A 57,671-nucleotide genomic window follows, 5' to 3' on the forward strand; every position below is an offset into this window, starting at 1 on the left:
TGCATTTACTTCATCAACAGTAACTTCTTTGTCAAGAACTGTTACTAATTCAGTTAATGAACCTGTAGCTACAGGAACACGTTGAGCAGCTCCGTCTAATTTACCGTTCAATTCAGGGATTACTAGGCCGATAGCTTTAGCAGCACCTGTTGAGTTAGGAACGATGTTAGCAGCAGCAGCGCGTGCACGACGGAAGTCTCCTTTAGGGTGTGGTCCGTCTAGAGTCATTTGGTCACCTGTGTAAGCGTGGATAGTTGTCATTAATCCTTCAACAACACCAAATTTGTCGTTCAATGTTTTAGCCATAGGAGCTAAACAGTTAGTAGTACATGAAGCACCTGAGATAACTGTTTCTTTACCAGTTAATGTTTCATGGTTTGTGTTGTAAACGATTGTTGGTACATCGTTTCCACCAGGAGCAGAGATAACAACACGTTTAGCACCAGCTTTTAAGTGTAATTCTGCTTTTTCTTTTGAAGTAAAGAATCCTGTACATTCTAGAACGATATCTACGCCTAGTTCGCCCCATGGTAATTCTTCTGGGTTGCGGTTAGCTAATACTTTTACTTCTTTTCCGTTTACGTTGAATGAACCTTCATGAACTTCAACAGTACCGTTGAAACGTCCTTGAGTTGTATCATATTTCAACAAGTGTGCTAACATTTTAGCATCTGTCAAGTCGTTGATTGCAACTACTTCGATTCCTTCTACGTCTTGGATACGACGGAATGCTAGACGTCCAATACGTCCAAAACCATTAATACCTACTTTAACTGTCATTTAAGATTTCCTCCTTATGAAAATCAAAAAAATATTTATTTTAAAGGGTTACCCCTTTTAAAATCTCGTTTGCAGCAGCTTCATCTGTGATGAGCCACGTTTGTTTTGGTGCGTTCTTCATATATGCGCGTATCGCTTTGGCTTTTGATTTTCCGCCAGCGATCGCAATGATGATCGGCACCTGTGTCAAGTCTTTCAGTTCAATGCCGATGCGCGGTACTTTGTACACGACTTCGCCATTCTCATTGAAAAAATATCCAAATGATTCTGCAACAGCATTTGCTTGCTTCAGCATGATCAATTCATTCTCAGACATTTTTCGTCGAGCTGCCATATGCAATGCACGACCAATACTATGAATAACACAATTTGCCTGACTAATCAAGTTTAAAACCTCTTGGATCGACGGTTCACTCAATAATGAGTTATATGTCGCCAAACTTAATTGTTCCGGGACATATAATGCCCGGTGATCTCCGTTTGCTTTTGCAGCCATTTTTGCACTTACAGAATTTGCCTGCACTGTTACTGCTTCACCGATACCGCCTCTTGCAGGTACGAACAAGTTATGCCGTTTATTTGTTTCCAAATTCGTCAACTGTTCTGCTGCGGCAGCCATTGTCGTTCCTCCCATGACAGCAATAATATTATTGCCTTCTGGAAGAAGCAGATCCAATGTCTCATCTAAAGCATCACCAAATGCTTCGGCAACTTTGGATTGGTCTTCGCTGTTTCCTGATGTTACGATACAGCGTTGATTCCCAAAATAGTCAGCCAGTTTTTTTTCTGTCTGATGCATACCTAGAAGCTGGTCCATGAAGTTTTCCAGATTTTGGTAAACTTCCTCGCCTTTTTTCGTCAGCGACATACCGCTCTTGGATGCGTTGATCAGTTGTAGATTCTTCAAAAGATCTGTTTCTGTTCGTAAGACTCGTTCTGTCATCCCCATACTTTCTGCTAAACTTCTTCGACCGATGGGCTGCATCCAATAAATATTTCTCAAAATCTTGAAACGCTCTTGCAGAACGTCGATAATATCTGGTGCCACAGCTTCAATCATTTTCATCTCATCCAGCATAGCGATCTCCTTGGTTGGACATTCAACGTCCAATGTAGACTTAAAACGACCCATATACGTTAAAAAAATAGTCAGTCTTTTGATTTCCTTGCTATTACAAAAGAAAAATCTCAACCTCACGACTGTTAGTCTACCAGTTTATTTGACATTTTTCAACCATTACGGCTGGAAAAATAAAAATACTTTTCCAGCCGCAATTGTCGATTAATTATCATATCGCTTTCTTTTCGATGAACTAGGGATTCCTAGAGCGTCCCGATATTTTGCTACAGTTCTTCTGGAAATGGCAATTGCTTCTTCTTTTAAGAGTTCCGCAAGTTTTTGATCCGATAACGGCTTCGCTTTGTTTTCCTGATCGACTAATTCTTGCAGCTTTTTCTTAGCCATATCTGCAGAAAGATCTTCTTCTGATTGTTCTTGGTTCCCTGCGTTCCCAGATAAACGTGTAGTAAAAAATTTCTTGAACTCGAACACGCCGAATGTCGTCTCCATATACTTTCCTTGGACTGCACGGCTGACTGTTGACTCATGGACATCAAGCTGATCTGCTACTTCTTTCAATGTCAGCGGTTTGATTGGTCTGCTGGGATTCAAGAAAAATTCTTTTTGACGTGACACGATGGCTTGGGCGACTCTTAGGATCGTATCACCTCTTTGTGCCAACGTTTTTTTCAGCCAATCGAATTCTTGTTTTCGTTCATTCAGATATTTTTCTGTTTCTTCATCTGCTTTTTTCTGCATTTGTTGAAAATAGGTTGTTTGAAATTGCACAGCAGGCTGTCCTTTTCGGTTCGAAACAACTTGGACTTCTTCTTCGTGAATCAGGACACGAACATCAGGTACGATATAGAGTTCATTGCTGTTATCAAAGACACGGCCTGGACTTGGACTTAATGTTTGGAGATAATCAAATATCTGCTGGATTTCTGTCAAATCGGTGTTGAATCGTTTGGCGATGTCTTTCCATTTACGTTCAGCAAGCTGATCGAAGCACTCTTCTAAGACTATGTACGCTAATGCAGGAGCTGAATCGTCTCTTTCCGTTTGGAGCATCAAACATTCTTGCAGATTTCTAGCCCCGACGCCTGCAGGTTCCAATTGCTGCAGCAGAGTCAACGCATCAAGCATTTGGATATAGGATGCGCCGATTTCGACCATAGCTTTTTCAAGATCGATCGTCAATAATCCATTGATATCGATATATTCAACCAGATATAAGACGATTTTTCTCAAAAAAGTATCCCGATAATTGAGATGGATTTGTTCGATCAGATATTCAAATAATGAAAGATTCGTATCAGGTATCTGATTTAGATAACTTGTTTCTTCACCTGTGTAACTCGTTTTTTTATAATCTGGCTGCCAATCAGGTTCGATTACTTCTACTAGAGGATTTTCCAACGCTTGGTTTTCAATAAAAGCAAGGAGCTCTTCGCTGTTATATTGCAAAACTTGGATCGATTGTTGTAATTGCTGGGTCATGGCTAGTTTTTGTGTTTGTTGTTGTTTTTGTGCGAAATTCTGTTGAAATTTCATTTTTTCCACTTATCCCCTTGTTTTTTTTTGATTGTTTCGATACAATTACCTTTGTATTTGCGTCCTTAGTGTAGTGGATATCACGTAAGATTCCGGTTCTTGAGACGGGGGTTCGATTCCCTCAGGACGCGTTTAGTGCTATTTTAGCACATTTGTCTAGTCTTTGCTTTGGTATTTTGAGAGTTTTTACTTGTATAGAATAGGAAAAGCTGCCGTGCTCTTTTTAAGGGTGCGGCAGTTTTTTCTATAATTATATTAATAGAAAAAGGCAGAATACATTGCCGTCCAAATATAAAAAATAAAGAAGCAAAGGAACTCCCTTGCTTCTTGCAGTATAGTGTTGACTTAAACTTTCTTATTTGAAAGAATCCGTACGTCAACGCATCTTGATCAAAGTAGAGAATGGCTTAAAGCTTACTCTTCTTCGTCAGGATACTCTTCGCTGTCGTATTCTTCGTCATCTTCATCATCATCGTCGTCTTCAATGATGCTTAGATCTTCTTCGATGTTTCCAGGCAGGTCTTCTTCATCGTCGTTGTCATCGTCTGCGCCGATTTCTTGCAAGTCAGAATTGTAAGCTGCGATTTCTTCATCATCATCGTCATCAAACAGATCTTCATCGTCTTCTTCATCTGCTAAATCACTATCTTCTGGATCATCATCGTTATAGTCGATCGCGTCTTCATCATCATTGATAAAGGCATTGACTTTTTTACGTTTACGTCGGCGTGGTGTATCTTCGTCTTCTTCGTCCATTCCGTGGTTCACTTCTTCATCGATTGAATCAATGGCATACCATGAACGTAAGCCCCAGCGATTATCGCCTAAAGAAATAAAACTGCCATCAATATTCAAGTCAGTATAAAATTGTGCCAATGCGTCACGGATTTCACTATCTGTTTTACCTAGGTATGTTTGGATTTGATTGACTAAATCAGAAAAATCCATGACATCCCCATGTTGTTCTAAGATCGCATGTGCAACTTCGATCATAGATAATTCACTTTTGTTTGCACCTTCAAAAACACTAATTTCCAATCAGGACACGTCCTTTCACAGTCTATCCTTTATCATACAAAATCAGCGCTTAAAAATCAATTCTTTCTTTGAATTTTAAGCAGTAAAATCTAAATCCAAATGATACTCGCCGACTTTTTCATTCGACATGAACAAATCATAATCAATAATGACTCTTCCAGAAGTTGGCCGATCTTTTAAGCTGACATGCAGTTTTTTCGCAAATGTTTCCATTTGGATCATGCCATAAGGAGTGTTGTAAGTCGTTTCCAAGCGCTCTTGATAGCCAAACTTCAACCGCATGCGGACTTCTCCTGCTCGCATCAATTGGATATGACCGTCAGGAATGATCTTGATCGTAACAGGGGCTTCCTGACCATCTTCTTGTACTTCCTGGTAACGTATGTATAACGTATCGCCGATTTGCACCATTTGTCCCTTTAAATCAAAGTAGAAGTCTTGTGTCCCCTCCTTTTGTTTGACTGTCGTGCTGAGTTTTATTGAAATCGGTGTACCTGTTGTTAAGTCCATTGTTCATTCTCCTTTACATCTCATAGGTTCATTGTTCCCAGTTTCCTATCTTTTGTCAACCAACTCGTTTGATTTTTTCTAGATAAAAATCAGCTTTGTTCTTCAAAATCCTTTATCTAAAGTATCTTTTGCCCAAAATTACTGCTATTTAGAGTATAATCAGAACTGAACTGAGGAATTTGAAACGAAAAAAGGAGTTATTTTTATGTACTCTTCTATTATATTAGATCAAGAACTATATGAAAAAGAATATTTCTCGCCTTTTGCTCTGACAGATTTGCTTTCAGAAGCAGCCGGGAAAAAACAGCAAACGTTTTTGCATTTTTGGCAATGCAAAAAAACAGTCATCTTAGGCATGAAAGACACCCGTGCCGCTTTTTTTCAAGACGGCGTCCAAATGATCCGTCAAGCGGGTTATCATCCTGTTGTCCGAAATTCAGGCGGACTAGGGATCGTTTCTGATGAAGGAATCTTGAATATCTCATTGATTTTCCCGCAAAACAAAGACAAAAAAATCACGATCGACGAAGGGTATGAAAAAATGACTGCTTTAACGCGTGCTGCTTTCCCTGAGACCCAAGCTATCGAAGCATTCGAGATTCCTGATTCTTATTGTCCAGGAACATTCGATCTAAGTATTCGGGGAAAAAAATTCGCAGGGATCGCACAGCGAAGAGTCAAAGAAGGCATTGCCGTTATGATTTATTTAAGCGTAAACGGTAATCAAACATTGCGGGGAAATTTAATGAAAGACTTTTATCGCTCCGCGCTAAAAGAACGATTTGGTACAGACGGCTATCCACCTGTCGCACCAGAAAAAATGGCTGATTTAGACGAACTGCTTGGCTTTTCGCTTTCCGTTGAAGAAGTCAAAAACCGGTTTATCCAAAGTTTCACTACACTTTACGGAGAAAGCACTGCCCTTTCTTCCAATGAATGGCGTCATGAAAATGTTGATCCAGCTATTTGGCAGCAAACGATCGAACGTATGAAAGAGCGAAATAGTCTTTTAGAGGAGGAATAATGATGACTTTGCCTTATAAATACCAAACATTGCCGATCGAAAAGGTTTTTCGCGATCCAATCCACAACTATATCCATGTCCAGCATCAAGTGATCTTGGATTTGATCAATTCAAAAGAAGTCCAACGTTTGCGAAGAATCAAACAATTAGGAACCTCTTCTTTTACCTTTCACGGAGCGGAACACAGCCGTTTTGCCCATTCCTTGGGTGTATACGAGATTTCTAGAAAAATCTGTGATATTTTTTCGCGGAATTATTCTCAAGACAAGGTCGGCGCTGGCGGTTGGGATGACAGCGAGCGTTTAGTGACGCTTTGTGCTGCTTTGCTCCATGATGTCGGACATGGTCCTTATTCTCATACGTTTGAGCATATTTTCCATACGAATCATGAAGAAATCACTGTAGAGATTATTACTTCACCAGAAACAGAAGTCTATCAAATCTTGAATCGTGTAGAAGAAGGTTTTCCTGAAAAAGTGGCCAGTGTTATCCAAAAAACATACCCCAATCCGCAAGTCGTCCAAATGATTTCCAGCCAGATTGATGCGGATCGCATGGATTATCTGTTGAGAGATGCGTACTTTACAGGCACAGAATATGGTACATTTGATCTGACACGTATTTTGCGTGTGATTCGCCCTTATGAAGGCGGCATTGCTTTCTCTATGAATGGCATGCATGCGGTGGAAGATTATATCGTCAGCCGCTACCAAATGTATGTCCAAGTTTATTTCCATCCTGTTTCCCGCGGCATGGAAGTTATTTTGGAACACTTACTTCATCGTGCCCGTGAACTATTTCGCGAAGACAGTCAGACATTTGAACTTCATTCTCAATTATTGCTGCCGTTTTTGAATGAATCTTTTACTTTAGGCGAATACTTGAAACTGGACGATGGTGTATTAGGTACTTACTTTACGCAATGGACAGAAGATTCTGATCCGATTTTAAGTGATCTTGCTAAACGTTTCTTGAATCGTAAACCATTGAAGTCGGCTACTTTTGATGAAACGATTCCTAAAGAACTTATCTCTGAATTAAGTGGTCTTGTCGAAAAAGTTGGCTATAATCCAGTCTATTATACAGCAATCAATTCAAGTTATGACTTGCCCTATGACTTTTATCAGCCAGAACAAGGACGTCATCGGACACAAATCGAGATTTTGAGAAATGATGGAACTTTGGTAGAATTATCCCAAGTCAGTCAGCTAGTAGCTGCACTTGCTGGTCAAGAACAAAGAGATGCTCGCTTCTTTTTCCCGAAAGAAATGGTTGACCCATCTCTGCGTGACCATTATGATTTATTTGATGAGATCTATCAAGATTTTGCCCGCCATATAAAAAATGGTGCGCTGATTGAAAATGATTAGAGCCTATTTGAAGGTGCAGTTTCTGCTGTATTTTTCAGATATGACCGAAATTTTAGGAGGATATGAATGGCTATCAAATTAGTTGCTATCGATATCGATGGTACATTGCTGAACAAGAAAAGAGAATTGACACCAGAAGTAAAAGAAGCAATCGCTGCTGCAGTTGCAAAAGATGTAGCAATCGTCTTGTGTACAGGACGTCCGCTTCCTGGGGTATCTGAACAATTGAAAGAATTGGATCTTTACCAAGACAATGATTATGTCATCACATATAACGGTGCTTTGGTCCAACAAACAAAATCTGGAAAAATCATTGCGCGTCATGGTTTGACACATGAAGACTTTCTAGAGATCGAAATGATGGCTCGCAAAGTCGGCAGTCATCTACATTCGATCAATGATCACTCGATTTACACAGCAAACCGCGACATCAGCGAATATACAGTACGCGAATCAAGTTTGGTGAACATGCCGCTGAAATTCCGTACCCCTGAAGAAATGACACCAGATATGGATATCGTCAAAATGATGATGATCGATAAACCAGAAGTACTTGCTGCTGCAATCGCTCGTATCCCTCAATCTTTCCGAGATAAATTCACAACTGTCAAAAGTGAAGAATTCTATTTTGAGATTTTGAACAAAAAAGCAAGCAAAGGCGCTGCAGTTGAAAACTTAGCGCAATACCTGGGCATCGACCAAGACGAAATCATGGCAATCGGCGATAACGAAAATGATCTGTCTATGATCGAATATGCAGGACTTGGCGTGGCAATGGGCAATGCTGTCCCAATCGTCAAAGAAACGGCTGACGTTGTAACAGCTTCAAATGAAGAACACGGTGTCGCTGAAGCAATCAAAAAATACGTATTGTAGAAAGTATCCTTTGATTAAAAAAACGCTTGAAAACAACAATGTTTTCAAGCGTTTTTTATTATCGTTCTCCAACGATTATTTTTCGCGGATCACTTCGATTTTATAGCCGTCTGGATCGACAACGAAATAGTAAGAAGGCGCTGTGCCAGGCAGACCTTTCAAATCAGTTACATTCAATCCGTCATTTTTATGCTGTTCATGCAATTGTTCCAAGTCAGCAGCCGCAATCGCGATATGTCCATAACCATTTCCTAAATCATAACCTTCATGATCGTAGTTGTATGTCAATTCCAACTCATAATCATCTCCTGGTAATGTCAAATAGACAAGTGTGAATTTATTTTCAGGAAAATCTCTGCGGCGGCTTTCTTCAAAACCAAATGCTTTTTGATAAAATTCTAGAGATGCCTCCAAATCTTTTACTCGGACGCAAGTGTGTGCCATTTTCATTCGTAAAAACCCCTTTCTTTTTATTTATCATAACAAAAAAACAGACCCGCTTTCACGGTTTGTGCCTATAAATTAAAAATTCCTCATTGAATGAGAGAACAAAATTTTTATAGTCGGAACAGACATTAACCAATCATCACGCTTTCTTCCGGATATTTGTATTTTGCTTCTTGCTGTCTCGCTTTCGTCATCAATGAAAAAGCAACAGTCAAGATTCCTACTCTTCCGATATACATGACTATGATAATCAAAAGTTTGCCAAATTCTGTCAGTTCCGGCGTCAATCCCATCGTCAAACCAACCGTACCAAACGCTGAAAAAACCTCAAAAGCGATATATTCGATGCCATGTCCGTCTGGGATCGTTTCCGTCACGGATAAAATCATGATTACCGCTATACATAAAGTCAGTGTCAAAAAGAATAACGTAAATGCACGAAAAACGGCTGCTGGTCGAATCGTACGTCCAAAAACTTCTGCTTTCGATCTTCCTTTGAAAATCGAACGAATCTGGATCATCAGCACAGCAAAAGTCGTTGTTTTCAAACCACCCGCCGTAGATCCTGACGTCCCGCCAATATACATCAAAATCATCGTGACGATCAAACCCGCGTGGCTCATCTGCATGTAATCGATCGAAAAATAACCCGCTGTACGAGCGGTAACGCTCATAAAAAAGGTATTCGCTAAACGTGCAAACCCAGAATCACTGTTTACCAATGAAACACCATTCTGTTCGGTCAAAAGGAACAAAAGAAAACCGCCCGCCAGCAAAATCCCTGTCACCGTGAGAGCAAGCTTGGAATGCAAAGTCAATTTTCGCAAGCGGCGATAACTCAAGATATCCCGCCACACAATAAAACCCAGACCGCCAGCAATAATCAACACAGAAACCACCATCAATAAATAAACATTGTTCTGATACCCGACTAAACTATCTCCCAGCAAATCAAAACCAGCATTACAAAAACTGGAAATCGCATGGAAAAGACTATACCAGAGCCCTTTTACCCAGCCAAGTTCCGGGACAAATACAAAAGCCAATGCCACAGCCCCGATAAATTGGACCACGAAAGCAAACTTTAAAATATAGAGCATCAACTTCATCACGCCAGACATCTCTTCCAAATTCAATGTTTCCCTCAAAACGATTCGGGTACTCAAATTGACTTTTTTCCGCAGCAATGCGAAAAACATGATCGGCAGCATCATAAAACCTAAGCCGCCGATCTCAATCATCAGCATGATAATGAATTGACCTAATTCATTCCAATGTTCCACCGTAGAAACAGTCGTCAATCCTGTCACACAAATCGCTGACGTTGCTGTAAATAACGCATCGATAAACGGTGTCGGTTCATTCGTTCTGCTGAAAATCGGCAGAGTCAGCAAACTTCCGCCTAATAAAATAAGTACAAAGAAGCCCAGCGCCAATAATTGGACTGGCGAAAGCGGCCGGTTGTTTTGTTTTCTCTCTTTATATCGTTTATACATGTCTTTTGCCTCTTTGAAAAAAGACACCGCTATTTGGCGGTGCCCATATTTTTGACTTTGATCAAACGAGTGACTTCTGCTCGTTCATTTTCTTCAAGTTTCATTTGGATATAATAAATCGTTTCTTCTAGTTGGGGAATCGTCATATACTCCAACGCGTTGACGCGACGCCGTGTCTTTTCGATCTCGCTCGCCATCAGCTGACATGTTTTTTCGATTTCTGTCAGCTCCAGTAATTTAGGGAGCACTTGTGTAAATTGGTCGATGGATTGATCCAATTCCGCATTAGAATTAAGGTAGCCATACTCTAATGGTGCATCGCCTAATGTTTCATCATATTGAAAATTCATCAGCGGTACTTTGACGCTCATGATGTTTTTTTCAACAATCGATAATTCGACATTTTCTGCCGGCAAGACAAATAATTCTTCGATAAACGATTCATTGATTGCGGCATCTGCCAAAACAAAGTCCGCCATCGCAGATTGCAATGCAGCTTCCACTTCTTGTCTAAGCTGGTTGTTTTTCCGGATCAGCAGAATGAACTGACGCATCAGCTCATCTTGCTTGTCTTTCAAAAGTTTATGTCCTCTGGTTGCCGTAGTCAGCTGTTTTTTCAAACGCGTCAATTCCATACGCGTAGGATTGACATTCAATCGTGCCATCAGAATCACTTCCTTTCCGGCAAATACTTATCGATCATTTCATCCTTGATTCGTTTCATTTCTGTTCTTGGCAGCATTGCCAATAATTCCCAGCCCAAATCTAATGTTTCTGTGATCGACCGATTGGTGTAAAACCCTTGATTTACATATTCTTTTTCAAAACGATCTGCAAATTTCGCATAGATTTTGTCGACATCAGACAGAGCTGATTCACCTAAAACAACGGCTAATTCTTTTGCTTGCTTCCCTTGAGCATAGGCAGCAAACAGCTGATTCATGGTTGCTGCGTGATCCTCACGGGTTTTTCCTGGTCCAGTCCCCTTGTCTTTCAAACGTGAAAGCGAAGGCAGTACATCGATTGGCGGCTGGATACCGCTCTTATCCAAATCTCGGGATAAAATGATTTGTCCTTCCGTGATATAGCCTGTCAAATCAGGAATCGGATGTGTTTTGTCATCTTCGGGCATCGTCAAAATCGGAATCTGCGTTACCGAACCTTTTGACCCGCGAATTCGGCCAGCACGTTCAAATAACGTCGCCAAATTGGTATAAAGATACCCTGGATACCCTCTTCTTCCTGGCACTTCTCGTCTAGCAGCAGAAATTTCCCGCAGTGCTTCAGCATAGTTCGTCATGTCTGTCATAATCACCAATACATGCATTCCTTTTTCATAGGCCAGATATTCAGCCGCAGTCAAAGCCATTCTTGGTGTAGCAATCCGCTCGATTGCTGGGTCATTCGCCAAATTCATGAACATAACAGAACGATCGATGGCCCCTGTTTGACGGAAATCTTCCATGAAAAATTCTGCCTCTTCAAAGGTGATCCCGATTGCTGCAAAAACAACGGCGAAATCATCAGAACTATTCAAAACAGAAGCCTGACGCGCAATTTGCGCAGCTAGTTCTTTATGAGGAAGTCCTGATCCAGAAAATACTGGCAGTTTTTGACCTCGTACTAATGTATTCAAATGATCGATTGCCGAAATACCTGTTTGGATAAATTCATCTGGATAATCTCTGGCAACAGGATTCAAAGCTTCCCCATTGATATCCAGCATTTTTTCCGGCAAAAGTTCAGGTCCATTGTCTTTTGGACGTCCCAGTCCGTCAAAAACACGCCCAATCATATCTTCTGAAACGCCTAATTCCAGCGGATGACCTAAAAAGCGCACAGCTGAGTCTCGAAGATTGATTCCGCTTGTTCCTTCGAAGATTTGGACCATTGCTTTGTCTTCATGGACTTCCAGCACTTGTCCGCGGCGAATCTCGCCATTTTGCATGCGAACTTCGATCAATTCTTCATATTTTACACCGGATACTTTTCCGACAGCCATCAGCGGGCCTACGACTTCACCGATTGTCCGATATTCTTTAATCATTCGTCATGCCCCCTTCTGAAATGATTATTTGGATCGTTTGTTTGATTTCTGCTAAAATATCGTCCAGTTTGCTTAACTCTGCTTCTGACACATATTTGCTTCGTGCTATACGATCCCGCAGTTCTACTGTTCCATTCATGATCTCACTCAAATAAGCACCTAATTCCAATGCTCGTCTGCCTTCTTCGTTAAAGGTCAAAATCAGCTGCAGCATTTTGAATTGTTTTTGACGGGAAGTAAAGGTGTCTACATCATCAAAAGCATTCTGCTGCAGATAATCTTCTCGGATCGATTTTGCTACTTCTAATGTCAAACGATCATTATCCGAAAGAGAGTCGATCCCCACCAGACGAACGATTTCGTTTAATTGAGACTCTTCCTGCAAGATCCGCATTCCTTCTGTGACCATTGATGACCAGTCTTCTTGTAAAATCTGATCCATGTATCGTCCAATCTCAGAAGAATACAACGAATAACTTTGAAGCCAGTTGATCGAAGGAAAATGACGCATTTGCGCTAAACTAGAATCCAATCCCCAAAACACTTTTACCACTCGCAAAGTATTTTGTGTAACGGGTTCTGAAATATCCCCGCCAGAAGGAGAAACGGCACTAATGGCTGTAATGCTGCCTTCACGGTTATCAGAGCCCAACGCAACCACTCTTCCAGAACGTTCATAATATTCTGCCAAACGAGAACCAAGATATGCTGGATAGCCTTCATCCCCTGGCATTTCTTCCAAACGGCCGCTCATTTCCCGCAATGCTTCTGCCCAACGTGAAGTAGAATCCGCCATGATTGCTACGTCATAGCCCATGTCTCTAAAATACTCAGCAATCGTGATCCCGGTATAAATAGAAGCTTCACGAGCCGCAACAGGCATGTTGGACGTATTTGCAATCAATACTGTCCGTTCCATCAGTGATTCACCAGTATTCGGATCAATCAATTCTGGAAATTCATTCAAAACATCAGTCATTTCATTTCCGCGTTCTCCGCAACCTACATAAACAACTAGATCCACGTCCGCCCATTTAGCAATTTGATGCTGGACCACTGTTTTCCCGGCACCAAATGGACCAGGAACTGCTGCCGCACCGCCTTTTGCTACTGGGAAAAATGTATCAATGACACGTTGACCCGTGATCATTGGTGCATTCGGGTTCATTTTTTCTTTGATTGGGCGTCCACGTCGAACCGGCCATTTTTGAAGCATCGTCAATTCTTTGTCGCCTTCTGTTGTTTCGATCACACAAATCACTTCATCGATTGTAAACGAACCTGAATCGATTTTTTTGACTGTTCCTTCCACACCGAACGGAACCATGATTTTATGCTGGATTACTTTTGTTTCATCCACTGTTCCAAGAATATCACCTGCAGATACTTTCATCCCGACTGCTGCTTTAGGTTCAAACACCCATTTTTTTTCGTGGTCAAGAGCAGGAAGCTGTACGCCTCTTCCCAGAAAATTACTTTGCGTGATTTCCATAAAGGTATCAAGAGGACGTTGGATACCGTCAAACATTTGTGAAAGAATACCCGGGCCTAATTCCACAGATAAAGCTTCCCCTGTTGAACGAACGGGTTCCCCCGGTCCAATACCTGAAGTTTCTTCGTAAACTTGGATCGATGCTACATCTCCGCGCATCTCAATGATTTCTCCAATAACTCCGATGTCCCCTACAAGGCACATATCTTGGATACTGGCGTCTGACATGTTTTCTGCCATGATCAAAGGACCGGAGACTTTTATGATTTTTCCAATTTGCAACGTTTTTATCTCCTTTGTGTTATAAGATATTTTGTCCAACTGCTTTTTCGACATTTTTTTGGATTTCTTCTGCCCCTATCCCCAATGTTCCTGTATGGTTTGGGATCAAGACGATTGCTGGCATCATTTTTTCTTTATAGCGTTCGATTGTTTCAGGACTTAGAGAAGCACAGTGTTCTGTGATATAAATAACACCGTAATTTTTTTGTGCCATTTCTTCAATTCCTTTACGAACTTCTCGATCAGATACAGCATATCGCACATCGAATCCGAATAATTTGAAAGGCAAGACAGAATCTTTGTCACCGATGACCCCGATTTTATGCGCCATAGACTTGTCTCATCCTTTCTCTGATTTTTTCTTCTCCAAATGAACTTCTTTTCCCAACGACCAGCAGACGCAGATTTTTGCTTTCGACTTCTTTTGCGTTTAAAAAAGCTAATAACGGCAAAGGCCCGAAAGCTTGTGTTTGAGCGGCTTGATACATGGAGCTCAAATAGTCATCTTTGATTCGTTCCGCAGCAGCTAAATCGATTCTTCCTTCTTTGATTGCTGGTTCTAAAAGTTCACCATAATCTGTCGTACGTAAAAATTCAGTAAAGTCTGCCAGATCCTCCCCAACAAATGTCAGCAATGTTTCTTTTGAGATACTTCCTGAACTAGAGAGTACCGCTGTCAGAAACCCATGTGTCCGATGTTGTAAGATACCTCTAGCAGTCGTTGTCAGATTGGTCAGATCGATAAATGCGATGATTTCATCCAACAACTCTTGGTAGCCTAATTTTTCTCCTAAACGACGCTGCTCTTTTAAAAAATGACGGTCATAGATTACATCGATACCTTGTAAAATCGTTGATTCTTCCACATACTCTTTCACTTCTTCAATACTATCCATCACACTTTGAGGCAGCTCAGCAGAAGTTTGGGTATGTATCGCATCTTTGACAGCCTCCAACGAATAGAAGCCGTCATAGATAAATAAGTGATCAAGATCCTGACCTGTCAATTCTGCTTTTGTCAGTACTTTTAAATTGTGGAAGGTATAGCGCATCGTGTATATCCAAACAATTTCAGGTTCTGGGGAAGTTTCTTTTAGCCAACTAAACAATTTTTCCTGCTCTTTTTGCAGATTTTCTTCAAATTCATGTTCAAAACCCTCATAGATATAGGGACTATAGACAGTTGTTTTCAAAATCTCTCCAACTGCTGCAACAGAATTTGCTTGGATCATTCGTTCAAAATCCTCTGCCGAAAGAAGTTCAAGTTCTCTTCCCCTGATCAGCGGATTTAATTCATGATAGCTTGTCTTCATCTGATCCCTCCTTACTCAAACAATTGCTGTGCGATCTCATAGCCCATCGTTCCTTGCAGATCTTGGATCAAATGGCTGAAAATAAAGTTGTACTGTACGCCTTGGTCATCCAAAAGAAAACCGGCTTGTTTTGGGATGATCTGGCTGCTTTTCACTAAACGAAAAGAGAGTTTTTGGTTCAATTTTTCAAGCCAATTTTCTGTAAAATAAGCTTCAGATTTTTCCCCCGCAATCAGTTGGATCTCACCAGACAAGTCCAATTTTTCCAGCGCTTGCTCAGTGAAAGATTGGAATTCTTTTTCATCCCAGCTTTCCATTTTTTTCGTTGATTCAGCGAATAAATGATGTAGAAATCGCTGCTTTTCGTTCAAGGTTTCTTGTCTGATTTCTACTTGCTGGCGGTTTTTCAATTGCCGATATTTTTTATCAAGCAATTCTGTTTGTTTTTTTAATTGTTTTTGATAGTCGTTTTCTACCTGCGTTCGTTTTTGTTCAAATTCCTGGTCGATCTTTGCCCGTTCTGTTTGTTCATAGCTTGTTCTTTCTGCTTGTGCCGTTTCATCCATTTGCAAGATGATTTTTTCAATGGCATCCATCGTCCAACCTCCTTACGCGTTCAATACTAATAGGAATGAGATAACAAATCCTAAAATCGCGTATGTTTCGACCATTGCTGCATAGATGATCCCTTTTGTTGCATGCTCTGGTTTCTTCGCTAAAATCTGAATACCAGCTGCCGCAACTTTTCCTTGAGCGATTCCGGAAAACAAACCAGTGAATGCGATCGGCAAGGAAGCCCCTAAAAAGTTCAATCCTTGAATAACTGACATATCTCCGCTTAGATTGATAAAAATCAAAAAGGCGATAACGAAACCGTAAAGACCTTGTGTTCCTGGTAAAAGCTGTAAAATCAGCGCCTGTCCAAATTTTTCGGGCTGGCTTGTCGTCAATGCCGCTGCTGCTTCCCCTGTCATACCGACGCCTTTTGCTGAACCAATCCCAGAAAAAATCGTTGCTGTCGCCATCGCAGCTACTGCGAAGACCATTCCGCCATTTTGGTTGATCAAGTAATCCATCATTGTAAAAAATTCCTCCAATTATTTATGTTTTTTATTTTCAGTGATATTGACATGTTTTTCCGCTGTTCGAAACGGATCAAACGCCCGGCCTCCGCCGGTATAAAATTTGCCGAAAAATTCGACATACTGCAATCTTGCGCCATGGACATACGCGCCCAAAAGCGAAAGAAACATATTCAATGCATGCAGCGCAATAATCAGTAAAATACCGACACTAAACCGTGCAGCAGGCGGCATAAATGCAACCAGCATATTGAACGCTGCAGCAATACTTCCGCCAGATATCCCGAGAGCCATCAAACGAGTATAACTAACCAAATCACCGATATACCCAGTGATTCCATAAAGGTTGTAGGCTCCCTTGGCTGCTCCCTTTACTTTTGAAGAAGATTGGATGATCGGCACTGCCAAGATACATAGTGCAGATAAAATCGCTAAAGCTGCTCCTCCGTAAGTGACGAGAGAATTATGCAGCAATAATGCTCCAGCTGCTGCAATCCCTATTCCGCCAAGAATTCCTTGCCAAGCAAAACCTTCGCTGACAGCTGACAAGTATTCTTTTCTCTTGATGTGTTCTTTTCCTGCGACAAACAATCCGACGAAAATCTGGATCAATCCAAACACGACGGATAAAATCAAGATCGTATTCACATCTTCTGTTGTGGATAAAATCGGGAATGGGAGTTTCAAACCAAAAATCTCTTTTGGTAACGCCTGTCCAAAGAATGAGCTGTAGATCAAGCCCCAGATGATTGTCGGGATAGACAGGATCTCAAAAAATTTCATAAATCGCTGCATCCCTCGTGGTAATACAGTGAGTTTTTGGACTAAGATCGTTGCAATCAGCATGACCAATCCATAACCGATATCTGCCACCATCATTCCAAAAAAGACCAAGTAAAACGGCGTCATCCAAGGCGTCGGGTCAATTTCTTCGTATTTAGGCAAACTGTACATCTCAGTTAATATCTCAAAAGGTGCGACCACTGGATGATTGCGTAATTTGGTCGGCACTTCTTCTTGGATTTCACCTTTCGTTGGTACATCAAAACTCAGATAAACTTGGTCCTCTTCCAAATATTCTTGGACTGTTTGGACAAATGCTTCTTTTTCTTCAACATCGATCCAGCCTTGCAAAACGATCAGATAACGTGCGTGGATAAACCGTTCTTTGATTTTTTCCCGCTCGATCTTCGCTAAGGCAACTTCTTCCCCCCATTGCAGACGGTGGATCGCTTCATTTTTTTCACCGATTTTCCGAGTCAATTTCTGCCTTTCTTCCCATAATGAATTCAAGCTTTCTTTCACTTGCGCCAAGACTTGTTTTGGTTGTCCGGAAAAAGGATACTCTTCTTCTGAAAAACCATACTTGCTGGCGATTGCCGTTATTTCAGAAAGTGCGGATCTCAATGTAACGTAAGCAAGGGCTGTCTGTTTTTCGGAATAATAGATTTCTTCCAAGCCTACGATTCCTGTTTGCAGCAGTTCTTCTTTGAACGCTTCAACATTCGTTGTGCTTATTCGGCCGATTTTCAAGACTGTTTCTTTGCTTTGGTAGGTATTTGGGTCAAGATCCAGCGATTGCCAAATCGTCAATTGTTCTTCTTCTTCCAAAAGCTGCTGATTCTTTTCTTCCAGAAGTTCCCATTGTTTTTTCAGAGTCAATATCTCTGTTAGTTCTTTGTCAAATATTTCCTCAGAATGAACAGCTTCCAACTCTTGCAGCGAAAGTGCTTGGCGTTTCAAGCGATGTTTTTTCGCTTTGCTGTCGCCATAGTGTTCCACGAATTGGATCGCTTCGTTGATTTTCACTAATTGCTGTTCCAACTGCTGCAGACTGCTTTGAGCATCTAGTGCATCAATATCCATAAAGTAGTCGCCGACCCATTGATTGCTGTCAGATTCTTTGAACAAGTCGCGAATCTCAACATTTTGCAAACCTTGGACCGTTTGCAAAAGCAATTCTTGATTTTTTTTATCGGTGATAAGGGTTGCTTTCTCCATCTTAGTGACGGCCATATAATTGTTTCACCCTTTCAATAATTGCATCTGTCGCCTGTTCCTGATGCTGTTCATATCGTTTTTCCAAATTTTCTCGTATTTCTGCGGCTTCTTTTAACAGCACTTCTTTTTCTGATTCTAAAAGCTGCTGCTCTTTTTGTTCTTTTTCTTCAGAAAACTTGGCCAGCTGTTGGCGGCGAGCCGCTTGCATCGCTTCGATTTCCTGATTTTTTTGTTTGGCATAGTTACTTATTTCCTGCTGCAGATCTTTTGCTTTTTGTGCATTTTTTTCTTCTGCTTGCCGGATTTTTTCCAGTGCTTCGAGCAATTGATTCACTTCCTTTCTGCATAAAAAAAGAGACACATGCTTTCTATTTTGAAAGTATGCGCCCCTTAAAGATTCTGGCATAATGATTGCGGGCACTCTCAAAAATCGTTCTTCTCACCCCTTGAAGAACATGATCCTTGAAGCTTGCGCCCAACCATTTTTTAATTCTATTTGATTTTAGTTTAACAAAAAACACAGCCGCCTTCAAGTCAAAAAATCCCTACATATAAGACTTTCATTCTCTGAAAAAACAGATAGAAAATCGAAAAAAACAATGGTACCTCCTTTTTCACTTTCCCAGTCGCTTTCCTTCAAAAAATAATAACAACCTGATACAATAAGTCCACCATGAGTTGAAAATCAGGAGGTACATATTATGAAAAAAACACTTATCGGAATCGCCGGCAACCAGCTGCTGGAATCTGCGGCTGTTTTCAATGGCAACCAAGTAACTTATACACCGCAAGGATTCGTCAATGCCGTACAGGAGGCTGGCGGGCTGCCTATCGTATTGCCGATCGGTTCTCCTGACTTAGCAGAAGCGTATATTCGACAAATCGATAAATTGTTATTAGCTGGCGGACAAGATGTAGATCCAAGTCTATATGACGAGCAGCCGCATCCAAAATTAGGTATGACAAATCTTGACCGTGATTCTTTCGAAAAAGCGCTCGTTCTTGAAGCCATCAAACAGAAGAAACCGATTATGGCCGTTTGTCGCGGCATGCAGCTAGTAAACAGCGTACTTGGCGGTTCCCTATATCAAGATTTGTCTCTTTATTCAGAATGGTCCGTCAAACATGAACAACAGCCTACAGATGGCCGTTTCGCTACGCATTCTGTCCAAATCGACCAAGAAAGCCGATTCAGTAAATTGCTGCCTGAGACATATATGGTCAACTCTTACCATCATCAAGCGGTCAAACGTTTAGCACCTTCTTTAAAAGCTGCAGCTTGGGCGGATGATGGCACGATCGAAGCCGTCGAAAGCAAGCAGCCTGACGAAAAAATCATCGGTGTGCAATGGCATCCTGAACTTCGCCACCATGTTGAACCGCTTGAACAAGGCTTGTTCAACTACTTTGTGCAAGAATTTTAACTATTTTTTGGTAAAAAAAGACAGCTGATCTAAGACTCCACAACTTCCAATGTTGCGGAGTTTTTATGTATCCAACGAGACTTTATTTTTCATGAAGTCTCGCTGAAGCCTGCTATTCTCTGTTCGAAAAATAAGCAGAAAAGTCGATCTCTTTTTGCTTGGCTGTTTGATAAACAGCCAGCAATTCTTTGAGTTGTTCGATTTGTTTTTTTAATTTTGTTCCCTTGGTTGTATCCCGATTCAATTTCCGCGGAAGCTGCTGGTCAATGACCCTTTTGACATACGGGAACCGTTCTTTATCTGCTCTTCCATTCTCTAATGGTACAAAGGGGTAATGCGTGACGATTTGGAAACCATAGGAATTACACAATAACGAATAGCCGGCGATCCCTGTGGTTTTTTGATAAGCTTTCGATAATCCGCCGTCGATCACGAAGACCGTTCCATTTGCTTTGATCGGCGATTCTCCCTTGCGAACCTTGACTGGTGTATGTCCATTGATGATAACAGAGCCGTTTTTGTCTAATCCAAATTCTTCAAGTACTTTTTTACTGAAAGATTCTTCATTTCGCAATTCGTAATAACGGTTGCTGTGTTCTTTGTGTGTCTCTTTTTCATCTAAAAAGTAACGTTCAAACGTCGCCATTTTTGATTTTCCAAATAACGGAGAGATCGGTCCGCTCCACGCATACCAGATCATATCTGTTGAAAAATCTTCCCGCAGTTCCAGATTCTGTGCGCTTTGTCGAATCTGTTTCTCAAAAAAACGAAGGAGTGATGCGCCTGAATACTCTTTATCAAAAGTCAACTTCAAAAAATCTCCTTTTTCATCTATCGGCAAACAACCATGGAACAGCAGATGATCATTATATAGTGAATACATACTGCCTTTTTCCAATAAAAAGCGGATATGTTTCTGCATCCTTGGTGAATATTGGAGCGAGTACATCAGATTTTCGATCACATAACGTTCTTCCTCTTGCCATTTTTCAGGTGTTTCTGGCGTAATCGTTTGAAAACAAGGTTGATGGATTCTATACGTTTCGCCTTCTAGTGTAAGCTGATTGTTTTCATAATCGATTTGATGCAAAAGTTTCCGATAATCCATATCAAATTCGGGCCGACGTGTCAAAAGTTGTTCCTCTGATTTGAATTGCATGATTGCCAACGCTTGATGGACTTTTTCTAGTTCTTCCTTCTCCATTTTCGAAAGCTGTTCGCTGTTTTTTGGTTCAAATCGGTCATTTTTCTGATAAACACGATGCGCAAAAGAAAATAATGGCCGGAGATTCAACCCGTATTCTTTTTCCAAATCAAACAAATAATTATATCTCGCAGCAATCCTCAATAAGGTCAGCAAACAAGCTTCTGAACCGCAAAATGCACCGATCCACAAAAGATCATGGTTTCCCCATTGGATATCGACTGAAGGAAAAGCTTCCAGACGGTCCATGACTTGCGCAGCATCTGTCCCTCGGTCAAAAATATCCCCGACGACATGCAGATGATCAATCACCGCTTCTTGTATAGTATACGCCAGCTTGATCAAAAATTTTTCCGTTTCCTCCATCAAATTCAATTGTTCAATGATTTTTTCAGCGTAATCCTTTTTCCCCGTCAGCCGATCATCGATGTACAGCAGTTCTTCAATGATATACGCATATTCAGTCGGCAGTCCTTTTCGTACTTTTGAGCGGGTATATTTTACCGTTGTATAACGTAGAAGTTCAATCAGATACTGAATGAGCGTTCCTTTATCTTGCTTCTGATACCAGTCATTTGTTACCCCTTGTTCAGGATAAGCCACAAAAAGTGTTAATTCGTTAAGGTCATCATCTGAACAACGATCTTTGAATAATTCATTTATTTTTTCTTTTAAATTTCCTGAACCAATGCGCAAGATATGGTCAAAAGCAGCAAATTCACCATGAATGTCGCTCAAAAACAATTCGGTTCCTTTCGGCAATGCTAAAATCGCTTCCAAATTAATGATCTCAGTTACTACAGATTCTTTTGTCGGAAACTTCTCTGCTAACAGCGATAAATAATTATCCATGATCCGCCTCTTCTCTAAATTGGTATATCTTAAATAATACACTAAAATTCTTATTTTTCAACAAAAATAAACTAAAATGAAAATATAGGTCTATATACTTTTATTTGTTTTTTTAAATAACACTTATATAAAAAAGAAGCTGCTAGGTTAAGCAACTGTTCCCTAAACCTTTCGATTTCGAGACCGCCTAACTGCAGCTTCTGCTATTCATATTTTGTTAAAAAACTGGGTTATGCTTTTTTCTTTCGTTCATTTCTTAAAATAGAGATGGATTGTTTCAATGAACTCCAGATACCGCCTTCGCTGTATACAAGAACGTTTGATTTGTATAGATTCGCTGAGAACAGTGTCAGCAAGATCGTTACAACTATTAATAACCCAAGAGAAACAAGCACACCGCTTATTTCTACTGTTTCATTCGCTAAACGAACGGGCATGATATAAGAAGATAAGAATGGTATATATGAAGTCACTCGGATAACGATATTATTTGGATCAGATGCTCCTAAGACCAATCCTAGCAGATAACCGCCTAATGACAAATAAGTCACTGGCAAAATCGCTTTTGCTGTATCTTCTGCTTTGTTGACCAAAGAACCGCACAATGCTGCCAATACAGAAAAAATCAGGATACCAAACAGCATGAACAATAGAGAGTACCATAAAAATGGACCAACTAGTGCATCTAATGAAAACTCATTTAAGAACGTCTTCACGATTTCCATATCTTTGAATTGATTGTAACCTACTACACCAATCACACCGTATAATGCCATTTGTGTCACTGCAACAAGTAAGACCCCGACCAATTTTCCATAAAAATGTTTCTGTGCCGTAGTACTTGAAAGGATGACTTCCATGATTCTTGTTCCTTTTTCTGAAGCAATTTCCTGCGCGATGATTTGTGCATAAGTCAAGATAACGATGAATAATGCAATCGTAGCCGCATAGCTGATGGCATATTGAACCGCTGAATTGTCTTCGCCAATCACCATTTTCCCTGCATTATCAAAACTGACTTTTTGGCGCTCCAATTTTGCCGGCTGACTTAAGCTAGCAACTTCTTCTGCTGATAAGCCTAGAGAACTTGCCCGTCCCATCGACTGGATACCAGTTAACTGCTGTTGGAGCAGAAGCTGTGTGCTTTGCCCAAGAGAGTTTTCGCTATATAAAGTTCCAGAGAGTTCATTGTTCTTTTCCTCTACCACAAGATAAGCGTCAACTTCTTCATCTTTCATTGCTTTCTGCGCTTGTTCTACAGAGTCAATACTCTTGAACTTGAATTCACTGTTTTCTGTTTGTTCTAGATATTGAGCCACTTGCGGGTTTTCAGTGACAAGTGCGATTTCATTGACGTCACGGTTGTTTTGAGCAAAGTTTCCTGCAATATATACGATTCCGCCCATAATAAAAGGGACTAAGATCATGATCAAGAAAGAAATCGATTTGACATTCTTTAAATAAACGTCTTTTGCAATGATCCAGAATTTACGCATCTGTTTCACCTGCTTTCATTTTGAATATCTCTTCCAAAGTAGGCGGCTGCTGGTTGAACATTGGGATATAGCCTCTGCTTGTTGCTCTGGCAAAGATTTCTTTCCCAGCTTCTGGCGAAGACAAAGTGATTTCTAAAGAACCATCTTCTCGTTTTTCAACAAGCTGGACGCCTTCGATTTCTTCTACTTCTGATTTTGTCATCCCTGATTCTAAAAAGACTTTTGTTCGTCCAAATGATTCACGAATCTCATGTACTTTTCCATTTAAAACTGTTTTTCCATTACGAAGCATGATCAAGTCATCACAGATTTTTTCTACGTTATCCATGTTATGACTTGAAAAGATGACACAAGAACCATTTTTCTTTAGTTCAATGATCCCGTCTTTTAATAATTCAGCATTAACTGGGTCAAGTCCGCTAAATGGTTCATCCAAAATAATCAATTTTGGTTCATGGATCAAAGTAGCAATCAGCTGTACTTTTTGCTGATTTCCTTTCGATAAAGATTTGACTCTATCTGTTTTCTTTCCTTTTACTTGAAACTTTTCCATCCAAAAATCGATTTTCGGTTCGATTTCCTTCTTTGTTTTCCCACGTAATTCGGCGAAATAGATCAACTGATCTTGAATCGTTACTTTGGGATACAATCCCCGTTCTTCTGGCAGATAGCCAATCATGTCATAATCTTTTTCGTCTAGTGGACGGCCGTTCCATAAAACTTCTCCTTGATCTTGTGTCAAAAAATCTAATATCAAACGAAAGGTCGTTGTTTTCCCAGCTCCATTTTGCCCGATCAATCCCATGATTTTCCCGTCAGGAATCGTGAAAGATAGGTGATCAACGGCTGTATAATTGCCAAATGTCTTGACTAAATCTTTTACCTCTAACATGTGTTCACTCCTTTTCCCCAAAGTATATCATCGTTATTTAAAAGCGTATTCAGCGTTGCTTGTGAAAAAAGATTTTTTACTGACAAGAACGCACCTGCGCCTTCTGCTTTCTTTTTGCACATACAAAAATAATAGGACACTTTACTGTTTTTGTAAAGCGCCCTATTATTTTATCATTTATCCTTCATGCAACGTTTTATAGACATTTTCGGCTACATTTTTCGGCAATCCTGATACTTGGAGTTCTTCGACAGTGGCTGCCGTAATATTTTTCAAAGACTTAAATTCTTTCAATAATGTTTTTTTCCGTTTAGGTCCTAGCCCTTCTATCCCATCTAATCTTGAAGCAAAACTGTTTTTGCTTCTTAATTGCCGATGGAAAGTAATCGCAAATCTGTGGACCTCATCTTGGATTCGCTGCAACAAGAAAAACTCCTGCGAATTACGCTCAAGAGGCACTACATCAAGGTTTGGTCCAAACAGCAATTCACTGGTTCGGTGTTTGTCGTTTTTTGCCATTCCGGCTACCGGGATATCGATACCCAATTGATTGATCAGCACATCTTTTGCTACATCGACTTGTCCTTTTCCTCCATCAATTAGGATCAAATCTGGTAATGGAAGTTCTTCTCGGATAACACGCGAATAACGTCGATAGATTACTTCCCTCATCGAAGCGTAATCATCGGGGCCTTTTACCGTTTTGATTTTGTATTTCCGATACTCTTTTTTGGCTGGTTTTCCGTCAATAAACACGACCATTGCAGAAACCGGATCTGTCCCCATGATATTTGAATTATCAAAGGATTCGATACGAATCGGCGCTGGGATATTCATTGCATTTCCTAGTCGTTCTACGGCTCCGATTGTTCGTTCTTGTTTTCTCGCAATCAAATCAAACCGTTCATTTAGCGCCACAGATGCGTTTTTGCTTGCTAGATTCACTAACTTTTTCTTTTCGCCGCGTTTCGGCTGGATGACTTTCGTTTCCAGTAATGCTTCTACGCTGGCTTTGTCGATATCATCAGGAATCAATACTTCTTTCGGAATGAAGTGTTCATTTTCTTGATAAAATTGGCCAATATAGGTCAAGAAATCTTCTTTCGCATCATTATAAAATGGAAAAATCGACACATCCCGTTCAATCAATTTTCCTTGACGTACAAAAAACACCTGTACACACATCCACCCTTTGTCAATTGCATAACCGAATACATCACGGTCGATCAAGTCAGCATTGGTCATTTTTTGTCTTGTCATAATCGTTTCAATGGCACGAATCTGGTCACGGTACTCCGCTGCTTTTTCAAACTCCATGTTTTCAGCCGCTTTTTGCATTTTCTCTCGGATTTGTGTTTCGATTTCTCCATATCCGCCATTCAAGAAATGTTTGATTTCTTCTACCATTTTTGTATAAACTTTCGGGTCTACATCGAAGTAGTACGGACACAGGCATTGGCCTAAATGATAATACAAACAAGGTTCCTTGGTTTGGGTTTTCTTACATTTGCGTAAAGGAAACAAACGATCCAATATTTTTTTTGTTTCATTCGCCGCACCAACATCGGGATAAGGACCGAAATAATTTGCTTTATCTTTCAATACTTTTCGAGTAATCACTAATCGTGGGTATTTTTCATTTGTGATTTTCAAAAAAGGATACGTTTTATCATCCTTCAGCATAATGTTGTATTTAGGATCATTTTTCTTGATTAAGTTTATCTCTAAAAGCAGTGCTTCGATATTCGATTCTGTCACTATGTACTCAAAATCTTCAATCTCGCTTACCAAGCGCTCCGTTTTGGCGTCATGGCTTCCTGTAAAATAAGAGCGTACTCGATTTTTCAGAACTTTTGCTTTGCCGACGTAGATGATCGTGCCGTTTTTGTCTTTCATCAAGTAACAACCTGGCTGGTCAGGAAGCAGTGCTAGTTTATTTTTTATTCGTTCGTTCACGGAAAACTTCCTCTCTTATTTTTTCCACCTCATTATAACACGTTTATATTAATGGTTGTAAATTGAACCGTTTTATAAAGAGATTCTATAGTTTTTTCAATTGCCAAAGAACTTTCCCGAATACAGCACAAAAAACAGGAGATAAGAATATGCTGGCTCAGCATTTTCTTATCCCCTAATTTTATGTTTGAAGGTTCTTGTCCAAAGCATCTGCAGTTGCTTTGGGCTGCTTCAGTTTGTCTCGGCTTCTTCCTCGTTTCAGCAGTTGTCTGGCTTGCATGATAACACAAGCTAAGTCGAAGGATAGCCAACTGCTGAATAAAGAGTCTTATTGCTGTGAAACACGAAGAACGAAGTGATTCGATGTCGAACAGTTCATTGAAAAAATGACCTCTTATCAAACGGTGTTCAAGAACCAGCTTCTTCGGCACTAACTCAAAAAAACAAAAAATATAAGAAGCTATTTTATGTTTTTCTTCGTTACTGCTTGAAGCTGAACGGTTCTTTCACAACCTCTTACTAAACGGTGTTCAAAAGCTAACTCCTTCGGCAATAAGCTTTTCTCACAAAAAATATAGAAAGCTATTTTTCGTGAGAAAAGAGTCTTATTGCTCGGAGCTGAACAGCTTTTTCACAGCCTCTTATACGTATTGTTCAATCATTTGTCGCAATTGCTCTTTTGAATGCACTCCGACAACTTTTTCTACGATTTGTCCATCTTTTTTCAACATCAACGTTGGGATACTCATGATGCCGAATTGTTGTGGTGTTTCTGGGTTTTCATCCACATCCATTTTAACGATTCTTAATTCTTCTTCACCATATTCTTCTGATAATTGATCCAAGATTGGTGCTTGCATACGACATGGACCACACCATGTTGCCCAAAAGTCGATTAAGACTAAACCGCTGTCTGTTTCTTGGTTGAATGTTTGATCTGTGATTGGTTGACTCATAAAAAATACCTCCATACCTATTTAGTGTTTTCATTATAGCACTGGTTGCTTTAAGAAACGAATCTTCTGCTTACCTTTAGTAAGAATTTACTTGAATTTCACAATCGTAGCCCCGTTACCGCCCTGATTTTGCGGTGCAAACTCATAGCTGCTGACACTTCGATGATTCTTAAGATATTCCGTGATTCCTTGACGCAAAGCACCTGTACCTTTCCCGTGGACGATGGTCACTTGCGGATACCCAGCTAAGATCGCCGCATCAAGATATTGGTCAACTTCGCTTAATGCTTCTTCATATCGTTTGCCTCGAAGGTCTAACTGATTTGGAACGCCGCCGCTGCTTTCAGAGCGTACGGTATGGATCACACGTTGGGCAGGTTCTTTCTGTGGTGCGATTGGTGTCAATTCATCTTCAGATAGATTCATTTTTAAAATACCGATCTGGACTTGCCATTGCTTGTTCCCGTTACTTTTCAATAACGTTCCTCTTTGTCCATACGTATTGACGAGGACTTCATCGCCGACTTTCAGTTTTTTCTGTTCTTTGGCTTTTTTCAGAACTTTGTTTTTCTTCAATGTTTCTTCTTGGTGCAGATCAGCTAATTGCGTTTTTGCATCGATCAGTTGATGTTCTTTCACGCCGCCGTTGCCGATTGCTTGCTGCATTTTTCGAATGTCAGCAATGATTTTTTCTGCTTTTTCCTCTACTTCGGAGACTACTTGGTTAGCTTTTTTCCGGGCATCTGCCATTTCTTTTTCCCGCTCTTCAAAGAAATAACTGTAAGCTTCTTTTAGTTCTTTTTGAAGCTGTTCGGCTTCTTCAGCGTAATGACGCATTTCAAGATACTCGGTCTCTGCCATTTTTCTTCGGTTCTCCAAGTCAGCAATCATTTCGTTCAAGTCTTGGCTTTCATCATCCATCAGCTGTTTTGCTTCATCGATGATTTGCGGATCAAGACCTAATCTGCTGGAGATCTCAAAAGCATTGCTTCGTCCTGGGACGCCAATCAGCAAGCGATAGGTTGGGCTTAATGTGTCTACATCAAATTCCATACTTGCATTGATTGTATTTGCTCGATTATAGCCATAGACTTTTAATTCCGGATAGTGCGTCGTAGCCATAACGTATGCGGATTTTTTTCCTAAGTCGTCTAGGATTGAGATCGCTAAAGCTGCCCCTTCTTGCGGATCTGTTCCTGCTCCTAGTTCGTCAAAAAGAACTAAGCTTCGTTCGTTTACTTTTGCTAAAATATCCACAGTATTTGTCATGTGGGAAGAAAAAGTAGACAAGCTTTGCTCAATGGATTGTTCGTCTCCGATATCGGCGAAAACTTCTTCAAAAATACCGATCCGGCTTTCTTCCTCTACTGGCAGCGGCAAGCCTGATTGTCCCATCAGCTGCAGCAAACCGAGTGTTTTCAGCGTAATCGTTTTACCACCTGTATTCGGACCAGTGATCACGACTGCTTGGTAATCTTTTCCGATCGTTATATCATTAGGAACGACTTTTTCTGGATCAATCAATGGGTGGCGGGCTTTTTTCAAGTACACGTGGTTTTCTTCGCTGATTTCAGGAACGACGGCTTTTTGTTCTTTACCAAAACGTGCTTTCGCATTGATCAGATCCATTTTCCCGATCACATATGCATTATGAAGGATATCTGTACGATGAGGCACTAATTCAGCTGATAATTCACTAAGTATCCGCTGTACTTCGTTACGTTCTGCGATTTGATGCTGGCGTAAACGGTTATTCGCTTCCACCACTTGTTTTGGTTCGATAAATAAAGTTTGTCCTGAAGAACTTTGATCATGGACGACACCGCCAAATACACCGCGGTATTCTTGTTTCACAGGGATAACATATCTTTCATTCCGCATCGTAATGATTGCATCGCTTAGATATTTAGCATTCTTTCCGCGGACAAGTCCGTCCAATTGTTCTCGGATCGTTTGTTCACTGCGGCGGATATTGTTGCGGATCGTTCTTAATTCAGGTGATGCTTCATCTGTCACTCGACCATCTTCGTCGATTGCTTCTTTTAAGCGGCGGTTCAAGTCTGGGATTGTGACTAGTTGTTTTGCCCATTCATATAAACGATAAAATTCCACTTCGCTGTCTCTCAAATCATTCAGGAAACGGGTCAATTCGCTTGTTGTGGAAAGGACTCTGGAAACTTGTGCTAATTCGATGCCATTCAAATCTGCACCAATCTCGATCCGTTTCATGTGCGGACGGATATTTTCGATTTTAGGGATCGGGATTCCCCCGCGCAAACGCTGGATCTTCAATCCGTCTTCTGTCTCCTGCAGCCATTTGCTGATTTGGTCAAGGTCGCTGACTGGCATCAATTGCGCCAATTCTTCGCTTCCTTGGGCAGTGACAAGATACTGCCGGATCATTTGTTTTACTTTTTCAAATTCTAATGTTTCTAAAATCCGTTCGTTCATTTTTTCACCTGCTGTCTTTTAAAAGTAAAAAAAGGCTGACTTAGTTTCTATTTTCAGCCTAGCCTATTATTCTGGTGATCCACAAATCATAAATCTTGTTGGATAATACGGGTGTATTTTCAACGATGAATCGTGGAAGACCATTGGATTTAAATAAATTTTGGATACTGTCTAAAGGGACCATCATCAATAAACTCAACAGCATAAAAATCACTGCATAAGCAACGACCATTGATAAGATCCCGCCTGCGATCCAATCTGCCTGCCGCAAGACTGGGACATAGGTCAATCCGTGTAAAAATACACCGATGAATCTCGTGATCAGCCAGCCAGCTGCAAAAATCGCAAGAAATGCCACACCTGCATAAAAAGCCTGATCCAAGCTCAACGAACGTGCTTGGTCGAAAAAGGCCATCTGTGAATCTGGCGTCACCGCAGGATATGGGATGTATAATCTCAAATGATTTGCTAGCGGTTTATAAAAATGCTGTGCTGCGATAAAAGAAATCACATAACCGACTGTAAAGACGGCTTGCATCGTAAACCCTCGGCGTGCCCCAGAAAAAAAGGCGATCAACAATATAAATAAAATCAAGAGAGTCAGCATCTCATTTTCCTTTCTATCTAGTTCGAAGATTTTTGTTTGATTTGATTCTTTCTATTCTCATTCAGAATCTGTTGGGCTTCGACATGGTTTTTGATTTCCATGTCGCCTCGGCCTGTTTCTTTCAAGACTTCCCGCGCTTCATTTTCGATTGCTTCCATGCGTTTGACCCGGTTTTCCAGTTCTTTAAACTTGATCATTTTCTTTTTCAATCCAGAAACTTCTTCTTCAAGTCCAAGAATCCGTTCTTGTTTCTTCAATTGATCTGAAAGTGCATTGACAGCCATCAAAATCGCTGCTTGTTCATTGTCGAGCTGAGGTGAAAGATTCTTTAACTCAAGCAGCTGTTCATTGACTAATTTCGTCACTGTATCCATGTGCTGCTTTGTTTCTCGGCCGATGATCGTATAAGTCTGGTTGGCAATCACTGCTTTATAGCGTGTTTTTTCGTGTGCCATGTGAATCGATTCCCCCCTGTAATAAATCCGTCTATCTATTGTACCATGAAGCGGCTTTATGCGCAGTAGTACGCAGAATTTTCTTAAAATTACTTTACTATTATATGTTAAACTGCAAAAAATTGCTATGTTCGGCTTTGTTTAGAAACGAAATATGCTAGTATAAAAATGAATGAATGAGAAACGGAGAAATAGAATGAGTAATGTAGTCATCAAAGCGGGACCTGCCGTTATTGAAAAAATGAAAAATGAATACCAGGATTATCTTTTAACCAAGAAAATCCCGTATACTTCCTTTGCCGCTAAGAAAAACGGCACGGTGATCACTGCTTATACTTCTGGAAAAGTAATGTTCCAAGGAGCAGGTGCAGAACAAGAAGCAAGTCGCTGGGGCACAGCTTCCGAAACAAAAAAAGCAGCCAAAACAACGTCATCTTTACCAGCGAATTTCAGCCAGCTGTCTGTTTTGGGCAGCGATGAAGTCGGCAACGGCAGTTATTTCGGCCCTCTTGTCGTTTGTGCAGCCTATGCGGATCGCGCGCATCTAGATGAATTGAAAAAAATCGGAGTGCGGGATTCAAAAGAACTGAAAGACAGCCAGATCATTCTTTTAGCTGAAAAAATCAAAACATTGATTCCATACCAGCAGCTGATTGTCACACCTAAGAAATATAACGAGATTCAACCTAAATATAACGCTGTACGGATGAAAGTCGCTTTGCACAACCAAGCCATCCAGCTTTTATTGAAAAAAATCGCACCCGAAAAACCTGAGGCGATCCTAATCGATCAATTCACGCCGGAAGCAAATTTCAAAAAATACGCAAAGCTGGAAAAAGAACCAGTCACTGAAAAAATCTATTTCATCACTAAAGGCGAACAGTACCATCTTTCTGTCGCTGCGGCTTCCATCATTTGCCGTGCTTCTTTTTTAGAAGAATTAGCAAAAGCTTCACAGGAAACAGGAATGGAGATTCCTTCTGGTGCTGGGACAAAATCGGATCAAGCTGCAGCAAGACTGTTGAAAAAAGGCGGCCTTCCGTTATTGGAAAATTATGCTAAACTCCACTTTGCCAACACAGAGAAAGCACAAAAACTGGTTAAATAAAAAAATACAACAAACCCACTTAAACTTGAATACCTGTTTAAGTGGGTTATTTATTGTTTACTATTTGAAAAGAGTCTTAATGCTGTGAAACATGAAGAACGAAGTGAATCCCTGTCGAACAGTATCTATTTGGTGCTCGGAACAGACCACTGAGAAAACAACCTCTTAACCGTTTCCTGTTTTTACGGTTTACGCTTGGTTTGCAAAGTAATTGGTCAAACCTGTAGTGATACTTTCAGCTAACTGTTCTTGATAAGAATCGGATACTAATTCTGACAAGTCGTTGTCATTGTTCATATAACCCATCTCGATCAAAATAGAAGGCTGCAGATTCTCACGCAAGACTTGATAGTTCCCATAAGCAATGCCTCTGGAATCTAAAGGCAGACTGGTAAAGCTTTCTTGTATCGTTTGCGCCAGTGTTTCTTCTTCACCATAATAGTAATATGTTGTTATCCCTGTCGCTTCATTCGCATATTCAGTGGAATCTGCGTGCAAACTGATGAACACATCTGCTTCCTTTTCCTCACTATACGTACAAATATCGCCTAATTGTACGAGTTCATCGGTCGTACGCGTAAGATAAACCGTTGCTCCAGCTGCTTCCAGCGCTGACTTGACTTTTTCAGCTGTGCTCAAGGTTACTTCTTTTTCTTCTGTCAGCTCGTCATTACTTAGTGCACCAGTGTCTTCGCCCCCATGTCCTGGATCAAGAACAATCACTGCGCCGGATAAAGAATCTGGTACTGATTGTGTTGTTTTTGTCACTTTTTCACCAGAACTTTTTGGCAAGTATCCTGTATCTCCATCGTTGGTCTTTATTTTATAGACATCATCTGTTTCGCTGATATATTCTGTCAGCTCTCCTCCATTTACAAGCGCTAGCTGGGTCGTCAATGCTTCATCAGAATACAGATCACTATCTTCTTTTCCGATTTTTACCATGGTCGTTGTCGTGGGTTCTGTTTCTGCCGCCGTACTCGTTTCGCTTATTTGTGCACTTGTTGCTGTTTGTTCAGCTGTAGTGTTTTGTTCAAAAATACCTGATTTATAAATACCCAAAAATACTGCTGCGCCCAAAAAGACGATTGCCATCAATTTTTTCATCTTTCCTCACCTCGTTGGATAAATCTTAACGAGGGAAGCTTAATCAAAGCTTAAATGAAAAAATTATTGCTAGATTTCTTATTTTTGCAGAAAAGAAATCCGACCTTTTTTTACCTTACGCGTTTGGAAAAAGTGTTTCAATGCAATCTGTGCATAAATAGGCAGACTCACACCTAAAAGCATAAAGTAGACTGGACCAACAAAACGCAAAAATAATGTACATACAGCTAGATTTGCAAAAGATGCACAGACAAACAGCGGGGAGCGCCAAAAGAGCACAAAAGAAACCAAAAATTTTTGCTTCTCATTTTCCAACGTGCATAAAACATGATAAACAAATAAGACCACGCTCATTAAACATAACACTGTCGCCGCAGACATCAAAACTGCGCCGATGTGCGTATTCATTTGGCGAAAAATCTGCCGATCGATTAGCAAAAGAAGCAAATAAATACTCAATAAGACATCTTTTTTCCAATATTTCTGTACATTTTGCCGAAAATCAAAGAAAAAAGAAGTTGGTTCTTCTTCGACTTGTTTTCCCATATAAGATAAACGCTCTGTCAGTGTCCGTGTCGCGCTAAAAACTGTAAAAAGCGGCAGCGAGACGATAAACCACAGGATCTGCAATCCAGCAAGTTTTGGAATCAGAGTCAAAAACTGGATCAATAGCTGATTGAGTTTTATTTTTCTCACCCTTTCGTCCCCCCTGTCAAATCCATTCCTTCAATAAAGTATCTTTGCGCAAAGAAGAACAAAAGAACCGTTGGCAGCAGGACAAGAGTCGCTCCAGCCATCAAATAATTCCACTGTGTCGTTGCTTGGTTTTGAAAAACTTGCAGCCCGATTTGCAATGTGTAACGATCTTGATCGTGAATGTAAAGCAATGGCCCAAGAAAATCATTCCATGCCGCATTGAAGGAATTGATCGCAATCGTGATCAATGCTGGTTTCGTCAAAGGAATCATCAAATGACTCCAAATATAAAAATGATTGGCTCCATCAATCTCCGCAGCTTCAATCAATTCATTGTTGATAGACAAGTAAAATTGACGCATCAGAAAAATATTGAAGGCATTGCCGAAAAAAGAAGGAACGATCAACGGCAGATAAGTACCCACCCAGCCGATTTTTGAAAAAATGACATACTGCGGAATCATCGTCACAAAACCCGGAATCATCATTGTCGATAAAACCAACGCAAACATCAGCTTTTTCCCTGGAAAATCCAATTTGGCAAATCCATAAGCAATAAATGAATTCGACAGCACATTTCCTAAAACGACCAAAACTGTTATAAATAACGTATTTTTAGCATAAAGCCAAAACGGGAATGCCTGGATCGTTTCTATATAATTGTGCCAATTGATGGTTTCTGGAAAAAATGTCGGCGGGAACCGAACGATTTCCTCCATTGGCTTTAAAGAAGTGAAAATCATCCACAGCAGCGGAATCAGCAAAACGATCCCAATCAAGCTCAATCCGACATAACTCAGATATTTTTTCAATTTGCGATTTCCGCTTTTGCTTGCGATCCATTCTGTCATTTGCCGTCGCCTCCTGAATAATGCACCCATCTCGGCGCTAGTTTCAAATTGATAAATGTAAGAACCAACACAATAAGAAAAAGAATCATTGACATAGCCATCGCATAGCCCATATCAAAAGCAACAAATGCTTTATTCCACATATGTAGGTTATAGAAAAGTAATGAGTTAGCTGGTCCGCCTGTGCCGTTTTGGGTCATCACATAGGCTTCTTGGAAAATTTGGAAGGAGCCAATCGTTGACGTGATCACATCGTAAAAAATAATGGGCGTAATCAGCGGCAACGTGATATTTTTGAATTTCCCCCATACGCCTGCTCCGTCGATTTCTGCAGATTCATATAACGCAGAAGGAACGTTTTGCAGCGTCGCAAGATATAACAACATTGCACCGCCAGAACTCCATATACGCATCAAAATCAAAGCAGGCTTCGTCCAATTTGGATCAAACAGCCACGCAGGACCTGTGATGTTGAACCAGCTTAAAAATGTATTGACCAATCCCGCAGACGGCGAAAGCAGCTGCATCCACAAAATATAGATCGCTACACCTGATAATACAGCGGGCAGATAAAAAATCGTCCTATAGACACTGATACCGCGTATTTTTTGATTCAAGATCGTTGCTAAGAAAATGCTGAATAATGTTGTCAGCGGAACATTGAAAATAACAAAGTAAACTGTGTTATATAACGATCGCCAAAACAATGTATCTGAAAAGAACATCCGTCTGAAATTATCTAGACCAATAAAATTCATTCTTGAAGTCAAGTTATAATCTGTGAAACTGCCAACTACTGAAAAAAGCATCGGGCCAAGCATGAAAATAACAAATCCGATAATGAATGGCGAAATAAAAACATACCCCCACATTGCTTCTTTTTTCTTTCGTTTAGAAATTTTTTTCACCGATAAATCCTCCTTTGCGTAGAAAATAGAATAAATTACCCGTTAGAGAGAGGACAAAAAACGTGAAAAATAGAGAGTGTCGGCTATTTTTCACGCCTTCTGTCTCGCTCAATCAATCACGAATAAGAAAGCGAAAAATAAACACTTCTCTAGAGATAAGCCCGAAAGATTCAACTTTTCAAAGCGTTGAATCTTTCGGCTCTTGGTTTAAAGCAGTGCTCATTTTCTTCTTTTTGTCTAACGGATATTTTCTGGTTCTTTCTTACTGATTTTGTTTTACTAAATCTTCTACTGCTTTTTGCGCATCTGACAAACCAGCTTTTGCCGATTTTCTTCCTAAAAGGATTTGATCCAGCTGTTCATTGACAAGCGTTGTAAAATCAGGTGCGTTTAAAGGTGTCGGTGTAATCACAGTATTTGCAAAATTTTCGTCTGCCATCTTGTAAATCATTTGTCCTTTTTCTGACAGATTATCATTATTTACTAAGTTTTCATTGGCTTCTTTGTTTGCCATGATATCAAAACTTTTCTCACCAAATTTTTCTTGTACTTCAGCCGATGTCAAATAATTGATGAATTTATAGGAAGCTTCTGGATTTTTTGCGCCTCTCGGTACTTCTAGGACAAATCCGCCGCCCCAAGACCAATGGCCGGAACCTTCTTCTTTTTCTGGCAGCTGCATCACGCCAAACTCAAAATCGTCTGGAGCATTTTCCATTAAATTCGAATAATAGTTGATATTTTGCGCACGCATAGCAACCAAACCAGAGATAAATGGATCAGAAACCCCTGAACCAAAATCAGCTTCTAAACGATTGATTGTGTCTCTTCCGTAATGCTCTTGCCATTTCTGGATCCATTCAATCGCAGAGACTTTATTTGGTGTATCTATCTTCACTTCCTCGTCTTTGTTAAACCAGCTTTCGCCATTATCTGCATTCAATGCCCAGACATCTGCTCCCATGTTCCAAAGAGGATAAAAACCGATACGGCTGAAATCGCCATTTTCTTTTACGTCTAATTTATGGGCTGCTTCTTCTAATTCATCCCACGTTGAGGGTAAATTATCTTCGCTGATGCCTGCTTCTTCAAACATCTTTTTATTGTAAAAAATCACTTGCGTATCTGTGTTGAACGGAATCGCGTAAGGGTCACCTTTATAGTTCACGGTATCCCAAAGCTGCGGATAAAATTCTTTTGACGTATCATCTTTGACAAACTCAGATAAATTCGTTGCTTGATTTGCTTCTGCCCGCTGCGCGACAGAATTGATATCTTGAACGATGACATCTGGCGGATTTCCTGCTGTAATGGCAGAAAGTGATTTCGTCCAGATATCTCCCCACGGCTGGAATTTATAATTGACCTGAACATCGTCTTGCGAAGCATTAAAATCATCAATAATTTCTTCAATCACATCTTTTCTTGCGCCAGATCCCCAGAATGACCAAAAATCGATAGTTGTTTTTCCGTTGCTTGCTGCTGCAGCAGAATCGTTGCCATCATTATTTGCCCCGCATGCACTTAATCCGATAAGTGCAGTTCCCAATAGTGTGAATAAACCGGCCTTCATTGTTTTTTTCATAAATTACCTCCAACTAATGTTATTAAAAACGCTTACGAATAATGCTATTTTTTACTCCTTCCCTTCTTGGAAATCAAGGGTAAGGAGAGGTTTTTTGATGCTAAGTAAATGTTTCACATACTGAAATAGACTTTTCTTTAGAAAAAAGTCAAAAATTGCCCAAAAAAATGGCATCTGCGCGAAAATCAACTCCTCCTTGATCAATCCAGAAGGCCAAGAAGGAAAATCACTTCCTTCTTTTATACGGCCTCCATTTCGAATTGATCGTCGGAGAAGCTGATTTATTTACGCTTAGATGCGTTCAGTTATGTTTTTTTACAAATCACACCGACAGTTTATAGTCTTATTTGCTTCTTCCTACAAAGAATGAAACGATAAGAACTAAGATCACTGCACCAATAATTGATGGAATGATCGCCATTCCTGCTAATGATGGTCCCCATGAACCTAGCAATGATTGACCGATAGCAGAACCGATAAGACCTGCGGCGATATTTGCGATCCAGCCCATGCTGTTTCCTTTACCTGTTAACGCTCCTGCGATAACCCCAATAATTGCACCTACGATTAATGACCAAATTAAACCCATAATAAATTCCTCCTTAAATTATCTGTTATTGTATTATTGTACTCTGTTTTCTTGTGTTTCTTGTACTTTATCCTGAACCTTTTCTGTTCCGCGGCTCATAGCGTCTTTTGCTTTTTCTGTTTGTTGAGAAGCGAAGTTCCCAGTTGTTTTTGCAGCGCTTGTCACTTTATCTTGGACCGTTTCGCTGTCTTTTTCATATTCTTCTTTTGATTTAATATCCGTAACATTGATATTTACTTCGATCACATCTAGATGAGTCATTTTTTCTACTTCATCGTGGATTACTTTTTTGATGTGTTCCGCAAGTTCTGGAATGTCGCGGCCGTATTCAACAACGATATCCATGTCTACTGCTACTTGTTTTTTCCCAACTTCTGTTTGGATACCAGCAGTAACATTGTCAGTATTGACTAATTTTTCAGCAACATTTGAGAAGAAGCCGCCGTTGACTGTCAATAATCCGTCAATTTGTTCTACTGCGTTACCAATGATTTTTTGGATTACTTTATCATCATAAGTAACGTCGCCTTTCACATGTTCATCTCCATGTTCAGGAGTGTTATGTGAATGTTCAGGTTGTTTAGGCGCATTGCCTTGTGGACCATGTCCTGGTGTACCTGGAACGTTTGGTTTAGTTTCTTCTTTGTGGTGTTCCACTGCGTTTGTCACATTTGGTACGACTGGATCTGGATGTGCAGATACAGGTGCTTTGTTTGTATTTTTGTCTTGATTGTTGTTTGACATAATAGTTCCTCCTAATAGTTTATTTCATGTTGTTCAAGAACTCTTCAAGGATCCCCGTTTTATCTAAATAGAAACCTAACGCTGCTCCTAAAACTGTCAATACCACGATCAACAATGTTTTGAAGAAGCCGATAGAAACTAATAGTACGGCTAGGATCAGACCTAACACCCCGAAAATAATCGGGAGTTTATATTGATCGAATAATTCTTTCATTTGGCTCCCTCCTATTCTACTCGAGAGTGGTTTGTCTCTCGTTCTTCGTTGTCTCTGTCAAAATGTGCATAATTGACATCAACATGGACTTTTTCATCTGTGCCCACTATTTCTTGCAATTCGCGGCGAATCTCTTCCATCAAGCTTCCTGTTTTACCCAAGATGGATGAGGTTCTAGTCAGTTTCCCTTTGACTTTGACTTTGATCTTGTTCTTTGTAGCGCGAACGTCGACTTTTGGTGTACCGACAAAGTCTTTTTCATTCAGTTTTGAACGAACAAAACCTTCGATGGCTTTTTTATCAAGTGATAGTGTCCCTGCATCTTCTTTCAGAATAAAATTGCGTTTTATTCTTGGGTAGAAAATGAGTACCAGAATCACGATGACCAGCAACACGGCAAAAACGACTGCGGCCCAGAACAAATATTGCTGAAAATAATAATTGGTCAAAGAAAAATGTAGCAAGCGACCTTTTTTAAGACCGAATGGCATATCCATAAATGGTGTACTGATTAGCATCACTAACAATAAGACTGATAACAGTATCAACGATAAAATGATCCCGATTGTTTTTATTCCCCGATTCATAGCACCCCTCCTTTCTTCTTTCTGCTAAACAAAAGATGATTCAGCGATAACACTTTACAGACAACTTTTCCGTCTATTTTCCTGGATGGATTTTTTGGTCAGCTTTTTTCTTTTTGACCAACATAGGAATGAGAATAATCGTTGAAACCATCAACAGCTTCTTCAGTGTTTTATTCATCAGCTTCCCTCCTATAAGAATGACTTCGTAGTTTTACTGGATATAAGATAAGTGTGATTTACCAATAACCCCAGAAAATACGTTTCGACTTCGCCTTTATGAGATAAGTTCTCAGACATTTCTAAAACGAGTTTTCTGTTTTTCATCAACTCCTTTTTTATATCAGCTGTTATCTACACTATCTACAATATTACAATAAATGAAAAAACAAAAATAATACGCTTATAAATATCTAATTTAAAGTAAGTAAATCAAAATAAACAAAGCTAAAACATTGATATATCGGCATTTTAATCAAAAAAAATTTCAAAAATTTTTTTGAGCAATTTCGACCTTTTCTTACTTATAAAAACAAAAAAAGCCGCTTTATAACATAGAAAGCGGAATGAAAACAAGGACATATCATGAGAATAAACATTATTTTATTAGAAAATTCAGAGGATTTAGAAATGAGTTGGATGTATAAGAGAAAAGTGGGGGTTTTGATAAAAAAAGATATTTTTTCACAATAAAATGTCTTTTAAAAATTTTGTATTGAAATTAAAAAAATAACTATACAACATCAATATATGAGTTTTTTTGTATTTTATTGGAAGTTGCCAAAAATACGGACTCTTCAATAAATCTTAAAAATAAAAAATTCAAGATAACTACGACTATTGTTCGTAATTGTCTTGAATTTTTTGTATTTTAATAAGTTTTGTCTTTCTCCATTAGTTTAACAAAATATTCTATTGAATCTAAAAGGTGTTTATTACTAAAAACAGCTTTTTTGTAATGATCAGGTACTGCTTTATCTGTAGAAACATCTTCAAAATGTTTAAGAAAAATTCTAGGATCGTAAACTACTTTTTCATTATTTCTTTGGGCATGATAAAATAAAATATAAGATTCAAAATACATGAATGTTCCATCATCAAAACAGTCATCATGTTGGGAAATAAAATCCTTCGAAAATACATAGCATGATCCATGTAAAGGAACGTTTTCTACAATATGCCCAATATATTTTTTATGAGAATAATCAGCCTTTTTTTTAGGAAATAAATTTCCCAATAAACGCCATCTTAAATAATAAACAACATTTAATTTATTTTTTATAATAAGTCGTTTCTTTCTCTCTATTAGTTCTTCATAAGTAAAATTCTTGCTTGCTTGCGGATTTTGATGATACTTATATTTAACTGAGTAAATGTCTGGACCTAGAATAGCGAAGTTTGTTTCATTATAACTTTCATAAATTTTATCTATGAAATCGACTTGCTCTATTTCCATATCATTATTCATTACAACGATAAAGTCACTGTCATTATAATTTTTGGCATATCGATAACCAATATTATTTCCTTTTGCAAAGCCATCATTTTTCTTATTTTTTAGTACAATCACATTTACTTGATCTTTATACTTCTCTTTTAAAATTTGATAAGAACCGTTGGGCGAATCATTATCAACAATAATAATTCTTTTTTCCCCTTCTACATTTTTTAAAATAGATTCCACACAATTACAGGTTACATCTGTTACTTGGTAGTGTAAAATCACAAAAGATACCATTATTCTTTTTCCTCCCTTACATGGACTTTGGCATTTGTAAACTCACCAATCAATTCACAGGCGTGCTTATAACGTTCCAAAAATAGTACTAGTTCTTTTCCTTTTAATTCATCTATTGCACACACATGCCTATTTCTCACACATATTGCTTTTTCTGCGATAAGAACATCCGCATAATGATAAATTGGAGTAATTCCCTGTCTTTTCATCGTAGTATATATACTTTGTAGCACCTTTCTAATATCTTCATCTTCTATTAGAAAGTCGACTTGCATAGTTGCAATCGTGTGTAACAATCCTTCATCCAGAATCATATATATTTTTTTTGGAAACCACCGATATAAAAAATTTAAATACATTATTCTATCTAAATAAAATTTAATTTTTCTTTTTTTATTATAAATTCCATAATGGGAGTATTTTTTCATCAAGTATTGATACTTTCTTCTAGGAAATATAATGGATATATTTGTTATCAGTTTATGGAGAGCTTTTCCTGCTAACGTTTCTCTTTCAAATTTCAAATAATTAAAACTTTTTTTATTATATTCTTTCTCTAAAACTTCACTATAATAGGTCTTACCTGAGCCAGGTATTCCAAATATATCAATAATCAATGGTAATTCTCCATTTCTTTATTATTGAATAACATCATAAAAATAAACAACAATGCTACTACCGAATAATGAGCTAAGTACGAAGACTGTATACTGCTGAAAAACATGTCAAAAAGAATAAACGAACTGATTACTTTTGCTTTGGGAACCAAAAAAGCAAACTGTCGTACAAAATTTTTTGCAAAATTAAATAAAAAGATTAAAAATAAGATTCCACCAATTAGGCCTAATTGACCAAAAATCATTGGTAATAAGCTCCATTTGACTTGATTACAATATAAATCGTCCTTAAAATCAAACTTAAATCATAAGATAAACACTGTTTATTGATGTATTCTAAGTCCAGTTCAACCATTTTATGGAAACTGACGTCATTTCGACCACTTATTTGCCATAATCCAGAACAACCAGGTTTAACATAAAGGCGCTGCAAATCGTATTCAGTATACTCTGCTACTTCTCTTTCTAAAGGTGGACGTGGACCAATCAAACTCATATCGCCTTTCAATACATTCCATAATTGAGGTAACTCATCAATACTTTTTGCACGAATGACTTTCCCTATTTTAGTTATGCGCGGATCGTCCTTTATTTTGAACATAGCTCCTTCAATTTCATTTTGATCAAGTAAATCTATTAATTTTTCTTCTGCATCTACGCACATTGAACGAAATTTATACATTTCAAATGCTTTCCCGTTTTTACCAATACGTGTTTGGCTAAAAATTATTGGACTTCCTGGCTCTTCTTTTTTTATTTTATACGCTACATAGACTAATAATGGTGAAGCTAAAATCAAACCGACTATACTCCCAACAATATCAATTATTCTTTTAGATAATTGATAAAGATACCGTTTTTCTACATTGTTCTTATCCAACCAAATTTGCTTAGGATGAATGTCGTTAAAGCGTATCACTAACTCTTCATCCTGTAATTGTCTAGTCTCTTTCACGATTTTTCTCTTCTCCTTATCCCCTCAATTAAAATAACCCAAACCTCTTCTTCACTTCTGTATAATCTGGATAAACAACCTCATCCCCGTTGATCAAATCCTTTGCTGCCTGTTTCATCTGTGCCACTTTTTCTTGTCCAAAATCTTTGGCTATCTGCTCATAGCACTCTTTGAGATAAAAGGTTCGTTTAGATACACCATGGGCATCAGACGCAGCCATTTGGACAAGATTATGTTTGACCATCGTTTTGGCTGTTTTTTGGATATCTTTTCCAAAAACGCCTATGTAACTTGGGGCAGTTAGTTGAGCAAGACATCCCATGTCAAGGAAGGGCAGTAAATGATTGGGATCTTTTCTGAAATGTGCGTTACGCTCTGGATGAACGATGACAGGTCTCTTTCCCATTTTCAGTAATTCAAAAAAAAGCTGTTCTGTATATAACGGTACTTCTAGTGTCGGAAACTCAATCAATAAATAAGTATCATCTAAATCTGTAAATAAGATTTCATCTCGACGAATGTCTTCGATCAAGTCGCCTGTGATTCTTACTTCTTGTCCTTCCAATAACGTTATTGGCAACTGTCGCTTGTCAAATTCGGATTGCAAAAAAGAGACCAGAGAAATCACTTCTGATTTTTCATTTCGATACTTCCCATTGTTGTGATGGGGCGTACACAGAATATGTGTGATGCCCTGGCTAATTGCTTTTTCTGCCATGGCGATACTTGCTTCTAGCGTTTCTGCGCCATCATCGATCCCTGGTAAAATATGACAATGTAAATCAATCATTTCTCTCGTCTCCTATAAGTTAATCTCCGTAATAGTAACCTGCATCTTTGCTGTGTTCTGCTCCGTTATACACAACGCCGAGGACTTTTGCTTGAGCCATGTCCAGTAATTCTTTTGCTTTCGTCAATGACTCTTTACGTGACGTGTTTTCGCGTACAACTAATAACGTACCATCTGTTTTTGAAGCCATGATTTGCGCATCAGTCACTGCAACAACTGGCGGCATGTCAAAAATAATGACATCGTAAAGGTCTTTTGCTTCTGCTAAGAGCTGATCCATTCTTGGCGAATTCAGCAATTCTGATGGATTTGGCGGTTTAGGACCACTAGGCAAAACAGACAGATTCTCGATTGGTGTTTTCTGTACTTCATCTGCGATATTCCCTGCTGTGCTGAGGATCGTACTCAAGCCGCTGATATTGGTCAATTTAAACGTTTTATATAAAACAGGTTTCCGCAAATCAGCATCTACTAATAAAACGCGTTGGCCAGATTTTGCAAATACAACAGCCATATTCGCTGCAGTCGTTGATTTTCCTTCTCCTGGTCCAGATGAAGTAACAACGATCGTTTTGATTTGCTGACCGCCTGGTGAAGCAAATTGGATATTTGTTCGGATGGTACGGTACTGTTCAGCTACCGGTGACGAAGGGTTTGTCAATGTAATCAAGCTGACTGCTTGTGTTTGTGGTGTTTTTGATTTTTGTGTTCGTGCCATTTTTCTTCCTCCTAGACTCTTGAGCGGTTTCTGCGTGAAGGGCCATTTTTTTCATTTGCTGCTTCAGAATGTACAGGCGCAGGTCCTTTTTTGCGAATACCAGCATTTAATTCTTTTGCTGACATTTCAGGAACAGTTCCTAAAACCGGGAAGCCTAATGTTTCGGTTACGAATTTTTCATCCTTCACTGTTCGGTCAAGTAATTCCATCAAGAATGCAATCCCAATACCGACCATCATGCCTAAGATCAAACCAATGACTAAATTCAATTTGTTATTTGGAGAAACAGGTGTTGTATTCGCAACAGCACTTGAAATGATGGAGATTTTGTCAACATTCATCACATCTTTGGCATTTTCTTGAAAGACTTGCGCTGTTGTATTGGCAACTTTCTGTGCCGTCACTGCATTCGTATCTGTTGCTTGGATAGAGAACATCTGTGAATTTTGAGACTGATTGACAGAAATAGCTTCTTTGATTTCTCCTGCTGTCATTTTCACATTGTCTTCAGTTTCCAAGCGATCTTTGACTTCATTTAAAACCAAGTCGCTGACGATCATATCTTTATACGTATTGATCATTTGCAAGTTCATATTGACGTCATTTGCATTTGTCGTATCTGACTGCGGCAAGGTCACGATCAGCTGTGCTTGTGAACTGTATTTGGGTGTTAAGATAAAGAATGTTGCCACCCCTGCGATTGCTAAGCCGGCAAACATTGAAATAAGGATGGTTACCAAATGTTTACGTAATGTTTCAAAAATTTCTTTTAAGCTGATTGTCTCTTCCATTTTTTCTCCACTTTCCTATTTATTCTCTAGATTCAATTGGTCTTTTAATTCTTTTTGTACACGTTCAAGCTCTTGATCGCTTACTCTTTGATAGGAGATGCCGTCTTGCATAAATCCTTCTCCTTGCATTTGATCTTGTTTGATCGTGCCAAACGCATCCCGATAATCTAAAGCGATTTTTCGCATATCAGTAAAGCTCATATCAGTTCTCATATTTGTTTCCAAAGCATTTAAGACGGATTGGTAGTTGCTGACGCCGTTTAGACTTAAAACTTTTCTCGCTATTCCTTCAACGATTTTCCGTTGACGTTCTTGCCTTCCGTAATCCCCATTTGGATCTTCATAACGCATGCGGGAATATGCCAACGCTTGATCGCCATCTAATGTGATTTTTCCGATAATAAAATCATAGCCGTCTTGTGAAAAAGTGATATCATTATTGACTTCAATACCGCCTACTGCATCCACCAATTCTTTTAAGCCTTTCATGTTGATCGATACATAATGATCGATTGGGATGTCTAAGTAATTTTGAACAGTATCCATCGCCATGGCTGCTCCGCCAAATGCATAGGCGTGGTTGATTTTATCCGTTGTATCATGGCCAACAATATCAACATAGGTATCTCGAGGAATGCTGACGATGGTTGTTTGTTTATCTTCTGGACTTACTGTAGCAACCATCATCGTGTCAGAACGCCCTTGATCCACGCGTCCTAAATCTCCTGTATCTATCCCCATCAATAAAACTGAAAAAGATTCTTGTTTCGCTAAATCAACAGGTGTCGTTCTTGGTCCTTCTGCTCTTTCTACTGTTTGATAGGTTTCCTTGATTGAATGTGAGAGATCTAAATACAATTTAGCGCCAACACCAACAATTGCTAAAACCAGTACAACAATGATTCCTAAAATAATCAAAAATATTTTTTTCCCTCTTGATTTTCTTGTTCGCTTTGCCATTTTTTCCTCCGTTAACGTCACTCTTTTCCTTGCTTATCAATAATTCATCGTACCGTAGCCCATTTGTTGAGCGACTGTTTCCGCCATTGCTGTGTATTTTTCTTTTATTTTTTCGTTTCGGACTTGTTCGATTTGATTAAGTGCTGTCAAATATTGATCATAAGTCGCCGAAGCAGTTACTTGGCCATCTTTTAATAGAGTGTCGAAGAGTTGATTCAATCCATCGACCTGTGCGATTTGTGCATCAGCAAATCCTAAATACTGGGTAATCGATGTTTTCCATGCACTGTCCTTGAAAAAGTTCAAGTTTTCACGTATGTTGGCAACATCCTTGCTAGTTATATTCTCTCTAATAATGACATCATCTGCTGCTTGTTGCCAATTGGAGACATTTTCAGTAAAGAGTTGATTCACGGATTCTTGTACGTTTAGCTTTGCTTCTGCATCCTTTAATTGGTTTGTTACAGTTTCTTTTGTGGTTTGGATGGCAGCAGCTTCTTTCGGAAGTTCTGATTCATCGATGCCATAGTCGTCTGCTGACAATTTGACAGAAGATAATCTGCTGGAAAGTCTAGTGGTCTCATCTTTTGTTACTTTTGGTTTTAGAAAAATCTTCTCTTTTGTACTATATAAGTTGCCTGCCTCTTGTGACAAAGAAGCCAACGTATCTTTTTGATCAAGAATGGCAGACTCAGCATATGCAATGCGCTGTTCATGTTGTTTTTGGTTATTTATGTAATAGCCAAATACACAAATCGCAGCCGCGCCTAACCCTACCGCAGTAACAGCGAATGTTTTGATGAGCGGTTTCTCCATATATTCACTCCTAATAATTTATTATACATAAGTAAAAAAATAAGTACTTTTTCATAACATAAAAAATCATCCTTAACAAATATAAATAAATAGATAATTTAAATAACGGTCGTTTTCAAATATAATCATTAAAAGTTCCCTATATAATCTTACCATAAACTTATGTTTTTACTAGCGTATTCCCGAATCAAAAATAAACAGAACATTATCAGAATAAGCATTAAGCGTTTTCTAATTTTCAAAACACTCGTCTTGCAAATAACAGAAGATTTCACAGTAATTTTTAAATAACACTTTTATTTAAGCAAAAATATTTTGCTCTTGTAAATCCCTCATTTTCTAATAATATATACAAAAAAGAAAACTATATGAGATTATAACAATTGTTATTTAAAAACAATCATGAATTATTATGTAGTAGCGATCGTCAAAACAACTAAATTTTCTCTTTTGTATGAAATAACGGTGCTTTTAAGTTAGAATTTCTTACTATCATCTTAAAACTAGCAGAACCAATGCAGCTGCCAAGTTTTCAACTAAAAAGAAAATAAAGTGTCTGTATTTTTGCACACAAAAAAGCCAAGATCCTTAACTGCAGGATCTTGGCTTTTTTGTGTTTATTCTTCTTCTTCAGTCATGAATGTATTGAACACTTCTTCAATCATGTCCCACTCTGCATCTGTTTCGATTTGTTGAAGTTCGCCTTCTGTGCCGTCTTCGTTCTCAACATATGCGTAAGCTTGAAGTTCAACTTCTTCGTCTTCTGGTACACCAGCTGGATAAAGAAGGACATAGTTGCGTCCAAATTCTTCTTGTCCGTCAACTGTCAACAAAATCTCATATAATGTTTCGTTGCCTTGATCGTCGACTAAAGTAATGTGTTCGTGATCATCATGGTTATGATCGTGTGAATGTTTATGTTCTGACATAGGAATTCCCCTTTTCATTTAAAATAGTTTTTTGCCAGCACCGTCTAGATAATTTTGCAAAATCATGACTGCTGCTAATTTATCAATCACTTTTTTTCGTTTGCCGCGTGACGTATTGGCTTGTTCCACTAACATTCGCTCTGCTTGAACAGTCGTCAGCCGCTCATCTTGATACTCGACCGGTACATGGAAAAGTTCTTCCACTTGTTTGCCGTAAGCCATAGAAGCTTCTGCTCGCGGTCCAATTGAGTTATTCATATTTTTAGGAAGTCCAATGACAAATCTTTCTACTTCATACTGATCCGCTAATTCTTTGAGACGTTCAAAGCCGAAATTGCCTTTTTCTTCATCAATCGGAATAATTTCAATACCTTGTGCTGTCCAGCCGAATGGATCGCTGACAGCCACACCTACCGTCTTTGAGCCTACATCTAAGCCCATGATCCTCATAGATTTACTCCGTGGTTGGAAAGGTAATCCTTCACGATAACTTCCATGATCTCATCACGTTCATGACGGCGAATCAAATTTCTGGCATCACGATAACGAGGAATGTAGGCCGGGTCTCCAGAAAGCAAGTAGCCAACAATCTGATTGATTGGATTGTAGCCTTTTTCTTCTAAAGCCCGATAAACGATTGCCAATGTTTCACTTACTTCTTTTTTACGATTATCATCAAAATCAAAACGTACGGTTTCATCTGTAAAACCCATGATTCCACACCTCTTTCCCGTAAGGTAATCATTTTACCCTATACAGCTTCATTTTACTAGAATAAAGCAAAAACTACAAACAAATTCTTACATTTTCTTTGGAAGAAAATGGATTCTTTTTAAACCGCTCCCTTTCTAAAAATCCTACGTTTTCTCTTTTTATGTTATTTCTTTCTCTTTTTCTTCTTGGTTTGTAGTAGAATGAAAAAAACAACTACTGGAGAAGATGCTATGTCGGAAAGAGAACTGGATCTGCTGCTGGATACTTGTATGCTGGCAGGAAAAATCATGATGGAAAGCAATGCGGAGATGTATCGCGTAGAAGACACGATGAGCAGGATCGCACTTGCTTCTGGAAATTATCGTTTGGTCAGCTATGTGACACAAACGGGGTTATTCGTTGGTTTTGACCGCTCCTCGACGATTCGGATGGAACAAATCATGAATCGTTCGATCAATTTAGAAAAAGTCGTCAAAGTGAACGACCTTTCTCGCCGATATGTGGCAAAGGAACTCACTTTAACAGAATTGTACGAAGAATTGCAGAAAGTAGAAAAAGAAAGATTCTTTTTTCCGCTTTGGCTCCAGATTTTGAGCGCTGCAGTCAACAGCGGAACAATCATGGTTTTATTTGGCGGCAGCTTGCCTGATTTTCCAATCACCTTTTTGATTGGCGGCGCTGGATATGCGCTCTATGTCTACAGCTTGCGTTTTTTCCGAATCAAATTTCTATCTGAATTCATTGCTTCTTTTCTAATTGGATTTACGGCGATTGCAAGTGTGCATTTCGGACTGGGAAATAACCAGGATCTAATCATTATCGGATGTGTCATGCCGCTTGTTCCCGGGGTCCAGATCACGAATGCTGTTCGAGATCTGCTTGCTGGGCATTACGTCTCGGGCGTTTCTCGCGGAACAGAAGCCTTGATGACTGCTTCGATGATTGGTTTTGCCATCGCTTTTATCTTTCAAATCTTTTATTAAGGAGGAACATACATGGATATCTTGCTTCAATTTGCCTTTAGTTTCTTGGCAACCATGGCTTTTTCTGTAATCACTAACGTTCCTCGACGTGCGCTCATTTGGTGCGGTTTTTCGGGTGCAGCTGGCTGGATGGTCTACTGGACAACGATGCAGCTGGGCGGCAGTGCCGTTTTCGGGACGTTGCTTGGTTCTTTGGGTGTCGCCTATGTCAGCAATCTTTTCTCAAAAAAATTAAAAATGCCGGTGACGATTTTTAACATCCCAGGAATGGTTCCCTTAGTTCCTGGTGGGCTTTCGTATCAAGCAATCCGAAATCTAGCTACAGAATCTTATGGAGAAGCAGCGAATGCCGCTGTCCAAGTCATCATGATTGCCGGTGCGATTGCTTTAGGATTAGTTTTATCAGAGGTATTCAATCATAATATACGCAGTTTTAAAGAAAAGCGCGACAGTATTTTTTCAAAAAGAAAAAAACGGACATTTAAGTAAAAATAAACCAGCACGCAGAAAATCTGTATGCTGGTTTTTTGTTTATCTAAAAGGAGCGATACACATATTGGTTTGCCGGTGCATCGATTTTTTTCGCCTGTTCTACTGCTACGGAAGGAACTTCTCGTTTGAACGGCGCATAATATTCTGTCTGGATAACGCCTTCGATATGGTACCATTGATCATTTTTCGCCTGGATATTTTCCGGCAGATGGGTCAATAAACCGAATACACCAGAATCGGCTACACAATGGATGATCCCAAAACGGAAAAGGAAAGTGTCTTTCGCTCCTTCAGTATCCGCCTGATAAATAAACCCGTCATATGAGATCTTTTTACCTAAAAATTCACTTGGGTAATTATAGATTAGTTCCATAATCTCCAAATAATTGTCATCTGTAATAGCAAGCGTCTTTTTATCCCCATATTTTTCTTTCAAGTCATCCATTTGGTCCAAATAATCTGATTTATTATAATAAATGCTGGTATCTGGTTTCAAATATTGCGTCTGTATTTCTGGGTCGCCAACGGATTCTTTACTTACTGGAAAATTGAATCCCTTTGCCTCTACGATCGTTGTATCCAAACTAACCGTCGGAAACAATATCCCTACTATAATAGGAAGCGACAGCAAAACGTAGGCAATCACTCGCTGATAGGGTTTGTTCAATGAATGTTCGTGGCCTTCATGGTCATGATCTTCGGCATCATTTTTGACCCAATTGTATAACTGGACCAGCGCTAAAAGAAGAGACAGCCCCATCGATAATATAGCCAAATAACGATAATGGATATTGATATACTGATCTAATTTTCCGGAAACTTGAAGGTACATCATCAATTCAAAATAACCAGATAATATCAAAAAACGAATCATGCTGTTCCCCCTCCTTAAATCAAAAATGCGTAGCCCATCACGCTGACAGCAACGATCACAACAAAAGATACAACGAACCGAGTATTGAAATATCGTTTCATCATCAATAAGTTCTTGATATCTACCATCGGACCAAAAACCAAGAATGCCACAACTGGCGCTGTGCCAAACAAACTCATCAATGAAGAGCCGATAAAAGCATCTGCTTCAGAACATAACGACATCGTAAATGCAAGCACCAGCATAATAACGATAGCTAACAGTTTTGTTGAACCTAGCGTTAACATCACTCGTGTCGGCAAATAGGTCTGCATACTTGCTGCAATCAGCCCGCCGATAATCAAATAACGACCTGTATCAAAAAATTCATCCACCGCATGTGTCAATAAATGTCTGATTTGTTGAGAAAAGTTTCTTTTCTCCACATGCTCGTGAGAATGATGATGCGTGTGTTTATGAGAAGCCGCAGTTGTTGGAAGCTTCTCTTTCAATACAGATTCTTTTTGGAAATAAGCTAACCAAAGCCCAACGATCATCGCGATAACAAAACTGCCTAATACCCGTAAAAAAGCCATTTTGAATGAATTGCCAAAAGCGATAAATGTTGAAAAAATAACGATAGGATTAATAATAGGTGCCGTCAGCATAAAGGAGAATGCTGTATGGACAGGTACTCCTTTTTTGACAAATTGATGCACGATCGGTACGATCCCGCATTCACAAGAAGGAAAGAAAAAGCCTAACACCGACCCCATCAATATAGATAAAACGCGATTTTTCGGCAGCCATTTCTGAACACGCTCGGGAGTCAAATAGACTTGCAGTGCGCCTGAGATGATACACCCCAGCAAAACAAACGGTAATGCTTCAATAACAATAGATAAAAAAATCGTACTCATTTGCAGTACAGAATCTGGAATAAAAGAAAACATGGATTCTCTCCTTACTACTCAACTTAAATTGCCAAATAAATATACGCTTTTTTCATAAAAAGTACAAGAGCACTTAGTTTTATTTATCTTTGTTTTATAGAATGGAAAGCAATTTGATTGACTTTTCCGTTCCCCCACACTACATTAGACAAGAAAAAGAAAGGAAGATCTGTATGAAAAAAACAACGAACTTACCTGAAGCTCTTACAGCAATCCAGGAGCAAAAGAATGTCCTTATTTACATATCAACGCAAAATTGTACAGTCTGCCATGCGGTTCTTCCAAAAGTAGAGAAAATGCTGGAAGCTTATGACATGCCTGCCTATCACTTCGATGCAACAGAAACACCAGAAGTTGCCAGCCGTTTTGAAGTGTTGACTGCGCCAGCCGTCCTAGTCTTTAATCAAGGAAAGGAAGTACTGCGGCAAGCTCGTTTTATCGATTTTGAGAAACTCAAAACGATGTTGGATCAACTCACTGAAGAAGAATCTGTTATTACTTACGAAGATTTATTCAAATAACCGCTTTTTATATATTTACGCAAAAACTCTGGAATGCTTTTTATGCTTTCCAGAGTTTTTTTATCGTATTTATTCTTCGGTACCAATTGGCGTATCTGAATGCAAGAAGTAAATCAGTGTCTGCAATTCATTTGTCAAATCGACATTTTGGATCAAAACATCATTTGACGCAGTCAGGCGCGCAGAAGTAAAGTTCAAGATTCCTTTTACCCCAGCTTCTGTTAATTCATTGACAACATCTTGTGCCTTGTTTGAAGGGATTGCTAAAATCGCTACTTCGATTTGTTGGATCTTGATTTGCTCTGTCATATCTTCCATCGGATAAACAGGAATACCGTCTACGATCCTTCCAACGATATCTTCATTCACATCAAATGCACAACTCACACGTATACTATTGCTTTGGTGGAATTTATATTTCAGCAGCGCACTGCCCAAATTCCCTACCCCGATCAAAGCAACATTTGTCAGCTGATCATCATTCAATGTTTTTGCGAAAAAGTTCATCAAGTTTTCAACATCATAACCATAGCCGCGTTTTCCTAATTCACCAAAATAAGAAAAATCACGACGGATCGTTGCGCTGTCTACTTGGACCGCTTCACTTAACTCGGTAGAAGAAACTTTTTTCTTCCCGGCATTATTTAAAATTCTCAAATAGCGATAATACAAAGGCAAACGTTTAGCAGTCGCTTTAGGAATCATATGATCTTTCAATTTTTTACCTCCATTTTCCTGTTCAAGAAGCTGTTTGCAATCTCAAGTATACCAATTTCCTGCATCCAATTCGATTTTCTTAAAACCGAAGCACTTACCGAAAAGCTGCAAAACAGACATTCCAAGTACAATCCATACTGGAGATTGCAAGCAGCTTCTATCTTTCTATTGACTCATCATAGCAAAAAACATAGGAAAAAATCAATTTCATTGCTTGGATATTGTGAATTTTTATTCTTTCCTCATTCTTGAACAGCTTCTTGAATCTCGCAGTATAAAGGAAATTATGATAAACTACAAGGGAAAAAGTGTTTTTGTGTTGAAAGAATTCACAAAGTAGAAAAGAGGATTCGATGATTTTATTACAAGCGAACCAAGTCGCCCGTCACTTTGGGGCAGACATTTTATTTAAAAATATCCATTTAGAAATCAGTACCGGCTCCCGAATTGCTTTAGTCGGCAGAAACGGCGCTGGGAAATCGACATTATTAAAAATCCTTGCAGGGCTGGAATCACCTGATGAAGGAACATTAGCAAAAAATAAACAGACAACGTTAGGCTACCTTGCCCAAGATACAGGCTTAGATTCCTCTGAGACGATTTGGAACGAGATGCTGAAAGCATTTGAAGAAGTCCAAAAAATGGAACGAAGAATGCGGGAACTAGAGATTCTTATCAGCGAAGGAACGCCAGAGACAGCTGCCTATGATTCTGTTTTAAAAGAATATGACCGTCTGCAGCATACCTTTGCTGAAAAAAACGGCTACGGCTACGAAAACGAGATTCGTTCTGTTTTGCACGGTTTTAAATTTGATGCTTCATTTTATGATAAAAAGATAGATACTTTATCTGGCGGTCAGAAAACACGCCTTGCTTTAGCACGCATGCTGCTTCAAAGACCAGATATCTTGATCCTGGATGAGCCCACTAACCACTTGGATATCGAGACTCTTTCATGGCTGGAAAACTATCTTCAAAATTACACCGGTGCATTATTGATCGTTTCTCATGACCGGTATTTCTTAGATAAAGTCGTCACTGAAGTCTACGAACTTAGCCGTCAAAAAATGCGCCACTATAAAGGAAACTATTCAAAATATCTGGATATGAAAGCTGAACAGCTTGCCAGTGAATGGAAAGCTTACGAAAAACAGCAAACTGAAATCCACAAATTAGAAGATTTCGTCGCTCGAAATCTCGCACGCGCCTCTACGACCAAGCGTGCACAAAGCCGCCGAAAAGCGTTGGAAAAAATGGATCGGATGGATCGGCCGCAAGGAAGCGAAAAGCAGGCAAACTTCTTATTTGATATCGAAAAACCTTCCGGAAATGTGGTCTTGCAGCTTGAAGATGCGGCAATCGGCTACGATAACACTGTTTTAGCCGAACCAATCAATCTTGACATCCGCAAACGCGAAGCCGTAGCACTTGTAGGACCGAACGGCATTGGCAAGTCTACTTTATTGAAATCTTTGATCCATAAACTGCCCTTTATCCGCGGAAAAGAAACAATCGGTACCAATGTCTCAATCGGTTATTATGACCAAGGACAAGCGGATTTGCACACCAATAAAACGATTCTCGCAGAACTTTGGGATGAACATCCGACCACTCCTGAAAAAGAGATCCGCAATGCATTAGGTGCTTTTCTATTCTCAGGTGAAGACGTCGAAAAAACGATCCCGCTTTTAAGCGGCGGCGAAAAAGCCCGTGTCGCTCTTGCAAAATTGGCGATGAACAAAGAAAACTTCTTGATTTTGGATGAACCAACGAACCATCTGGATATCGATAGCAAAGAAGTACTGGAAAATGCACTGATTGACTATGAAGGTACACTGCTTTTTGTTTCTCACGACCGTTATTTCATCAATCGGATCGCAACAAAAGTCATTGAACTTTCAGAGAATGGAAGTAAAGTTTACTTAGGCGATTACGACTACTATTTAGAAAAGAAACAGGAAGAAGAAGAACTAGCCGAATTACTTGCTGAAAAAGACGAAACAAAACCAGAGACTGCTGCTTCAGCCAATAAAAAAGACTTCTATTTGAATAAAGAACAGCAAAAAATCATTCGCAGCCTCTCGCGTAAAATCACACAAGTCGAAGAAGACATGGCAAAATTAGATGAAACGATCGGACAACTGGAACAAAAAATGGTAGATCCAGCCGTTCTAGACGATCATGTCCAATTAAATGAATTGAATCAAGCACTAGAAACAGCGCGTCAAGATCAAGAAGAAAAACTAGCCGAATGGGAAGAGCTAAGTTTGGAATTGGAAGAATATGAAAATTAGAGGTTGTGAAAAAACTGTTCAGCCTCAAGCATTAAAGAAAAATCCGCGAAAATAGCTTCTTATATTTTCGCGGATTTTGAACTAGTATTGAGAAACAATTGAAATATGATATACCGCTCGTGAAAAAATCTTTAAACACCGCAAGACGATACATCGTCTTGCGGTGTTTTTTTCTTTTCTTCCTGCTTGTACACAAAAAAAGAACCGCGGTGGGTGGCCGCGGTTCAGGAGTTATTTTTACTTGAGGAGTAAAAATGAAAAAGTATTATAGGGTTGTTGGTTGGTATACATATATAATAAAAGCTAAATGTGAAGAATCTGTGATTTAAATCTTGCTTTTTTTTAGGAAATAGTTAAGAAACTTTAAATGTGTGTAAAAATGCACAGATTTAGGCCATTCTCTATTTCTTTTTACCTGATACTTTTTTTGAATGTTGTAAAGCTCTGAACAAAGTATTGAATTGACCTTTGAAAGACATCACTTCTTCAAAAATATCTTCGCCGTCATTCAACATTTTGACAGTCACCCATCCAAGCGTCTCAGTGATAGCTACAGCAACCGTTGCATTGATCATCCCGCCAGTAACCGTACCTGCCACAGGAATAAATTTAACCAGATTACCCACTGCGCTTTTTCCCAGACCAACAACAACTAGTTCTCTAGTCAGATTTTTTCCTAGATTTTCTGACCAAGAGCGCCCGAAAACTTTATGGAGCCGAGACATCATTGTCAATTGAACTGGTACCAATAAAAAAGCATCAGAAAACGGGATTGGCGAAAAGCCGATGATCGCTGATGTCAAAGAAGCAAAATGGATCGTCTGGTGTGCTTTTCTTCGTGTCTTTTCATCAACACCTGCTAAAAACTCTTCGAATACTTTCCCAAATTTTCCTCTCGTTTCTCCCAGCAGTTCTTCCGCTTTTCCTCGCGTTGTATCCAATGTTTTCATCAAAATATCTGCTGTTTTTTTAGGAAACTTCTGCATTACTTCAGCAAAAAATGAATCGAACGCTTCTTCCTTTTCTACTTCTGGTATTTTTTGGTCGACTTCTGTTTCTACATTTTTAACTTCTTTTCGTTTTTTCCAAAAACGTTTTTCTTTCGCCATCTTAAAACTCCCCTTACATAGATATTTAATAGTTATTTACAAATCTATAGAACTTATCTTTGAAAACCTCTGCAATAAAGAAATACTTTAATCAAAGTGTAACATAACGCTTATATTTAATTAAATGGACTGCTTTTCACTAACTGTTCTCTCTAAGTAAAAACCTGCACGCAAATTCTGAAAAATAGAATTTGCGTGCAGGTTGATATTAATAGGTATAAAGTGAAAACTTAATGATTTTAGGCATATTTCCTATATACGGTGTGTAGCGCTCATCTCCGTTCAACACACGTTCAGTAAGCCATTTTCCTTCAATAAAGGTACCTTCTTCTAAGTTCAAGATTTCCGATTTTTTTGACTTATCCAGTGCTTCATGAAAAATGGCTATATTACTGCCTATAAAATAATATTCGTTTTCCTTTTTAAAGAAGAAACCAGCAGAATTCAATTGGTCTGTCCCTTCTTTACTGAGAAACTTCACTGTTAAATTGTACGTCTGGTCTTTGAAAGCAAAAAATGCGTCTTTTTCTTTTTTGAAAGGAATCAAAGCTATTTTCTCTTCACAAATAATTGGTTCCAGAGCAGCCATGAGCTGATAACAACGTTTTAAATATGGCAAGCTTCCTGTAGGGTCAAAGGCAGCTTGATCAAGCCCTAATTGTTTCAAGAATTCTTGATCTTCATCCACTACCATTGCTTCGCTTTTCGCCAGATCTTCAATACCGAAGGGCGAATATAGCAAAGCATTTTCACCAAACGCATAAAAGATGTTCGACATGTATTTCAAATCTTTTCTGGTTTCTGGAATCAGCAGCGGCTGATCGATTTTTTGATAATCTCCCACGATTTCCTGATAGTTTTCTTCGTAGATGTCTGGTGCAAATGCAACTAGATGCTCTGCGTTTGCCTGCCAGATTTCCAATACATGTTTAGTAGGTCCGCCACTTGGATATTGTCCAGCTTTTTTGCCCTCTTTTTGCAGCCACGCATTTGTGAATAACGGGATATCGATTTGTTTCTTTACAGTTGCTGCCATTTTGTCTATTGCACAACTAAATGCGTTTGCCATGAATGCTTCATCCGGTAATTCGTTCCATTTTGCTGCATTTGGGTAAAGTTCTCTTATCTTTACAGGCAGTTCTTGTGTATAAGCTTTCTGCGCGGAGGGCGAATGATCTCTCGCTGTCAGACAGCCGACTTCATTCTGGATCTGCATCATGCAAAGTTGATCTTTTAGCGGATGATTATTAAGATATCTTCCCACCTCTGCTAAGGCTCTGCAATCTGCTTCGACTGCCTCTTCGCAAAACGGCGAGATGCAATTGATTGCTTTATTTTCTTCGTTGATTACGCGAAAATATTTTTTGCTATTTACTTTCACCCAGCTTGGAACATAAGTAGATAAACCATTTTTCCATAAACCAAACCATAGAAATACCACTTTTATGTTATATGTCTTAGCTCTTTCCAAATGATGATCAATCAAATCAAAGGAAAATTCTCCTGGCTTCTTTTCAACAGCCTCCCAGTAAAGAGGGATCAATAATGTATTTAGGCCGATGTCTTTTACAAACGGCCAAACATTTTTCTCCATTGAAACAGCCGTTGAAGCGGATGAGTTATGTATTTCTCCGCCTAATAATAATTTAGGCTGATTATTCTCTAAAAAA

At 39.2% G+C, this 57,671-nt stretch carries 58 protein-coding genes, 1 tRNA gene and 1 other annotated feature (2 of these 60 only partly in view); of the genes, 10 read left to right on the forward strand and 49 right to left on the reverse strand.

Annotated elements, in window-relative coordinates:
• From gap to rpoN, 3 genes are all read right to left on the reverse strand, one after another.
• A protein-coding gene (gene gap, locus IGI64_RS08960; RefSeq protein ID WP_429940218.1) for a type I glyceraldehyde-3-phosphate dehydrogenase crosses the window boundary here: on the reverse strand, positions 1-780 show its 5' portion. 222 nt of this gene lie to the left of the window's left edge; the window shows 780 of its 1,002 coding nt (coding positions 1-780); the start codon lies at positions 778-780; its stop codon lies off the left edge, out of view.
• 40 nt (positions 781-820) lie between these two features.
• Positions 821-1,912 (reverse strand): sugar-binding transcriptional regulator, encoded by a 1,092-nt coding sequence (locus tag IGI64_RS08965; protein WP_016623431.1) that lies wholly within the window; start codon positions 1,910-1,912, stop codon positions 821-823.
• A gap of 150 nt (positions 1,913-2,062) precedes the next feature.
• Positions 2,063-3,394 (reverse strand): RNA polymerase factor sigma-54, encoded by a 1,332-nt coding sequence (gene rpoN, locus IGI64_RS08970; RefSeq protein WP_016623430.1) that lies wholly within the window; start codon positions 3,392-3,394, stop codon positions 2,063-2,065.
• Positions 3,395-3,453: 59 nt separating this feature from the next.
• Between rpoN and IGI64_RS08975 the strand changes: the two genes are divergently transcribed.
• Positions 3,454-3,525, forward strand: a tRNA-Arg gene (locus IGI64_RS08975).
• A 283-nt stretch (positions 3,526-3,808) separates the two neighbouring features.
• Here IGI64_RS08975 and rpoE read toward each other — a convergent pair.
• Both rpoE and IGI64_RS08985 read right to left on the reverse strand, forming a co-directional pair.
• Positions 3,809-4,432, reverse strand: coding sequence for a DNA-directed RNA polymerase subunit delta (gene rpoE, locus IGI64_RS08980; RefSeq protein WP_016623429.1), 624 nt, complete (start codon positions 4,430-4,432; stop codon positions 3,809-3,811).
• A gap of 75 nt (positions 4,433-4,507) precedes the next feature.
• Positions 4,508-4,942 (reverse strand): DUF1934 domain-containing protein, encoded by a 435-nt coding sequence (locus IGI64_RS08985; RefSeq protein WP_016623428.1) that lies wholly within the window; start codon positions 4,940-4,942, stop codon positions 4,508-4,510.
• A 205-nt stretch (positions 4,943-5,147) separates the two neighbouring features.
• Here IGI64_RS08985 and IGI64_RS08990 point away from each other — a divergent pair, with 205 nt between their 5' ends.
• The 3 genes from IGI64_RS08990 to yidA all read left to right on the forward strand — a co-directional run bounded on the left by IGI64_RS08990 (position 5,148) and on the right by yidA (position 8,212).
• Entirely contained in the window at positions 5,148-5,966 is an 819-nt protein-coding gene (locus IGI64_RS08990) for a lipoate--protein ligase family protein (protein ID WP_429940219.1), read from the forward strand.
• A gap of 2 nt (positions 5,967-5,968) precedes the next feature.
• Complete coding sequence (locus IGI64_RS08995) at positions 5,969-7,336, forward strand: HD domain-containing protein (protein ID WP_429940220.1); 1,368 nt, start codon at positions 5,969-5,971, stop codon at positions 7,334-7,336.
• Between the two features lie 66 nt (positions 7,337-7,402).
• Positions 7,403-8,212, forward strand: coding sequence for a sugar-phosphatase (gene yidA / locus IGI64_RS09000; protein ID WP_016623425.1), 810 nt, complete (start codon positions 7,403-7,405; stop codon positions 8,210-8,212).
• Between the two features lie 75 nt (positions 8,213-8,287).
• Here the strand turns inward: yidA and gloA are convergent, their stop codons facing one another.
• From gloA to IGI64_RS09055, 11 genes are all read right to left on the reverse strand, one after another.
• The gene (gene gloA, locus IGI64_RS09005; RefSeq protein WP_429940221.1) at positions 8,288-8,662 is read right to left on the reverse strand and encodes a lactoylglutathione lyase; all 375 of its coding nucleotides are present in this window, start codon (positions 8,660-8,662) and stop codon (positions 8,288-8,290) included.
• Positions 8,663-8,787: 125 nt separating this feature from the next.
• A complete protein-coding gene (locus tag IGI64_RS09010) occupies positions 8,788-10,155 on the reverse strand; it encodes a TrkH family potassium uptake protein (protein WP_429940222.1) in 1,368 nt (455 codons plus the stop codon).
• Positions 10,156-10,184: 29 nt separating this feature from the next.
• Positions 10,185-10,820, reverse strand: a complete 636-nt coding sequence (locus IGI64_RS09015) for a V-type ATP synthase subunit D (RefSeq protein ID WP_034861462.1) — start codon at positions 10,818-10,820, stop codon at positions 10,185-10,187.
• 5 nt (positions 10,821-10,825) lie between these two features.
• Complete coding sequence (locus tag IGI64_RS09020; protein ID WP_429940223.1) at positions 10,826-12,202, reverse strand: V-type ATP synthase subunit B; 1,377 nt, start codon at positions 12,200-12,202, stop codon at positions 10,826-10,828.
• Positions 12,195-13,976, reverse strand: coding sequence for a V-type ATP synthase subunit A (locus IGI64_RS09025; RefSeq protein WP_429940224.1), 1,782 nt, complete (start codon positions 13,974-13,976; stop codon positions 12,195-12,197). Before IGI64_RS09025 ends, IGI64_RS09020 begins: the two co-directional genes overlap by 8 nt.
• Positions 13,977-13,995: 19 nt before the next feature.
• Positions 13,996-14,307 (reverse strand): V-type ATP synthase subunit F, encoded by a 312-nt coding sequence (locus IGI64_RS09030; protein ID WP_429940225.1) that lies wholly within the window; start codon positions 14,305-14,307, stop codon positions 13,996-13,998.
• A complete protein-coding gene (locus IGI64_RS09035; RefSeq protein ID WP_429940226.1) occupies positions 14,297-15,289 on the reverse strand; it encodes a V-type ATPase subunit in 993 nt (330 codons plus the stop codon). Before IGI64_RS09035 ends, IGI64_RS09030 begins: the two co-directional genes overlap by 11 nt.
• Positions 15,290-15,300: 11 nt before the next feature.
• Entirely contained in the window at positions 15,301-15,885 is a 585-nt protein-coding gene (locus IGI64_RS09040; protein WP_016623417.1) for a hypothetical protein, read from the reverse strand.
• A gap of 12 nt (positions 15,886-15,897) precedes the next feature.
• Complete coding sequence (locus IGI64_RS09045; protein WP_034861458.1) at positions 15,898-16,368, reverse strand: V-type ATP synthase subunit K; 471 nt, start codon at positions 16,366-16,368, stop codon at positions 15,898-15,900.
• 18 nt (positions 16,369-16,386) lie between these two features.
• Complete coding sequence (locus IGI64_RS09050) at positions 16,387-18,387, reverse strand: V-type ATP synthase subunit I (protein ID WP_429940227.1); 2,001 nt, start codon at positions 18,385-18,387, stop codon at positions 16,387-16,389.
• Positions 18,374-18,706: a hypothetical protein gene (locus tag IGI64_RS09055; protein ID WP_034861575.1), complete on the reverse strand. Its 333-nt coding sequence runs from the start codon at positions 18,704-18,706 to the stop codon at positions 18,374-18,376. The genes IGI64_RS09050 and IGI64_RS09055 overlap by 14 nt, the downstream gene beginning before the upstream one ends.
• Positions 18,707-18,805: 99 nt before the next feature.
• Positions 18,806-18,853 (reverse strand) — a sequence feature (sodium ion sensor (DUF1646 type); this cis-regulatory element may regulate processes involved in with the transportation of sodium ions).
• A 220-nt stretch (positions 18,854-19,073) separates the two neighbouring features.
• Between IGI64_RS09055 and IGI64_RS09060 the strand changes: the two genes are divergently transcribed.
• Complete coding sequence (locus IGI64_RS09060) at positions 19,074-19,796, forward strand: gamma-glutamyl-gamma-aminobutyrate hydrolase family protein (RefSeq protein ID WP_429940228.1); 723 nt, start codon at positions 19,074-19,076, stop codon at positions 19,794-19,796.
• 112 nt (positions 19,797-19,908) lie between these two features.
• Here IGI64_RS09060 and IGI64_RS09065 read toward each other — a convergent pair whose 3' ends face one another.
• The 8 genes from IGI64_RS09065 to zapA form a co-directional block, all read right to left on the reverse strand.
• Complete coding sequence (locus IGI64_RS09065) at positions 19,909-21,852, reverse strand: fructose-1,6-bisphosphatase (protein ID WP_429940229.1); 1,944 nt, start codon at positions 21,850-21,852, stop codon at positions 19,909-19,911.
• A gap of 230 nt (positions 21,853-22,082) precedes the next feature.
• Positions 22,083-23,348, reverse strand: coding sequence for an ABC transporter permease (locus tag IGI64_RS09070; protein ID WP_016623411.1), 1,266 nt, complete (start codon positions 23,346-23,348; stop codon positions 22,083-22,085).
• Positions 23,341-24,240 carry an ABC transporter ATP-binding protein gene (locus tag IGI64_RS09075; RefSeq protein WP_429940230.1) on the reverse strand — a complete coding sequence of 300 codons (900 nt, stop codon included), beginning with the start codon at positions 24,238-24,240 and terminating at the stop codon, positions 23,341-23,343. The genes IGI64_RS09070 and IGI64_RS09075 overlap by 8 nt, the downstream gene beginning before the upstream one ends.
• 177 nt (positions 24,241-24,417) lie before the next feature.
• Positions 24,418-26,196: an excinuclease ABC subunit UvrC gene (uvrC, locus tag IGI64_RS09080; protein WP_016623408.1), complete on the reverse strand. Its 1,779-nt coding sequence runs from the start codon at positions 26,194-26,196 to the stop codon at positions 24,418-24,420.
• Between the two features lie 641 nt (positions 26,197-26,837).
• Complete coding sequence (gene trxA, locus IGI64_RS09085; protein WP_034861456.1) at positions 26,838-27,152, reverse strand: thioredoxin; 315 nt, start codon at positions 27,150-27,152, stop codon at positions 26,838-26,840.
• 87 nt (positions 27,153-27,239) lie between these two features.
• Positions 27,240-29,603, reverse strand: a complete 2,364-nt coding sequence (locus IGI64_RS09090; protein ID WP_430596455.1) for an endonuclease MutS2 — start codon at positions 29,601-29,603, stop codon at positions 27,240-27,242.
• Positions 29,604-29,661: 58 nt separating this feature from the next.
• Positions 29,662-30,210 (reverse strand): CvpA family protein, encoded by a 549-nt coding sequence (locus IGI64_RS09095; RefSeq protein ID WP_034861454.1) that lies wholly within the window; start codon positions 30,208-30,210, stop codon positions 29,662-29,664.
• Positions 30,211-30,227: 17 nt separating this feature from the next.
• Positions 30,228-30,665 carry a cell division protein ZapA gene (gene zapA, locus IGI64_RS09100; RefSeq protein WP_016623404.1) on the reverse strand — a complete coding sequence of 146 codons (438 nt, stop codon included), beginning with the start codon at positions 30,663-30,665 and terminating at the stop codon, positions 30,228-30,230.
• A gap of 196 nt (positions 30,666-30,861) precedes the next feature.
• Here zapA and rnhC point away from each other — a divergent pair, with 196 nt between their 5' ends.
• Positions 30,862-31,773 (forward strand): ribonuclease HIII, encoded by a 912-nt coding sequence (gene rnhC, locus IGI64_RS09105; protein ID WP_429940232.1) that lies wholly within the window; start codon positions 30,862-30,864, stop codon positions 31,771-31,773.
• Positions 31,774-31,962: 189 nt separating this feature from the next.
• On the opposite strand, the gene IGI64_RS09110 is transcribed toward rnhC, so the two are convergent.
• The 20 genes from IGI64_RS09110 to IGI64_RS09205 form a co-directional block, all read right to left on the reverse strand.
• A complete protein-coding gene (locus IGI64_RS09110; RefSeq protein ID WP_429940233.1) occupies positions 31,963-32,880 on the reverse strand; it encodes an N-acetylmuramoyl-L-alanine amidase family protein in 918 nt (305 codons plus the stop codon).
• 78 nt (positions 32,881-32,958) lie between these two features.
• The gene (locus IGI64_RS09115) at positions 32,959-33,576 is read right to left on the reverse strand and encodes a hypothetical protein (RefSeq protein ID WP_429940234.1); all 618 of its coding nucleotides are present in this window, start codon (positions 33,574-33,576) and stop codon (positions 32,959-32,961) included.
• Positions 33,573-34,427 carry a carbohydrate ABC transporter permease gene (locus tag IGI64_RS09120; RefSeq protein WP_016623400.1) on the reverse strand — a complete coding sequence of 285 codons (855 nt, stop codon included), beginning with the start codon at positions 34,425-34,427 and terminating at the stop codon, positions 33,573-33,575. Before IGI64_RS09120 ends, IGI64_RS09115 begins: the two co-directional genes overlap by 4 nt.
• Positions 34,424-35,335, reverse strand: coding sequence for a carbohydrate ABC transporter permease (locus IGI64_RS09125; RefSeq protein ID WP_429940235.1), 912 nt, complete (start codon positions 35,333-35,335; stop codon positions 34,424-34,426). The genes IGI64_RS09120 and IGI64_RS09125 overlap by 4 nt, the downstream gene beginning before the upstream one ends.
• A 262-nt stretch (positions 35,336-35,597) precedes the next feature.
• Positions 35,598-36,920 (reverse strand): ABC transporter substrate-binding protein, encoded by a 1,323-nt coding sequence (locus IGI64_RS09130; RefSeq protein WP_429940236.1) that lies wholly within the window; start codon positions 36,918-36,920, stop codon positions 35,598-35,600.
• A gap of 343 nt (positions 36,921-37,263) precedes the next feature.
• Positions 37,264-37,509, reverse strand: coding sequence for a GlsB/YeaQ/YmgE family stress response membrane protein (locus IGI64_RS09135; RefSeq protein WP_016623395.1), 246 nt, complete (start codon positions 37,507-37,509; stop codon positions 37,264-37,266).
• 33 nt (positions 37,510-37,542) lie between these two features.
• Positions 37,543-38,253 carry an Asp23/Gls24 family envelope stress response protein gene (locus IGI64_RS09140; protein WP_429940237.1) on the reverse strand — a complete coding sequence of 237 codons (711 nt, stop codon included), beginning with the start codon at positions 38,251-38,253 and terminating at the stop codon, positions 37,543-37,545.
• A 19-nt stretch (positions 38,254-38,272) separates the two neighbouring features.
• Positions 38,273-38,467 (reverse strand): DUF2273 domain-containing protein, encoded by a 195-nt coding sequence (locus IGI64_RS09145; protein ID WP_016623393.1) that lies wholly within the window; start codon positions 38,465-38,467, stop codon positions 38,273-38,275.
• Positions 38,468-38,478: 11 nt separating this feature from the next.
• Positions 38,479-39,054, reverse strand: a complete 576-nt coding sequence (gene amaP, locus IGI64_RS09150) for an alkaline shock response membrane anchor protein AmaP (protein ID WP_034861450.1) — start codon at positions 39,052-39,054, stop codon at positions 38,479-38,481.
• 868 nt (positions 39,055-39,922) lie between these two features.
• Positions 39,923-40,789, reverse strand: coding sequence for a glycosyltransferase (locus IGI64_RS09155; protein WP_429940238.1), 867 nt, complete (start codon positions 40,787-40,789; stop codon positions 39,923-39,925).
• The gene (locus IGI64_RS09160; protein WP_429940239.1) at positions 40,789-41,406 is read right to left on the reverse strand and encodes a hypothetical protein; all 618 of its coding nucleotides are present in this window, start codon (positions 41,404-41,406) and stop codon (positions 40,789-40,791) included. Before IGI64_RS09160 ends, IGI64_RS09155 begins: the two co-directional genes overlap by 1 nt.
• 241 nt (positions 41,407-41,647) lie before the next feature.
• Positions 41,648-42,361, reverse strand: coding sequence for a sugar transferase (locus tag IGI64_RS09165; protein ID WP_429940240.1), 714 nt, complete (start codon positions 42,359-42,361; stop codon positions 41,648-41,650).
• Between the two features lie 28 nt (positions 42,362-42,389).
• Positions 42,390-43,151 (reverse strand): tyrosine-protein phosphatase, encoded by a 762-nt coding sequence (locus tag IGI64_RS09170; protein WP_429940241.1) that lies wholly within the window; start codon positions 43,149-43,151, stop codon positions 42,390-42,392.
• A 19-nt stretch (positions 43,152-43,170) separates the two neighbouring features.
• Positions 43,171-43,869, reverse strand: a complete 699-nt coding sequence (locus IGI64_RS09175; RefSeq protein ID WP_429940242.1) for a CpsD/CapB family tyrosine-protein kinase — start codon at positions 43,867-43,869, stop codon at positions 43,171-43,173.
• A gap of 11 nt (positions 43,870-43,880) precedes the next feature.
• Positions 43,881-44,660 (reverse strand): YveK family protein, encoded by a 780-nt coding sequence (locus IGI64_RS09180; RefSeq protein ID WP_016623374.1) that lies wholly within the window; start codon positions 44,658-44,660, stop codon positions 43,881-43,883.
• Between the two features lie 15 nt (positions 44,661-44,675).
• Complete coding sequence (locus tag IGI64_RS09185) at positions 44,676-45,620, reverse strand: LCP family protein (protein ID WP_429940243.1); 945 nt, start codon at positions 45,618-45,620, stop codon at positions 44,676-44,678.
• Positions 45,621-45,656: 36 nt separating this feature from the next.
• Complete coding sequence (locus IGI64_RS09190) at positions 45,657-46,436, reverse strand: hypothetical protein (protein ID WP_429940244.1); 780 nt, start codon at positions 46,434-46,436, stop codon at positions 45,657-45,659.
• A gap of 617 nt (positions 46,437-47,053) precedes the next feature.
• Positions 47,054-47,365 carry a DUF1292 domain-containing protein gene (locus tag IGI64_RS09195; protein ID WP_034861439.1) on the reverse strand — a complete coding sequence of 104 codons (312 nt, stop codon included), beginning with the start codon at positions 47,363-47,365 and terminating at the stop codon, positions 47,054-47,056.
• Between the two features lie 18 nt (positions 47,366-47,383).
• Complete coding sequence (ruvX, locus tag IGI64_RS09200) at positions 47,384-47,815, reverse strand: Holliday junction resolvase RuvX (protein WP_016623368.1); 432 nt, start codon at positions 47,813-47,815, stop codon at positions 47,384-47,386.
• Positions 47,812-48,078 (reverse strand): IreB family regulatory phosphoprotein, encoded by a 267-nt coding sequence (locus IGI64_RS09205; protein WP_016623367.1) that lies wholly within the window; start codon positions 48,076-48,078, stop codon positions 47,812-47,814. The genes ruvX and IGI64_RS09205 overlap by 4 nt, the downstream gene beginning before the upstream one ends.
• Positions 48,079-48,309: 231 nt before the next feature.
• Between IGI64_RS09205 and IGI64_RS09210 the strand changes: the two genes are divergently transcribed.
• Together IGI64_RS09210 and IGI64_RS09215 are read left to right on the forward strand one after the other, a co-directional pair.
• Complete coding sequence (locus IGI64_RS09210) at positions 48,310-49,062, forward strand: threonine/serine exporter family protein (protein ID WP_034861437.1); 753 nt, start codon at positions 48,310-48,312, stop codon at positions 49,060-49,062.
• Between the two features lie 12 nt (positions 49,063-49,074).
• On the forward strand, positions 49,075-49,551 hold the full coding sequence (locus IGI64_RS09215; RefSeq protein WP_429940245.1) for a threonine/serine exporter family protein: 477 nt from the start codon (positions 49,075-49,077) through the stop codon (positions 49,549-49,551).
• Between the two features lie 46 nt (positions 49,552-49,597).
• Here the strand turns inward: IGI64_RS09215 and IGI64_RS09220 are convergent, their stop codons facing one another.
• Both IGI64_RS09220 and IGI64_RS09225 read right to left on the reverse strand, forming a co-directional pair.
• Complete coding sequence (locus IGI64_RS09220) at positions 49,598-50,428, reverse strand: TIGR03943 family putative permease subunit (RefSeq protein WP_429940246.1); 831 nt, start codon at positions 50,426-50,428, stop codon at positions 49,598-49,600.
• Positions 50,429-50,442: 14 nt separating this feature from the next.
• Positions 50,443-51,360: a permease gene (locus IGI64_RS09225; RefSeq protein WP_429940247.1), complete on the reverse strand. Its 918-nt coding sequence runs from the start codon at positions 51,358-51,360 to the stop codon at positions 50,443-50,445.
• 173 nt (positions 51,361-51,533) lie between these two features.
• Here IGI64_RS09225 and IGI64_RS09230 point away from each other — a divergent pair, with 173 nt between their 5' ends.
• On the forward strand, positions 51,534-51,881 hold the full coding sequence (locus IGI64_RS09230) for a thioredoxin family protein (RefSeq protein WP_429940248.1): 348 nt from the start codon (positions 51,534-51,536) through the stop codon (positions 51,879-51,881).
• 69 nt (positions 51,882-51,950) lie between these two features.
• On the opposite strand, the gene IGI64_RS09235 is transcribed toward IGI64_RS09230, so the two are convergent.
• Positions 51,951-52,598, reverse strand: coding sequence for a redox-sensing transcriptional repressor Rex (locus IGI64_RS09235; RefSeq protein WP_034861430.1), 648 nt, complete (start codon positions 52,596-52,598; stop codon positions 51,951-51,953).
• Positions 52,599-52,951: 353 nt separating this feature from the next.
• Here IGI64_RS09235 and IGI64_RS09240 point away from each other — a divergent pair, with 353 nt between their 5' ends.
• On the forward strand, positions 52,952-54,892 hold the full coding sequence (locus IGI64_RS09240; RefSeq protein ID WP_429940249.1) for an ABC-F family ATP-binding cassette domain-containing protein: 1,941 nt from the start codon (positions 52,952-52,954) through the stop codon (positions 54,890-54,892).
• Positions 54,893-55,293: 401 nt separating this feature from the next.
• On the opposite strand, the gene IGI64_RS09245 is transcribed toward IGI64_RS09240, so the two are convergent.
• On the reverse strand, positions 55,294-56,001 hold the full coding sequence (locus IGI64_RS09245; RefSeq protein ID WP_429940250.1) for a YcjF family protein: 708 nt from the start codon (positions 55,999-56,001) through the stop codon (positions 55,294-55,296).
• 208 nt (positions 56,002-56,209) lie between these two features.
• Positions 56,210-57,671 carry the 3' portion of a DUF5597 domain-containing protein gene (locus tag IGI64_RS09250; RefSeq protein ID WP_429940251.1) on the reverse strand. The gene runs 44 nt beyond the window's last position, so only the last 1,462 of its 1,506 coding nucleotides appear in the window; its start codon lies off the right edge, out of view — the gene reads right to left on this strand; the stop codon is at positions 56,210-56,212.

It is taken from the genome of Enterococcus sp. DIV0210g, from assembly GCF_050559705.1.
Taxonomy (GTDB): Bacteria; Bacillota; Bacilli; order Lactobacillales; family Enterococcaceae; genus Enterococcus_B; species Enterococcus_B faecalis_A.

Bases quoted from the DNA above. Each gene is read 5' to 3' on its own strand.
- IGI64_RS08965 (WP_016623431.1), bottom strand. From the start codon at position 1,912: ATGGGTCGTTTTAAGTCTACATTGGACGTTGAATGTCCAACCAAGGAG.
- rpoN (WP_016623430.1), bottom strand. From the start codon at position 3,394: ATGAAATTTCAACAGAATTTCGCACAAAAACAACAACAAACACAAAAA.
- IGI64_RS08985 (WP_016623428.1), bottom strand. From the start codon at position 4,942: ATGGACTTAACAACAGGTACACCGATTTCAATAAAACTCAGCACGACA.
- IGI64_RS08990 (WP_429940219.1), top strand. From the start codon at position 5,148: ATGTACTCTTCTATTATATTAGATCAAGAACTATATGAAAAAGAATAT.
- IGI64_RS08995 (WP_429940220.1), top strand. From the start codon at position 5,969: ATGACTTTGCCTTATAAATACCAAACATTGCCGATCGAAAAGGTTTTT.
- yidA (WP_016623425.1), top strand. From the start codon at position 7,403: ATGGCTATCAAATTAGTTGCTATCGATATCGATGGTACATTGCTGAAC.
- gloA (WP_429940221.1), bottom strand. From the start codon at position 8,662: ATGAAAATGGCACACACTTGCGTCCGAGTAAAAGATTTGGAGGCATCT.
- IGI64_RS09010 (WP_429940222.1), bottom strand. From the start codon at position 10,155: ATGTATAAACGATATAAAGAGAGAAAACAAAACAACCGGCCGCTTTCG.
- IGI64_RS09015 (WP_034861462.1), bottom strand. From the start codon at position 10,820: ATGGCACGATTGAATGTCAATCCTACGCGTATGGAATTGACGCGTTTG.
- IGI64_RS09020 (WP_429940223.1), bottom strand. From the start codon at position 12,202: ATGATTAAAGAATATCGGACAATCGGTGAAGTCGTAGGCCCGCTGATG.
- IGI64_RS09030 (WP_429940225.1), bottom strand. From the start codon at position 14,307: ATGGCGCATAAAATCGGGGTCATCGGTGACAAAGATTCTGTCTTGCCT.
- IGI64_RS09035 (WP_429940226.1), bottom strand. From the start codon at position 15,289: ATGAAGACAAGCTATCATGAATTAAATCCGCTGATCAGGGGAAGAGAA.
- IGI64_RS09040 (WP_016623417.1), bottom strand. From the start codon at position 15,885: ATGGATGCCATTGAAAAAATCATCTTGCAAATGGATGAAACGGCACAA.
- IGI64_RS09045 (WP_034861458.1), bottom strand. From the start codon at position 16,368: ATGATGGATTACTTGATCAACCAAAATGGCGGAATGGTCTTCGCAGTA.
- IGI64_RS09050 (WP_429940227.1), bottom strand. From the start codon at position 18,387: ATGGCCGTCACTAAGATGGAGAAAGCAACCCTTATCACCGATAAAAAA.
- IGI64_RS09060 (WP_429940228.1), top strand. From the start codon at position 19,074: ATGAAAAAAACACTTATCGGAATCGCCGGCAACCAGCTGCTGGAATCT.
- IGI64_RS09065 (WP_429940229.1), bottom strand. From the start codon at position 21,852: ATGGATAATTATTTATCGCTGTTAGCAGAGAAGTTTCCGACAAAAGAA.
- IGI64_RS09070 (WP_016623411.1), bottom strand. From the start codon at position 23,348: ATGCGTAAATTCTGGATCATTGCAAAAGACGTTTATTTAAAGAATGTC.
- IGI64_RS09075 (WP_429940230.1), bottom strand. From the start codon at position 24,240: ATGTTAGAGGTAAAAGATTTAGTCAAGACATTTGGCAATTATACAGCC.
- trxA (WP_034861456.1), bottom strand. From the start codon at position 27,152: ATGAGTCAACCAATCACAGATCAAACATTCAACCAAGAAACAGACAGC.
- IGI64_RS09090 (WP_430596455.1), bottom strand. From the start codon at position 29,603: ATGAACGAACGGATTTTAGAAACATTAGAATTTGAAAAAGTAAAACAA.
- IGI64_RS09095 (WP_034861454.1), bottom strand. From the start codon at position 30,210: ATGCTGACTCTCTTGATTTTATTTATATTGTTGATCGCCTTTTTTTCT.
- zapA (WP_016623404.1), bottom strand. From the start codon at position 30,665: ATGGCACACGAAAAAACACGCTATAAAGCAGTGATTGCCAACCAGACT.
- rnhC (WP_429940232.1), top strand. From the start codon at position 30,862: ATGAGTAATGTAGTCATCAAAGCGGGACCTGCCGTTATTGAAAAAATG.
- IGI64_RS09110 (WP_429940233.1), bottom strand. From the start codon at position 32,880: ATGAAAAAATTGATGGCAATCGTCTTTTTGGGCGCAGCAGTATTTTTG.
- IGI64_RS09120 (WP_016623400.1), bottom strand. From the start codon at position 34,427: ATGACAGAATGGATCGCAAGCAAAAGCGGAAATCGCAAATTGAAAAAA.
- IGI64_RS09130 (WP_429940236.1), bottom strand. From the start codon at position 36,920: ATGAAAAAAACAATGAAGGCCGGTTTATTCACACTATTGGGAACTGCA.
- IGI64_RS09135 (WP_016623395.1), bottom strand. From the start codon at position 37,509: ATGGGTTTAATTTGGTCATTAATCGTAGGTGCAATTATTGGGGTTATC.
- IGI64_RS09140 (WP_429940237.1), bottom strand. From the start codon at position 38,253: ATGTCAAACAACAATCAAGACAAAAATACAAACAAAGCACCTGTATCT.
- IGI64_RS09145 (WP_016623393.1), bottom strand. From the start codon at position 38,467: ATGAAAGAATTATTCGATCAATATAAACTCCCGATTATTTTCGGGGTG.
- amaP (WP_034861450.1), bottom strand. From the start codon at position 39,054: ATGAATCGGGGAATAAAAACAATCGGGATCATTTTATCGTTGATACTG.
- IGI64_RS09155 (WP_429940238.1), bottom strand. From the start codon at position 40,789: ATGGTATCTTTTGTGATTTTACACTACCAAGTAACAGATGTAACCTGT.
- IGI64_RS09170 (WP_429940241.1), bottom strand. From the start codon at position 43,151: ATGATTGATTTACATTGTCATATTTTACCAGGGATCGATGATGGCGCA.
- IGI64_RS09175 (WP_429940242.1), bottom strand. From the start codon at position 43,869: ATGGCACGAACACAAAAATCAAAAACACCACAAACACAAGCAGTCAGC.
- IGI64_RS09180 (WP_016623374.1), bottom strand. From the start codon at position 44,660: ATGGAAGAGACAATCAGCTTAAAAGAAATTTTTGAAACATTACGTAAA.
- IGI64_RS09185 (WP_429940243.1), bottom strand. From the start codon at position 45,620: ATGGCAAAGCGAACAAGAAAATCAAGAGGGAAAAAAATATTTTTGATT.
- IGI64_RS09190 (WP_429940244.1), bottom strand. From the start codon at position 46,436: ATGGAGAAACCGCTCATCAAAACATTCGCTGTTACTGCGGTAGGGTTA.
- IGI64_RS09195 (WP_034861439.1), bottom strand. From the start codon at position 47,365: ATGTCAGAACATAAACATTCACACGATCATAACCATGATGATCACGAA.
- ruvX (WP_016623368.1), bottom strand. From the start codon at position 47,815: ATGAGGATCATGGGCTTAGATGTAGGCTCAAAGACGGTAGGTGTGGCT.
- IGI64_RS09205 (WP_016623367.1), bottom strand. From the start codon at position 48,078: ATGGGTTTTACAGATGAAACCGTACGTTTTGATTTTGATGATAATCGT.
- IGI64_RS09210 (WP_034861437.1), top strand. From the start codon at position 48,310: ATGTCGGAAAGAGAACTGGATCTGCTGCTGGATACTTGTATGCTGGCA.
- IGI64_RS09215 (WP_429940245.1), top strand. From the start codon at position 49,075: ATGGATATCTTGCTTCAATTTGCCTTTAGTTTCTTGGCAACCATGGCT.
- IGI64_RS09220 (WP_429940246.1), bottom strand. From the start codon at position 50,428: ATGATTCGTTTTTTGATATTATCTGGTTATTTTGAATTGATGATGTAC.
- IGI64_RS09225 (WP_429940247.1), bottom strand. From the start codon at position 51,360: ATGTTTTCTTTTATTCCAGATTCTGTACTGCAAATGAGTACGATTTTT.
- IGI64_RS09230 (WP_429940248.1), top strand. From the start codon at position 51,534: ATGAAAAAAACAACGAACTTACCTGAAGCTCTTACAGCAATCCAGGAG.
- IGI64_RS09240 (WP_429940249.1), top strand. From the start codon at position 52,952: ATGATTTTATTACAAGCGAACCAAGTCGCCCGTCACTTTGGGGCAGAC.
- IGI64_RS09245 (WP_429940250.1), bottom strand. From the start codon at position 56,001: ATGGCGAAAGAAAAACGTTTTTGGAAAAAACGAAAAGAAGTTAAAAAT.